This window comes from Nonomuraea jabiensis, from assembly GCF_014204795.1.
Taxonomy (GTDB): domain Bacteria; phylum Actinomycetota; class Actinomycetes; order Streptosporangiales; family Streptosporangiaceae; genus Nonomuraea; species Nonomuraea jabiensis.
Map to the genome: position 1 here is coordinate 9,623,505 of NZ_JACHMB010000001.1, position 54,701 is coordinate 9,678,205.

Below are 54,701 nucleotides of genomic sequence, written 5' to 3' on the forward strand. Positions count from 1 at the left end.
CCTCGCCGTGGACGGCCTGAACTTGCACGTCGCCGACCTGGACGCGCTGTCAGGCACCCCCATCCTGGGTATCAAGCCGTACCTGATCGAGTGCGCCCCCCGCCATCCGGTCACCCAACCGGCCTGGGCCACCGAGCTCATGAGCTCCTGCTACTGAGGTTCCGGCCGGCGGGCCCCCGCCGGCCGTCCAGTGATCAACCTGGTCGCACGTGGACGACACCCACCGGCCGTGTCTGCGACCAGGCCGAGCACCGCTGCATCGTCCGATGAAGAGAGCTACCTGTATGAACGTATTTCTGTGGATACTGCAGGCCGTCCTGGCCGCCGCTTTCGGCTTGGTCGGGGTGATGAAAACCATCCGGCCCAAGGAGAAGCTGCGCCCCGCGATGCCTTGGGTGGAGGACTTCACCGCCACCCAGGTTCGCCTGATCGGCGTGGTCGAACTTCTCGGTGCCCTCGGCCTGATCCTGCCCGCCGTCACCGACATCGCCCCAACCCTCACTCCGCTGGCCGCCACCGGCCTGGCCATCACTATGCTCGGCGCAGCCGCCACCCACGCCCGCCGCAAGGAGTCGTCGGGCATCGCCGTCAACGTGGCCTTGCTCGCGCTGGCCGTTGTCATCGCCTGGGGCCGCTTCGGCCTTTACGCCTTCTGACCTCTGCCGAGTTCTAGAGAGTCCCAGCACAGGTGAGGGATTTCGTGAGGAACGCTCTGACCGACCAACTGAGCGCACCCCCTCAGTTCTCCGGCTTTCTAATGCCGGGACTTGGCCATCAGCATCAGCAGGCTCGCCCCGGCCTCGCCAAGGTGGAGTCGGGGCCGAGTTGCGGAACTCGTGCAGGTCCCAGCCCGCGCCCGGCCCCGGTCCGAGGTCGAGCTGTTTACTCATGTCGAGCTCGAACCTGCCGTACAGGTTCAGATGGGACCAGAACAGAGATGAAGACGGTGCGGATCACCCGGCCAAGTTCCTCGATGGCCCGGTGAGGTGTTTGGGGCCGCCGCGGGTGAAGCGGCGCAGCATCTGATGGGCCTCGGCGGTGCCCAGCCGTAGCGCCGTCGCGTACTTGATCATCTGGTCGTACTGGTTGGCGATCAATTCCCAGTCGATGGGTCTTGCCCGACAGGACGCCTTCCAGTTGCGGCCAGGCCTCGCCTTCGGCCAGGCCCGGCCGGTACAGGCGGGCCGAGCCGATGTTCTTCAGCCGGGGGAGCAGCTTGAAGTCCAGCAAGTGCGAGAAGGCAAAACCCACGATCGAAGCTCCGTGCGTATCGGTGTACTGGCGATCGATCTCCGCGCTGGTCAGATGCCGCAGCAGGCCCTCGATCATCGAGGCCACCTCGGAGTCGGTCGTCGACCGTACTTGGCTGTAGATGCAGACGTTCTTGCGTTCTACGTGCCAATACACCATGATTCCGGCACCGCCGTAGCGCTGGTGCCACTCGGTCATGAAGTTCGCCGACCAGGAACCGAACTTGCGCGAGTCCGACGCGCACGCCGTGCCCGGCCCCCACAGCGAGACATGGCGCACCTCCAGCGTCTTGTTGACCACCGTGGGGATCGCGGCGTGCAGGTTGTCGCGGTTGACGAACAGCCGGCGGGTCCGGCGCAGCGCCGCCTCGGTGTCGGCCTCCATCCCCTCGATCGCCGCGGTGCCGTCGGCGACCCGTTTGGTCCCCATGTTCGTGCCAAGCCCGAAGGTGCACAGCAGCAGCCGCCGGCGCAGCACCTTCGCGTCGGTCACCGTGCGCGAGGCCACCGAGGCGAACTCGCCGGTGAAGGCGGTGGCGTGGTCGACGTTCTTGATCAGTCCAGCAGGTCGATCACGCCCCAGCGGCGGGCGATCTCCTCCTTCAGCGCCTCCTGGTTCTCCGGCTCGATCTGCTTGCCCAGGGGCGGGACGCTGATCCACGGCTCGCCCTTCCTCTTGGTGATGCTCACCCCGCCCGTGGTGGCCTTCTTCAGCCCCTTGCCTCGCGCCGGCGGATGGCCTTACGCAGCGCCACCAGCACGCACAGCTCGTACGGGATGCGCTCCACCAGGCCGCTGTCGGGGTTGAGGACCGCGTCGCGCCAGTCGTCGGGCACCACGTGCTCCAGCGGCACCGCCTCGGCGGCGGCGTAGAAGTCGGTGTCGGAGCCGTCGTAGCGCTTCAGCAGGTCCAGGGCGTCCATCATCGGCTTGAAGGGTCCGCACCCGGGTACGCAGCTCCTTCTCGTTCGCCTTGGCCTCGGCGATGATGTCTTCCAGCGTCCGCTCGCCGACCACCGGATACAGGGCTTTGCGGACGATCTCCTCCGGCAGCTCCAGCGCCGCTGTGGCGAGTTTCACCAAGATCCCGTTCTTGCCCTGTACCCGCCGGAACTCGGCGTTGAGCTCGCCCGCGACCTTCTTCTCCGCCCGCACGCTGATCTTGTGCACGAGCTGGATCAGCAGCTCCACCAGCCCGTCGATCAGCTCCGCCTGCCGCACCTGGCACGACGCGGCCGGCAGGGTGAGGCGCACCGGCGGCGCCGCCGCCTCGAAATCGGATGGGTACATCTTCATCGCCCGGGCCCGCCAGCCCGCCACGACCTTCTCCGAGACCCCCTCGAACAACGCGGCAGGCAACCTGATCGCCTTGACCCGCTCCAGCTTCACGATCTCCGCCAGCAGCGTCTCCAGCTGCAGCGGCCCCGGGTCCTCCTTCAGCTCCTGCAAGAACGCGCGCCGACCGCCACTGGCGACAGTGGCGGCCTGAGTCTGCCCGGCCCCTTCCGGAATGTCTCCTTCCGGAGCGTCCCTGCCCGGCGACGGGGCGCCGGCCGGGGTGGCTTCGGCGACGATCAGCTCTTCCAGTTTGCCGACCGACTCGAACGACAAGCGCTGCACGGTCGTGGCGGTGAAGTTCCGCTCGCACATCGCCTCGGCCGCGCCCAGCACGCGTTCGATCCGGGTCGTCTTCGGCGGCTCGATACCGTCGACTCGCGGAAGTGGTGGAACTTCCTGATCTGCGCGCGGTGGTACTCGATCGTGCGCCCGGACCAGTCGTAGGCGGCGAACAACGCCGCGTCCACCTTGACCTGTCCCGCCATGAACTCCACCGCTGGGCGAGGTATGTCCTCCCGGCGCGGGAACCTGGCTTCCAGCTCGAAGAACTTCAGCATCAGACCGAAGCCGAACCGAGCCGCCCCGGATTTGTTCGCCAGCACGGCCCGCCGCCTCGCCGGTGAGAACACTCCCACATGGCGCGACACCTGAACCCGGGACCAGACAGGATTAAACGCCCACTGAGAACCGGGAACCGGACGGCCGGAACGAATCAGATGCAGTCGGGCCTTGGTGATCTTCTCTGGCAATCGAGGGTTTCTGAGAATCAAGCCTGGTCTTTTTCTGGGGCGCCAGACGGGGCATTTCGTGGTAAGCCGGTGTATTGCCCTGCCCGCAGCGCTTGGACCAGGACCTCGAGTTCGCGCGGCCGCGATCATCTCCGTGCCCAGCCCGCTGGCACGGAGACCCTGCAGGTGCCGAGTGCGAGATCGATGAGCAGATCTCCGGCCGGCCCCTGAATTGGTCCTTAATTGGCGTACAGGATCGGACCTTATCGAGTGTACCGATTCCTGTCAGGCTGAGTGGCATGACGACGACTGCAGCCCGCTTCGACGGCCAGGTGCTCACGCCTGGCGACGTCGGCTACGACACCGCCCGTACCGTCTGGAACGCCATGATCGACCGGCGTCCACGCATGATCGTCCGCGCGGCGGGCGTCGCCGACGTGGTCGCCGCCGTCCGGCTGGCCCGCGAACTGGACCTCGAGATCGGCGTGCGCTGTGGTGGCCACAACGCCGCCGGCTTCGCCGTGCCTGACGGTGGTCTCATGATCGACCTGACGCCCATGGGCGGGGTGCGGGTCGACCCGGCCCGCCGCCGGGCCCGGGTGCAGGGCGGCGCGCTGCTCGGCGCGCTGGACCGGGCGTCTCAGGCGTACGGTCTGGCCACCACCGCCGGCAACGTCTCACACACCGGCGTCGGCGGGCTCACGCTCGGCGGCGGCATGGGCTGGCTGGCCCGCCAGTACGGCCTGGCCTGCGACAACGTCGTCTCCTACACGATGGTCACCGCCGAGGGCGACGTGGTGACCGCGAGCCGTACCGACAACCCCGACCTGTTCTGGGGGCTGCGCGGCGGTGGTGGCAATTTCGGCATCGTGACCGAGTTCGAGTTCGAGTTGCATCACGTCGGCACGCGGACGCTGGTCGCCGAGTTCGACTTCCGCGCCGAGGACGCCGTCCCGGTCATCGAGGGCTGGCGCGACCTGAATGCCGTCGCGCCCCGGCAGGCGACGTTCACCGCCAGTGTCACCGGCGCTGCCTCTGGCCCGATCGCCACGCTGGGGTTCGTGTGGGTCGGCGACCCGGCCGAGGGCCGCCGGCTGCTCCCCGCGATGCGGGGGCTCGGGCGCCCCATTGCCTCCCGCGTCACCACCCCGTCCTACCTCGAACTTCAGCAACGCGAGGACTCCACCGGCGGCCACGCGTACCGCCGCTATTCCAAGGGGCACTACCTGCGGAGCTTTCCCACCGCGGCGATCGAGGCGTTCTTGCTGCGCGGCGGCTCCGACCTGAGCGCGAGCCCGGATCTGCCGGGCGTCGGCCTGCAGGCGCACGGCGGCGCGATAGCCGATGTCCCGGAAGCAGACGCGGCGTTCAGCCACCGCGGCACGATGTTCGAGTTCGGTGCCGGCACCCGCTGGAGCGACCCGGCCCAGGACGATGCCAGGATGGGGGCCGCCCGCGCCGCCGGTGCCGCGCTCGAGCCGTACGCCAGCGGAATCTACGTCAACTCGTTGACGGCCGACGAACTGGCCGATGGGCAGCGCGGCGTGCGGCGGGCGTACTCGGCCGCGAAGCTGGCCCGGCTGACCGCGGTGAAGACCGCGTACGACCCGGCGAACGTGTTCCACCTGAACCAGAACATCCGTCCGGCCCAGTGACCGGCCGCCTCAGGATTCCCGTACCTCCCGGATGGCCGTCGCCAGCAGCGCGACCCCCTCGGCGATGGCGCTCTCGCTGAGGATGGCGTAGCCGAAGATCAGGCCACCGGGCCCGGCGCCGGCGATCCGGAACGGCCCGACGCCCTGGATGCCGAGCCCGTGCCGGGCGGCTGCCGCCACCACCGCCGCCTCGTCGAGGTCGGGCGGGAGCCAGGCGACCACGTGCTGGCCGGCGGCGATCCCGGCCGGTCGCAGATCCGGCAAATGGGTGCGCAGCGCGTCCAGCAGCACGTCGCGGCGGCGCCGGTACACCGGACGCATCCGGCGCAGGTGACGGTCGAACTCACCGCGGCCGAGAAAGTCGGCGAACGTCAGCTGGTCGATGACCGACGAACCGCGGTCGGCGAGCAGCTTTGCCGCGGCGACGTCGGCGACCAGCTGGGCAGGCACTACCATCCAGCCGAGCCGCAACCCGGGCGCGAGTGTCTTGCTGGCCGTGCCGCAGTAGACGACGTGATCGGGCGCCAGGCCCTGCATGGCGCCCACCGGGGACCGGTCGTAGCGGTACTCCGCGTCGTAGTCGTCCTCGACCACGATCGCGCCGCGGCGCCTGGCCCAGCCGATCACCTCGGCCCTGGCCGCCGCCGACAGCACCCCACCGGTCGGCCACTGGTGCGACGGCGTGAGCACGACCGCATCGGCGTCGGCCCGATGGAGCGCATCGACCTGTACGCCGTCCGGACCCACCGGAATGCCTACCACCTCCAAGCCCGCGGCCCCGGCCAGCACCCGGGCATCATCGCCGGACGACGGGTCCTCCAGGGCGATCCGCCTGGCGCCGCGCCGCGCGAGCACCTGGATCAGCAGAGCGATGCCCTGCCCGTAGCCGTTGCAGACGACCACGTTGGCGGGGACGACCAGCGTGCCGCGAACCCGGTTGAGGTAGTCGCACAGGGCCTGGCGCAGTTCCGGCACACCGCGCCCGTCGAGGTAGGCGAACCGGTCGTTGGGTGTGGTGGTGAGCACGGTACGAACCGAGCGCAGCCAGGCGGGCCGCGGGAACTGCGACACGTCGGTACGCCCGTACCCGAAGTCGACCCTGAAGCCGACGCTGCGGGCGGCCGGCTGCCCCATCATGTCCGCGTCGGCGGCGGCCGGCGGCATCGACGCGGCGACCTGGGTGTAACCGCCCGATCGGCTGGCAAGATAGCCCTCGGCCACGAGCTGCTGGTACGCCTCCACGACCACCCCGCGGGAAACCCCGAGCCCGGCCGCGAGAGTGCGGGTGGGTGGCAGCGACGCACCCGCTCGCAACCGACCGGCCCGGATGCTCGCGCGGATGGACGCCTCGATCTGCCGGTGCAACGGCACCCCGGCGTCACGGTCCAGTTCGATGAGCAAGTCCTCGGCCAGCCCGGAATTGGTCCTCAATTGCCCCACAGGAACGGACCTTATCGGCGTGTACCAATTACCGCCAAGCAGGGGGACCTGCCGGGTCTATCGGTGGCGATCGCAGGCGGGAAGGTGCTCTGTTGTCTCACGATGTCCCGGGACGGCTTCGTGGCAGAGCGGCAAGGCGGTCATCAAAACGGCTCGCCCAGTTGGACGCCTCGAGGGCGAGTACTTACCAGTGCGGCGCAGCAGCTCGATCCAGTCTCGGCCGGAGGAGTGGCGGAGGGGCCGGCAATGCGGGACTCTCGGGCGATCCAACAGCCTGGTCTCGCCGTAACGACGGTGCCTCTTACCGGCAGACGTGCGTCGTCGGCAGAATCACCAAGCGCGCGGCCGGAACCCCTGCCCGCGACATTGCCGCGCCCGCGTACTGGCCCACCATGTGGTACCTGAATCTTCGGCGCCCTCCGCCACCGACGGATACCAGCCGTCCCTGCGGTAGGCGGCTGACAGCGTGACCAGCTTGTTGACCAGTGTCGGGGTGCCGGAGCGCGACCCCGCCGCCTTGTGAGTAGTCCATCACGTCCGCGCGCTCGACCGTCAACGCGCGCAGCAACGCCGCGGCATCATCCGCGAACCGCGAGTAGGACAGCTCGCGCGACGGGTCCGGCGTGCGGTCGTGCCCCTGTTGATCGAAGACAATCACGGTGCGCGTGAATTCAGAACTCTGTGTGTATCAGGGTGCGAGATCACCCGACAGAGCCCTCGCCGGGGGTTGGATCGAGGATCCGTCCGGTTACGGCGAGGTCGCGGTCAGTATGCGTCCTCCTGTCGTGTTCGCCGATGCTCCAGGCGTCTCCGTTGAGGACCTGCAGGCGGAGTTACGGGGCCGTTGGCGGCAGGCGACTCGGGTGGCGATGGTGCTGCCGCCGCTGCCTCCGGCGTCGGCCTGGCGGTCGGTGGCCTCGAAGGCTCGGTGGCTGGCACAGGGCCGCGGGGCCGTGAATCGGTCGGCGGCTGCGCCGCCAAGCGTCCCGGCTCACCCCGGTGTCAGCAAATCCCCGTGATGCGGGCCTCCCGGCCGCGGGTCTGACCGTTCACTGGGCGGTCGCCCCGCCGTCGATCGGCAGTGCCGCGCCGGTGATGAACGTCGCCTCATCACTGAGCAGGTAGGCGACCAGCCCGGCGATCTCGCGGGGATCGGCCACTCGTCCCGTCGGGTTGGGCGCGGAGAGCTCGTGCGTGGGCAGCTCCGCCGGCGCGCCGAGCAGCCGGCGGTACAGCGGCGTGTCGACGTTGCCGGTGACGAGCGCGTTGACCCGTACGCCGCGGTCGGCCCACTCCAGCGCGGCTGATCGGGTGAGGCCGACGACGCCGTGCTTGGCGGCGGTGTAAGCGGCCAGCCCTGGAACCGCGGAGACCCCTGCGGTGGAGGCGTTGTTGACCACGGCCCCGCCACCTGCCGCGCGGATGGCGGGGAGCTGGTGTTTGAGGCCGTGGAACACGCTGGTCAGGTTCAGATCGAGCTCGGCGCGCCAGGCGTCGCCGGCGATCCGGTCGAGCGGTCCTGCGGCGACCACCCCGCCGACGTTGTTGACGGCGCAGTCCAGTCGGCCGAACTCGGCCGCCGCGGCCTCGACCGCCGCCGCGACATCGCCCTCCACGGTCGCGTCACAGCGGACGAACAACGCCTGGCCGCCGCTCGCGACGATGTCAGCGGCCAGGCCCTTGCCCAGGTCGGCGCGCCGGCCGGTGGCGACGACGATGGCTCCCTCAGCGGCGGCGCGCAACGATATGGCCCGGCCGATGCCTGAGGTGGCGCCGACGACCATGACCACTTTCGACTTCAGCCGGGCGGTGGCGCCCCATTGGTTGTCGGACATGGTGCGATCAGCATATCCAGCCCTGTCCGGGCTCAGTCGCCGGCTACCTGATCGGCTTCACGGGACGACTTCAGCGGGCGCCGGCCAGGGCCGGCAGCGCCTCTGGTTCACCGCCGGAGCGATCGTCTCCGTCGCCGCGCCGACGTTCATCAGCACACCCGCCCTTGTCACTGCCCCGGCGCCTCGACACCCGACGGCAAGGGGAACAGCCCCCAGCGTGTCAAGCGAACTAGCTGGTCAGCCGCTTGAAGGCCAGTAAGCCAACCGCGGCCTCGTCCCGAGGTTCCGGTGCTTTCGATCAGACAGCCAAGGCAGACGCTCAAAAGCTCCGTCGGCGGCTGCTCATCGGGGCATGATCGAGGGCTGCACCTCCGGGCAGCGGACCCCGTTGGCCGGGACCGACTGCGAGATCAGGTAGCGGTCGATCGCGCCGATGGTGCATTCGCTCCGGCCGTACACGCCGTGCCCCGAGCCCTCGTAGGTGAGCACGCGGGCCTCGGCGCCGATCTGCTTGGCCGTGCTGAGGGTCCACGGGTAGCCGGTGGCGGGGTCGTGCAGCGAGGAGGCCAGCAGGATGGGCGGGGTGGCGTCCACCCGCAGCCGGTGCTGCGGGTTGGGAATGGGCGTGGGCTGCCCCAGGCAACCGGCGATCCGGCCCAGCGCGGGCGTGCTGTACCTCATGTCCCTGGCCGGCGCCGCCTGCCGGCGCAGGAGTGAGGCGTACTGGGGGTAGTCGGCGACCGGCAGGTGGAAGTCCTGGCAGAACACGGGCGTACTGACCTTCACCTCCTCGTCCTTCTCGGCGCTCGCCGCCCGGTACGGGCCGCCGGTGTCGATGGCCACCAGCATCTGGGCGAGTTCCGCCCAATTGGGGTTGTAGAGTCCGGCGAAAGCTGTGTCCACCAGCTCGTACGCGCCCAGGGGTACGTCCGGCAGACCAGGCTCGTGAAGCTCCCCGCGGTCGGCCCGCTCAAGAAGCCCTCTCCAGAACGCCCGGATGTCCTTGCCGTACAGCGCGCACGACGCCGTTGCCTCACACCAGGTGACGAACTGGTCGAACGCCCCCGCCGTCTGGCCGGCCGTGGTGCTCAGGTAGCTCGCGGTGTCCACGCTATGGTCGAAGTTCGAGTCGAGCGCGAGCGCCCTGACCTTGCCGGGGAAGCGCTCGGCGTATGCCTGGCCGATCAGAGTGCCGTGCGAGACGCCGTAGTAGGTGAGCTTGTCGTCGCCCAGCGCCGCCCGAAGAGCGTCCACGTCCCGCGCGACGTCCCGCGAGCTCACGCGGTCGTACAGCGGTCCGGTGCGGGCCCGGCAGTCCTCCCGCAGTCGCCGGTTGAACGACACCCAGGCGTCCATGTCCGCCTGGTTCTTTATGAGCGGGTGCGGACGTTCACGCACCAGGGCCGCCGAGCAGACCACCGGGTGACTGCGTCCCACCCCGCGCGGGTCGAATCCGACGATGTCGAAGCGACCGCGAAGCTCGGCGCTGAAGTAACTGCTGCCGTGCACCACGAAGTCGACACCGGAGGCGCCCGGCCCGCCTGGGTTGACGACCAAGGAGCCGACCCGGGCGGCGGGGACGGTGGCCTTGCGCCGGGCCACCGCCAGGTCGACGGTGGCGCCGCCGGGGGTGTCCCAGTCGATGGGCACCTTCAGCGTGCCGCATTCGGCGGTCGTGTCCTCGGCGCACGGTGCCCAGCTGATCGTCGGTGGGGAAGGGGCGGCACTGGCGACGCCCCCCGGGATCAGGCTGATGGCCAGGGACGAGACGGCTGCGAGCACGATGTGACTCTTCATGCGATCCTTCGTGGTCAACGATGAGACGTGCCTGGTGACCTCCAAGATCATGCGACCATCCACATAACCCCGCCATAACCGTTGGCTCCTGGGCGCACAGCTCGCCGGGCATTCGGTCGCGGGCTGGTCAGCGTGTGCATCCCGGCCACGCCCTCGGTGCCCGGCAGGTGGCGGGGACGGACGCCGGTCGCGACGACCACGGCCTCGTACGGCACGGGGTCGCCATCGGACAGCGCCACCGTCCGCCCGGCCCCGGCCACGCCCAGGTGCAGGTCCAGGTTCAGCGCGTCGATGTCCGCCCGCGAGCGCAGGGGGAGCCGGTCCGAGCAGATCCTGACCGGACAGTGGACACGCACCGACGCACCGACGATCACCACCCGGTTCACGACTCAAGCCTGATCATCGTCCGGATGACCTCAGCGTCCCCCGGAAGGGGAGCGGGCTCGAAACTCACCACCCGTCTCGTGACATTTACATCTGTCTGCCACGGGCCCTCGCGTGGAGGATCTGTTCGCATAACCCCACCTCAAAGGGAGCATTCATGACCGTCTCACCCGTGGCCAAGACCGTCCGGATCGTACGCACCTACGCGACCACCCCCGAGCACGTGTGGCGCCTGTGGACCACCAGTGCCGGGATCGAGTCCTGGTGGTCGCCCGACGGCTTCACGGTCAACGTCGGGAAGCTGGACCTGCGGCCCGGCGGCGAGCTGCGCTACACGATGACCGCGACCGCGCCCGAGCAGATCGCATTCATGGAGGGCGCCGGGCTGCCGCTGAGCACCGAGTCGCGCAAGACCTTCGTCGAGGTGGACGAGCCCACGCGGCTCTCCTACACCTCGCTGGCCGACTTCATCCCGGGGGTGGAGCCGTACGACTTCCTCACCGTGGTCGAGATCCGGCCCTCCGGCGACGGCGTCCAGGTCGTCATGACCATGGACGCGATGCACGACGAGGAGTGGACCCAGCGCCTGACGGCCGGCCGCGGCAACGAGCTGGACAACCTCGGCCGGGTCATCGAGACGGGAGAACTCTGATCCCCTCAGGCTCGTGGTGCGCACCATCTCGCCCATGAACGGCCACGACGCCGCCGCTCTCGCCCCCCGCCTGCGCCGCCGCACCATCGGAGCGGACCCGGGTCGGCGGCGGGCCGGCCCGTCCAGGACCCCCACCCGCGCCGGATCCGGCACCCGGCCGCGGCCTCTACTCTGGTCAGCCAGGATGCGAGGTCGGGCGGTGGGAGGATTGGCGGAGTTGTGGCGATCCGACCGCGTCGTCCGGCTGGCGCCGGTCGGCGCGGTCGCCTGCAGTGCCGCGCTGCCGGTGGTGCAGGTGCTGCTGGCGTTCAGCTACCTGGGCAACGACACCCGCACGGGGTTGTGGAGCCTCGCGGCGACGGGGACGTACCTGCCGCTGCACCTGCGCCATGTCTGGTACGCGGCACGCGCGCGGCGGCCGCCGGCCGGCGTGTGGACCTTCGCCGTGATGGCCGCCGTCATCCTCGGTGCCACTCCCTTGGCCGGGAACACGTGGCCGCGGTCGTACGCGGCCCTGGTGGTGTCGGCGCTGCTGGTGCTGCCGGTGCCGTGGTCGTACGTCGTGTACGTGACGGTGGCGGCCGCGGCGGCGCCGGTCGCCTACGCGCTGGGGCTGCCGTTGACGTCGGCGCCGTGGCTGCTGTTCTCGGTGCTGGCCGGGAGCGCGGCGCTGCTGCTGCTGGTCTGGCTCCCGGCCGCGCTGACACGGTTGCGGGCGGCCAGGGAGCTGCTCGCCCAGCAGGCGGTGGCGCAGGAACGCCGCCGCCTCGACGACGATCTGCGCCGCAGCCTCGGCCGCGCGCTGGAGTCGATCGCGGCGCGCGGCGAACAGGCCGGGCGCAAGCTCGGGGGAGCCGCGCCCGAGGGCCTGTCGGACGAGCTGGCCGCGCTCGCCGACGACTCCAGACGTACGCTCGCCGACGCCAGGCAGCGCGTCCGCGGCTACCGCCAGCCGTCGTTGCGCGCCGAGCTGGAGACCGCCGCGACCCTGCTGAGCGCCGCCGGCATCGAGACCCGCCTCGAGTTTCCTCGTAGTGGCGTGCCCGATGCCATCGCCCCGCGGTCCCGGGCCGAGCTGCGCGCGACGGTCACCCGGCTGCTGCGCGCCGACGCCGTACCGTCCTGCACGATCACGGTGACCGTCACGGACGGCCGCCTGCGGCTGGAGCTGCGCACCGGCGAGGCCACCGAGACGATCGAGATCCCGGCATGACCGCGTCCATCCCGCCCCGCTGGGTGCTGCGGCACCCGCACTGGCCGCTGATCGCCCTGCACGTGCCGCTCACCCTGCAGGTGCCGGTCTACACGATCCTCGGCATGGACGGCCCGCCCGGCAACCCGGTCGCCGCGATCCTGGGTGCCGCCGCGGCCGGCGCCATCCAGCTGCGGCACAGCCTCGCGGCCGCCCGGGGCGAGCGTCCCGCGGGCTGGCGCTGGAGCCTCGCGGTGCTGGTGCTGCTCGCGGACCTGCCGATCTGGTGGCTCGGCTCCAACTGGCAAGCCCTCGGGATCTTCGCACTCGCCTCGATGCTGACCTTGTTGCGCGGCGGCTGGGTGCTGGCGGCGGCCGCCACGCTGCAGTTGACGGCCCACGCCACGAGGGAGGTGGTGTCGATGCTGCAGAGCCAGAGCACGATCTCGCAGGCCCTCCTCCTGGGCATGTACGCGGTGGTCAGCTCCGGCCTGTACGCCGCGGCCCTGGTCGGTGGCGCCCGGCTGGTCCGGCTGCTGAACGAGCTGGACACCGCCCGTACCGAGCTGGCCGCGACCGCCGTCGGCGAGGAGCGGATCCGGGTCTCGCGCGACCTGCACGACCTGCTCGGCCAGAGCCTGTCGGCGATCTCCCTCAAGGGCGACCTGGCGCTGCGGCTGCTCACCAGGGACGTGGTCGCTGCCCGCGCCGAGATAGAGAGCCTGACCGGCGTGGCCCGCGACGCGCTGCACGACGTACGGGCGATCACGCGGGACCAGCATGCCGTGTCGCTGCGTACGGAGATCGACGGGGCGGCGGCCCTGCTCGGCGCCGCAGGCGTGGACACCCGGCTCGACGTGGCCGACCTGCGCTCGCTGCCCGCGTCCGCGCAGAGCGCTCTGGCCTGGGCCGTCAGAGAGGGCACCACGAACCTGCTGCGCCACAGCGAGGCCGGCTCCTGCACGATCACGCTTTCCCGGCAGTACGGGAGAATACGGCTGGAGATCGTCAACGACGGCGTCCGGAGCGTCGCCGGCGTCGAGAGTGGTTCCGGGCTCGCCGGGGTGGCCGAGCGGGCGGAAGCCGTGGCCGGTTCGTTCGAGGCCGGTGTCCGTGACGGCCGGTTCCGGCTGTCGGTCGAGGTTCCCGAGGAGGTCACGTGATCCGCGTGCTGATCGCCGAGGACATGCACATGATCAGGTCCGCGCTGGTCGCGTTGCTGTCGCTGGAGGACGACATGGAGGTGGTCGCCGAGATCGAGCGGGGGGACGAGGTGCTGGACGCCGCGCTGCGGGTACGCCCCGACGTCGCGGTGCTCGACATCGACATGCCGGGCCTGGACGGGCTGTCGGCGGCCGAGCAGCTGTCCGCGCGGCTTCCCGACTGCCGCACTCTCGTGCTGACGGGGCTCAGCCAGCCGGGCAACCTGCTGCGTGCGCTCAAGGTGCACGTGAAGGGCTTCATCGTGAAGGACGCCCCGGCGCAGACCCTCACGGACGGGATCAGGCGCATCGCGGCGGGGGAGCGGGTGATCGATCCCGAGCTCGTCGCCGCCGCTCTCGAGACCGGCAGCAGCCCGCTGACGGCCCGCGAGACCGAGGTGCTGCGCGCCGCGGCGAGCGGCAACCGCGTCGCCCAGATCGCCACCCAGCTCTCGCTCTCGCAGGCCACGGTGCGCAACTACCTGTCGAACGCGATCAGCAAGGTGGGCGGGCGCAACCGTATCGACGCCATCCGCATCTCCCGTGACGCCGGCTGGCTCTAGACAGGTCGGTGCCGTCCTGACAGGGCGAAGATCAGCGGTCGGGGGTGAGGACGGGTTTGACGTCCACGATCGGGGTCGCGTCGAGGGCTTCGAGGTTGCGGACGTGGACGCGCGTGCCGTCGATGGCGAGGATGTGGACGACGTGCAGGCCGATCGGGTTGGGGCGGTCGGGCGCGCGGGTGGCGAAGACGCCGGAGAGCGGCCGGGTGGCGTCGCCGCGCGGGTGCACGGTGAGCGTGTCGCGGTCGGCGCGGTCGAGCCAGGTGAGCAGTACGACGTCGGCACCCGGGGCCAGGCCGTCGAGGGCGGGGGCGTACCGATCGTCGAAGACGAGCCAGGCGTCGGGCGCTCCCTCGTCGGGCTGCCGGGGGGCCGCCGCCCGATCGGTCAGCGTCGACTCGACGCGCCCGATCGGGCGCAGGCTGTATTCGGTCAAGGGTCCTGGATCCTTTCCTGAGCGGCGCGTGCCGGCGGACGAGTGCGGGGCCTCACTCGGTCTCGGCCGCGGAGGCTTGCTCGATCGGGAAGAAAACCGGGCTGAGCAGGTATTGCGCGCGATCCGGCGCCGGCTGGTTGGCCAGCAGGGGCAAGATCACGCGCCGCAGCTCTATGATCATCTTCTCCAGCTCGTCGCGGTTGAGCCAGACGGCGTGCTGCCGGTAGCCGACCAGGTCCGCCGCCGGCTCGGCGTTGTCGCGGTCGAGGTAGGCGTTGAACTCGGCCACCAGCACGGCCATCGACGTGGCGAACACGCGCCGGTGGTCGTCGGCCGACAGCGCCGCGGCCGCTTCGGCGTCGACGACGACCCGGTCAAGGCGCAGCCGGTAGCGGCGTTCCACCGCGCCGCGCACGCGCCGCTCGTCGGCCACCTCCAGGATGCCGTTGGCCGCGAGCAGGTCGACGTGCCGGTAGATCATGGCCTTCGAGCTGTCGGGGATGCGGGCGCACAGCTGGGCGGTGGTGAGTTCGCGCCCTCCGCGCATCGCATGCACGATCCGCAGCCGTACCGGATGTGCCAGCAGTTCCAAGGTGTCCACCTGGCAACGGTCTCACGCCGTGCCACCATTCCACAAATATGAGAATGGTCCGGCGTGCGGGTACGGCTTCTGCGAGGCGGAAAGAGCAGGGGGAACATCCGCTCCCTGCCACTACCAGGTTATAGCGCAAGAGGGGGCTTGCCACAAGGCCCTGGTCGTACCGCACAATCGCCCTTCGACGCCGGAACGTACGGAAATCGGGGGCTGCGCGATGCGCATCGTGTTGGAGACCTACGGGTCACGCGGGGACGTCGAGCCGATGGTGGGGCTGGCGGTGCGGCTGCGGGCGCTCGGCGCCGAGGTGCGGGTGTGCGCGCCGCCGGACTTCGCGCAGCTGCTGGACGAGGCCGACGTGCCGCTGACTCCCGTCGCCTGGCCGATCCGCGCGCTGGCGACGGGTGCGATCCCCGGCAAGGAGAAGGCGGGCCTGGCCGACATCTCCGCCGAGCTGACCGCGATGGCCTACGAGGCGGTCGCCGGGGTGGCCGAGGGCTGCGCCGCCGTGGTGGCCACCGGCTCGTTCCCGGCCCTGGCCGGTACGCGGTCGACGGCCGAGAAGCTGGGCGTGCCCTACGTGTTCACGTCCTTCTCGCCGTGTTACCTGCCGTCGTCGCATCAACCGCCGCTCCGCCGGCCGGGCCAGGTGATCCCCCCTGAGGTGACCGGCAACCGGGAGCTGTGGGACCTGCACGCCGAGCACATGGAAACCCTGTTCGGCGAGACGGTCAACGCCCACCGGGCCTCGGTCGGCCTGCCGCCGGTGAGCGGCGTCCGCGACCACGTCTTCACCGGCCACCCGTTCCTGGCGGCCGACCCGGTCCTGGGCCCGTGGCAGGAGACGCCGGAGCTCGACGTGACGCAGACCGGCGCGTGGATCCGGCCGGACGAGCGCCCGCTCCCGGCCGGTCTGGAGGCGTTCCTGGCCGCCGGCGCGGAGCCGGTGTACGTGGGCTTCGGCAGCATGCCGATGCGGGGCGCGAGCGCGCCGGAGATCTCCCGGGCCGTCATCGAAGCGGTCCGGACGCAGGGCCGCCGCGTCCTGCTCGGCAGCGGCTGGGCCGACCTGGGCTCGATCGACGACCGGGACGACTGCTTCGTCGTCGGCGAGGTCAACCAGCAGGCGCTGTTCCGCCGGGTGGCCGCGGTCGTCCACCACGGCGGCGCGGGCACCACGACGACGGCGGCCCGTGCCGGGGCGCCGCAGGTGATCGTGCCCCAGGTCGCGGACCAGCCGTACTGGGCGGGCCGGGTGAGCGAGCTGGGCATCGGCACGGGACACGACGGTCCGACGCCGACCGCCGAATCCCTGTCGGCCGCACTCAAGATCGCCCTGGCCCCCGAGACGCGTGCCCGCGCGGCCGCCGTGGCCGGGACGGTCCGCACCGACGGGGCGGACCAGGCCGCGAAGCTCCTGCTCGACATGGTCGGCCGGAGCGGGTCCGCGCCGTCCGAGAGCTGATCCGTCCCTAATGGGGGAACGCCTTCGGCGGGCGGGGCGTCACCTCGTCGCGGAACGCCTCGATGACGGAGACGACCTGGCGCATGAGCACGGTGTCCTGGAGCCGGTCCAGGTAGAGCGAGCGCCGGGCCAGCGCGTCGAGGTCCACGGCGAAGTAGATGGCCATCAGCGGGTTGACGAACAGCTCGCTGCCCTTCGTCCTGTCGGTGAAGCGCACGTCCCCGAACTCGCCGCGTACGGCCGCCGCGATCGAGCCGTTCACGATGCTCGGGTACGCCGGCAGCTCCGCCTGGGCGTGGGCGACGGCGTCGAGGTAGAGCGCGCCCGCCTTCGTGGACCTGGAGACGGAGAACGCGCCCAGGTAGCCGCCGTCGCGTTCCAGGGCCGCCAGGTTCTCCAGGACCTGTACGTGGTTGACGCCGTGATAGGCGTCCACGCCGAAGCCCAGGCAGGCCACGATCTTCTCGGGGACGTCGAGGGCGTGGGCGGCGGCCAGGCTCGTCATGTCGTCGGCCGGGGTGCCGAGGCCGGCCTCGTCGCCGCGCATGAGGATGTCGGTGCCGCCGTCCACCAGGACGACCGCGTCCAGGTCGAGGTGCTCGGCGAGCTTGGCGTACGCGGCCCGCAGCGGGCGTACGCCCACCTTGGGGAAGGCGTACACGGTCGACGGCTGGCCGTGCGTGGCCAGCCAGCGGGACAGGCAGCCCTCGGGAAAGTACCAGTCGCGGGCCTCGGTGTCCGGGCGGATCTCCGCGACGTCCTCGAACAGCCAGACGTCGAGGTCGAGGGCGTCGAGGTGGCTGAACGACAGGTTCGCCAGGTGCACCTCCTTGCCGGCCTCCCGGAGGGTCAGGGCGAGGGGTAACCCGGCGTACACGTCGGAGCCTCCGCCCGCGCCGGCGACGAGGATCCGGCTGCAACGCTCAAGCCGGGCGGACAGGGGCGAGCCGAACATGCGTCACATCTTGCACTACGGACCTCGGCGGGCGCGGCGATCAATGTGGCAGAGTGCAGGGCATGAAGCCCGATTTGCGTCTCGACGTTCCGGCGGACTTCGACGACTCCGATGCCGACTCCCAGGTCCATCCGATCGCCAGGTTGCTGTTCCCCGCCCGGACTGCCGCGGAAGCGTTCGGCAAGGCCCAGGAGTGGGTGGGGGCTCACAACGTTTTCCTGGTGGACGTCTCGTGGGATTACGCGACCGGTGAGGCGGAGCCGTTCGTCCTGAGCATCTACTTCGTCTTCGAGGACGATTCCGAGCCGGCCTGAGCCACGGCCTGGTGCCGGGGGAGGGTGAGGGTCAGGATCGCCCCGCCTCCGGGGGCGTTGGCGGCGGTGAGGGTGCCGCCGTGCAGGCGCGCGTTCTCGGCGGCGATGGCCAGGCCCAGGCCGCTGCCCTCGGTGCGGGTACGGGCGGCGTCGCCCTTGGTGAACCGGTCGAAGACGTGCGGCAGGAGGTCGGCGGGGATGCCGGGCCCGTCGTCGGAGACGGTGACGGCGATCCGGTCGGCACCGGCCCGGACCTGGATGCGTACCGACACCGCCGGGCCGCCGTGCCGCAGCGCGTTGCCGACGAGGTTGGCGAGGATGACGTCGACCCGGCGCGGGTCGAGGCGGGCGCGCAGGCCCGGGGGAGTGTCGGTGCGGACCCGGTCGTGCCAGTGCCGCAGATCGAGCGTCTTGGCGATGAGCTCGCCCAGGTCGACCTCGTCGAGATTCAGTACGGCGGCGCCGGCGTCGAAGCGGGACACCTCGATCAGGTCCTCGACCAGGCGGGTGAGCTTCCGGGTCTCGTCGGAGACCAGCTGCAGCGCCTCGGCGGTGAGCGGTGCGAGGCGGCCGGAGGCGGCGTCGGCGTCGAGGACTCCGGTCACGGCGCTCATGGCCGCCAGCGGCGTACGAAGCTCGTGGGAGACGTCGGCGGCGAAGCGGCGCGCCCGCGCTTCCATGTCGCGCAGCGTGGCCGCGTCGGCCTGGAGGGTGGCCGCCATGGTGTTGAACGTGCGGCCGAGGTCGGCGAGTTCGTCGTCGCCGGTGACGCTCACGCGGGTGTCCAGGCTGCCTGCCGCCATCTGTTCCGCGGCCGTGCGCAGCCGCCGTACCGGTCGCAGGAGTCTGCGCGCGGCCAGCAGGGCGGGGACGATGGAGGCCAGGGCGACGGGGAGGGCTCCGGCGCGGGCGGCGGCCGCCAGGCTGTCGACGTCCTGCTGCTGGGAGGCCAGGGAGAGGGAGGCGTAGACGACGAGCGGCGGGGAGCCGTGCGGGCGGGCGGCGGCGGTGACGGGAAGGGACACGGCCAGCCAGGGGGCCTGGGCGTGGTGGAAGCGCTGGGCCAGCGCGGTGCGCGCCGAGGCGGCCTGGTCGCGCAGTTGCGCGGGCAGCGGCGGCGCCTGCTTCCCGGCGGCGATGAGCGGGCCGCCGCGGTAGGACAGGGCGGTGTGCCAGCCCCGCGTGCCCGCCGCCAGGTCCAGTTGCCGGGCCAGCTTGCGCAGGTCCGCCTCGGCGGGGTCGGCGGGCAGGTCGGGCGTCCGGGAGGTGAGGTGGGCGCGCAGTTCCTGCAGGACGTCGGCCTGGGCGCGTTCGACGATCGCGGCGTGGCCCTGGCGGTAGGTGATCGCGGCGGCGGTCAGCGCGCTGACCGTGGAGACCAGCAGGAACACCAGGACCAGCTGGGCCCTCAGGCCGCGTGCGCGGGCGAGGCGGATCACAGCGGCCCGAACCGGTAGCCGAAGCCGCGCACGGTCTGGATGTAGCGGGGGTTGCGGGGGTCGTTCTCGATCTTGGCGCGCAGCCGCATCACGCACGCGTCGACCAGCCGGTAGTCGCCGTGGAAGCTGTGTTCCCAGACCTGTTCGAGGAGCTGCTGGCGGCTGAAGGTCTGCTCGGGCGCGGCCGTCAGGAACAGCAGCAGCTTCAGCTCCGTCGGCGCCAGCGCGAGTTCCTCGCCGTGCTTGAGCACGCGCAGGGCGACCCGGTCGACGAGCAGGTCGCCGTGGGTGGTGCGGGCCTGGTCGGAGGAGGCGGGCTGGGCGGTACGGCGCAGCACCGCGCGCATCCGGGCTTCGATGACCTCGGTGCTGGCAGGCTTGATCACGTAGTCGTCGGCCCCGGCCTCCAGTCCCACGACGACGTCCACGTCATCGTCGCGCGCGGACAGGATCACGATGGGCACCTGGCTGAAGGCGCGGATGCGGCGGCAGGTCTCCAGACCGCTCATGCCGGGCAGCATGAGGTCGAGCAGGACGAGGTCGGGCGCGCTCGCGACGAGTTCGGCCAGTCCTTCCTCGCCGGTCGAGACGAGCAGGGTCTCGTGGCCTCTGTGGCGCAGGCCGAGGCTCACGCCGCGGCGTACGGCCGGGTCGTCTTCTATCACCAGGACGCGGGTCACGAGGAGGCCCCCTGATGGGCCGGGACGGCCGACCCGCTCTCGTCGCACCTGACCGGCCAGGGCGGGCCCGGCATGCCGGGCTCGAACACCTCGATGACGGGGTCGTCGCCGACGCCCGGGGCCTCGGCGGCCGTACAGACCAGCTGGCTCACCGCCGCCGGGCGCAGGTCACGCACCAGCCACGGCAGACGCAGCTGTACGCGGCCCTTGACCGTCGTGGCCCGGACCGGCTGGGGCGCCGAGGGGAGTTGCGTGATCAGCCCCCGGGCCCGCTCGGCCGCCGTGGGACCGTCGAGCAGCGCGTCCATGGCCTGTTGCAGCCGGGCGCCGGCCGGTGCCGGCCGGGAGACCGGCCAGGTGCCCTGGGGCGTGACGAAGTACACCCGCAGCGAGCTGCCGACGTCTTCGGTCAGGCCGCCTTGGACCGGGGCACCGGCGGGGCTCACCTCAGAGTCGCTGATTCCGCAGCCCGCCAGCGTCGCCGCCGCGACCAGGCCGGCCGCCACGTGGCGTAAGAGCCTCGGCATGTGTCCGTCCCTCCGTTGCCTGGCGCGAACTGTCCGGCCATGACTGGCTGAGCCTGCTCACGTCGACCGTCCCGGCGCCGGGCCGCGGCCGCGGCCGCGGGATCGCCGCCCACAGCCCCGCCGCCATGACCGCCGTGGCGGCCAGTGCCGCCCATCCGCGCCGCCCGGTGGCCCAGCCGGTGCGCAGCCGTACCGGATCTTCGACGGTGGCCTTCGAGACTACCGCAGCCAGCAGTGACAGCCCGGCCGCGGTGATCGTCCAGCCCCAGCCGTCGAGCCCGGCCACCGGCCGGGGCAGCAGCAGGTAGACCGGCCAGTGCCACAGGTACAGGCTGTAGGACAGCTCGCCCAGCCGGCGCGGCACGGTGCTGCCGATCACCCGGCCCGCCAGGCCGTCCGGCGCGTGGGCCAGGAGCGCGATCAGCGCGGCGCCGCCCAGGGAGTGCGCGAACATCCCGCCCTGGAACAGGCCGGGGGCCTTTTCCCCGCCGGTCAGCAGCCACGAGACCGACAGCCCGCACAGCAGCAGGACGCAGATCGCGTCCACGGCGGTGCGTGACAGGCCGCTCACCGCGTCCTGGACGGGCGCCGTGGCGGCGGCCGCGCCGAGGAGCAGGGAGAAGGCCCGGGTGTCGGTGCCCTCGTAGGCGCGGGTGGTGTCCACGGCCGCCCCGAGCCTGACCATGAGCAGGAGCGAGACGAGCGCACCGGCCACCGCGACGAGCGCCACCCGCCGGTGCCCGCCGGGCCCTCTCCCGGCCAGGGCCACCATCAAGGGCCAGGCCAGGTAGAACTGCCATTCGACGCCGATGCTCCACAGGTGGGCGAACAGGCGGGTGCCGGAGGCGTTCCAGTAGCCGATCTGCTCGCCGATGAAGTGCCAGTTCACGCTCTGGACGGCCACCCACGGCGCGTCCTGGAGGGCGTACCTCAGCAGGTCCGGGCCGGCGAACGCCCAGGCCAGCAGGAGCGTCGAGGTGACCATGACGGTCAGCGCGGGCAGGAGGCGGCGGGCCCTGCGCTCCCAGAAGGCCACCAGGCGCAGGCCGCCGCTCCTGCCGAGCTCCTCCAGCAGCAGGCCCGTGATCAGGAAGCCGGACAGGACGAAGAACAGGTCGACGCCCAGGAACCCGCCGCGCAGGTGACCGGCGTGAAACAGCAGGACCCCGGCGACAGCGAACCCGCGCAGCCCGTCGAGCGCGCCGACATGCGCGCGGCGCGGGGCGGACGTCGTGGCTCCCATCAGCCGCAGCCGAGTTTGGCGAAGCGCTCGTCGCCGGTCCACGGCCCGGTGGCCCAGGCGGCGGGGGCGGCCGGGGTGAAGCCGGCCCGCTCGCCGAGCTGCTTGGCGAACCAGGTGGCGAAGGCCGCCGACCCCTGCTGGCAGGAGTGGATGCCGTCCTTGGCGCGCTGGGCCTTGGTGGCCGCGTAGTCGCTTCCCCACAGCGCGGAGGCGTCCAGGTAGCGGCCGGGCGCGGCCTTGGCGGCCATCGCCGGCGCGCTCTTGATCGCGTTCTCGTGGGGCTTGAAGAAGTCGTCGATCTTGAACGGCGGGGCGGACACCAGCACGAGCTCGGCGCCGGCGTCCTCGGCCGTCCGGGAGAGCTTCTGGTAGGCCGACAGTTGCTGGCGGGGGGTGCCCCAGTCGTAGGTGGTGATCTGGTAGGCGATCACCGTGGGCCGGAAGGAGGCGAGGTTGTCCTTCAGCGTCTTCCAGGTCTCCTTGGCCGCCATGGCCGTCACCTCGTGGTCGCCGGCGACGACGTTGCCGCCGCCGGCGGACGTGGCGTTCTTGAACGCCACGCCCGCGGCCTGCAGCGCCGCCTCCAGCGCCGGGGCCTGCGCGCCGGCGATGGAGTCACCCATCCAGAGCACCCGGACGCCGGTGGCGGCCCGCGGGGTCCCCGTGCCGGAGGAGGTGGTGGTGGCCGCGCCGCAACCCGCGAGGGTGAGTCCGGCCGCGACGGCCAGGATCAGGAGGTTCGTCGATCGCATGGCCAGCAGGCAATCAGACGGATGCGGAGCTCAGCCGGGTTGTCATCGTTTCATCACACGATGCGGGAACGGCCGTCACGAAGGCCGCGAGCCTGAGCGGCCGGCTCACTCCGTCGGCGGGGTCCAGGGTTGAAGGGTCTGCGGGTCGAACGGCATGGAGATGTGTTCGTGCGTGATCAGCCACTTGCCGCCGGACCGGCGGCAGCAGACCGTTGAACGTACCCACATCGCGCGATCAGAGCCGTTCTTCAGCGTTCCGGTGTCCAGGTGGAGCATGTGCGCGAACGCGACGTCTCCGTTGACCGCGATGTTGAGTTCGTGCGTTTCCAGGCCGATGGGGCCGTCATATTCGTCGAACCACCGCACGAAGTTGCGGCGGACCTCGCCGGACCCCGCGAACTGGAGCGGGGGCACGACATCGTAATAAACGATGTCGGGAGAATAGTGCGACATGAGCCGGTCAATGTCCTTCACCTGGCAGGCATCGACCCGGCCGTCCAAGAAGGCCAGAAACTCGGAATCGTTCGTGGTCATTGCATTCTCCGTTCAACAAAATCTTCGGTGTCAGGCGGCGCGGCCGGCCTTGAGCAAGGCGGCGGTGTCGACGACCCGGCGGGCCTGGTGGCGGGCCGCGTCCAGGGGCACGTCGCCGGGCGCGCCGTCGCCGGTCACGTGGGAGGTGCCGTACGGGTTGCCTGACTGGAACTGGATGGGGTCGGTGTAGCCGGGGGGCACGATGATGCCGCCCCAGTGGTAGAACGTGTTCCCCAGCGCCAGGATGGTGGATTCCTGCCCGCCGTGGGCGGTGTTGGAGGCGGTGAAAGCCGAGTACACCTTGTCGGCGAGTTTGCCCTGGAACCACAGGGGCCCGGTGGTGTCGATGAACGCCCTGAGCTGGCTGGCCGGGTTGCCGAAGCGGGTGGGCGTACCGAACAGCACCGCGTCGGCCCAGTCCAGGTCGTCGAGGCCGGCCTGGACGATGTCGGCGGTGTCCTGAATGTGCTGGGACCACGCCGGATTAGCGCTGATCGCCTCCGGCGGAGCCGTTTCGGCGACCTTGCGCAGCCGCACGTGGGCGCCGGCCTTTTCCGCACCTTCGGCGGCGGCTCGCGCCAGGGCATGAATGGTGCCGGTGGCACTGTAGTAAATGATCGCGAGATTGACGGGTGCCATGGTCGGTTCCTTTCGCAACATTCGTCTCAGTAATTACGACGACGAAGCCGTGCGAAATGTCAGGCGGTCGAAGTGCGGTGGCCCGATGGGGCCGCGCGTCAGGCCGTCCACGGCCGGAGCTTGTCCGGATTGCGTACGGCCCACAGGTGCTTGACCCGCTCGCCGGCGACGTCGAACGCCATGACCAACACGGTCTCGCCGTCCTGCTGGGCCGCCAGGCCGGGCTGACCGTTGACCGTACGCTCCAGGATCACGAGGTCGGGTGCCAGGTCGGCGATCTCGACCAGGTAGCGCGCGATCCGCTCGCTGCCCTCCACCGGCTGCAGCCTGGCGCTGACCAGGCCGCCGCCGTCGGCGACCGCCCTGGCGTCGGGGGCGAGCAGGCCGACGAGGGCGTCGATGTCCTTGGCTTCCCAGGCCCGCTTGAAGTCCCTCACGATGCCGGCCTGCCGGGCCTCCGGCGTCACGGACGTCTCCGACTCGCGGATGCGCCGGCGCGCCGAGGAGGCGAGCTGGCGGCAGGCCGCCGGGGTACGGCCGACGACCTCGGCCACCTCGGCGAAGGAGTAGCGGAAGACGTCATGCAGGACGAACGCCACGCGCTCGGCCGGGGTCATCGCTTCGAGCACGACGAGGAACGCCATGGCGACCGACTCGTCGAGGGTGATCCGGTCGGCGGGGTCACCCGGCCGCGCGCCGGTCCACTCCGTACGGTCGGGCAGCGGCTCGGGAACCCACTCGCCCACGTAGCTTTCGCGGCGGACCCGGGCCGAGCCGAGCAGGTCCAGGCAGATGCGGCCGGCGACCTTGGTCAGCCAGGCGCCGGGGCTCTCGATGGCCTCCTGCTGCCGGCGGGTCATGGCGTACCAGCGGGTGTAGGTCTCCTGCACGACGTCCTCGGCGTCGGCCAGGGAGCCGAGCAGCCGGTAGGCGAGGTTGATGAGCTGACGCCGCTCGCTCACGATCGCGCTCAGGCTCGGATCGAGCCGGTCGTCTCCTGGCTCGGATCGGGTGGTCATGGTGTGCCGTCTTTCCTTGTCGCAGCCGCTCTCACTATTACGACGAGACAACACCGTGGAATGTGAGGGCGGCGCCTGCTTGTCGCGCCCGGGCCGCCTCGTTGCGCCATGCGTACGTCTACCGAAAGGACGACCGGGCAGCTTCGGCGAACGCCCGCAGTTCGCCGGGGATGTCGGGTCCGGCCGGGACATACACGACCTCGGTGACCCCGGCGGCACCCGCTTCGTCGAACCGGGCGGCGATGGAGGCGGCATCGCCGGTCCAGCCCGGCTCCAGGGCCGCCAGCCCGGCGGCGGTCACGACGTCGCGATCGCGGTCGGTCAGCCGGGACAGATGGCCCTGATGGGCGATGAGATGCCGTTCGCGCTCGGGACGTTCGGCTTCGAGCGAGGTGCGCCAGGCCCTTCCGCCCGGCATGGCGTCGACCGCGGCGCCCGCTTTCTGCCATACGGCGTGGACGATGCTGGCGTAGCCGGGGCCGGCGGCCTCGATGACGCGCCGGCTGGTGTGATCCTCGCCCGGGCGCAGGACGGTGCCGAACCTCAGCACCGCGCACTGGGCCCATCCGTGATCGCCGTCCGCCGGGACGCTGGTCATGACGACGCCGGGCGCGTCGAGCTCCCGGGCCGCGGCGAATCCCTTCGGCCCGGAGGCGGCCACCCACAGGGGCACCTCCATTGGACGCGGAGGTGCGAATCCGGGCAGGTGCATCAGCTGGCACGGCCGGCCGTCGATCTCGACGACCTCGCCGTCGAGAAGCGCCCGTACCTGGCGGACGTAGCGGACGGTGTCGGCCCAGGGGACGGGCTGCTGCCCGAGCGCGTGCCGTGCGGTGTAGCCGGTCCCGACGGCGACGATGAGCCGGCCGGGCGCCAGCTCATGGACCGAGCCGATGGCCGAGGCGGTCACCATCGGATGGCGCAGGTCCGGGACGGCGACCCCCGTGGCGAGCCCGATCCGGTCGGTCCCGGACGCGATGCGGGCCAGCGCCACCCACAGGTCGCCGTGCAGCGCCGGTGAGTCGAACAGCCAGACGCGCCGGTAGCCGAGCCGTTCGGCGAACCTGGCCGTGTCGACGACCTCGGCGGTTGGTGCGAGCGCGCAGGAGTAGTGGGGACGAGTCGTCATGAGGCTTCCCACAGGGCCCCTCTGCTTCCGGTTTCAGGACAGATGTCCTGAACCTTAGGACGCTCGTCCTGAAAGCGCAATGTGCCGGTACGCTCCTGTCCATGGAAATCCGGGAGCGGCAGTGGTCGCCGAACCAGCGGGCCAGACAGGAGCAGATCATTGAGGCGGCCATGGAGATCCTGGCCCGTGACGGCCTGGCGGCGTGCACGGCGCGCGCGGTGGCCGAGGCGGGCCCGCTGACGAAAAGCGCCATCCACTACTACTTCGACGACATGGACGAGATCATCGACGCCGCGATGGCACGTCACATGAGCGGGTGTCTCGACCGCATCGCCGAGGCGTCGAGCCGGCACGACAGCCCTCTCGACCGCTTCTGGGCCGCCGTCCAGGCCTATCTCGAGATCTTCGCCCGGCGGCCGAACGCCGCGTTCCTGTGGTTCAGCTACTGGGTGGACGTGGGGCAGAAGGGCCGCATGGAGCCGATCGACCGCATGCACCAGGCGATGATCGGTGTACTGCGTGACCTGCTGGCCGGTATCCCGGTCGACGACGCGCCCGCGCGAGCCCACGCGTTGTTCTCCTACCTGCTGGGCACGCTCATGCAGCAGGCCGTACGACCGTTGCCGTTCGCCGAGCTGAGGCCGCAGATCGCCACCGTGTGCGGCCTCGACCCGGCCCTCTCGACCGGCGGGGCCGGGCGGCGTCGTCAGCGCTGACAGCCGGGCCGGGCGTGAGTTCCCGTCATCCGAGGCAGGAGCGGACGGCCTTGACCAGGTTCGAGGCCCGCGGGTCGTCGGGCCGGAAGTTCCAGAGGTTGGTGACGTAGCCGAAGCCGACATCGGCATCGGGGTCGGCGAAGCCGATCGATCCGCCGGACCCCGGATGGCCGAACGATCCCGGCCCGAGCATCGGCCCCGGAGGGCAGGCTCGCCCGAACCCCAGCGACATGTAGAAGGAGCGGTCGGCTGGGATGTCCAGGCCCGGCGGCAGGCCGTACATCGGCGTCTTGTCGGTCTGGACGACGGTCATCCTCTCGACCGTCGACGGATCGAGCAGCCGGACGCCGTCGACGTCGCTGACGGTGGCGGCGTACATCCGGGCCAGCGAGCATGCGTCGGCGAGCATGTTCGCGGCGGGGAACTCCGCCGCGCGCCAGGCACGTGTCGTGAAATATCCGGTCGCGTTGTCGAGGGCGCCGCCGAGCTCGCCGGCGCGTATCTGGATCGAGCCCGGGCTCCACATGGATTCGACCCAGGCGGTGACCGTGTCCGCATCGAGCCCAGTGACCTTGATCATGCCGGCGAGCAGCTCCGCCACGCTGAACGCATCGGTGAAGTGGAGCCGGGCCACCCGTTCCTCGTGCTCCTCGGGCAGCCCGATCCAGGCGCTCAGGCCGAGCGGGGCGGCCACCTCTTCGGCGAAGAACGTGCCGAGTGACTTGCCGGTGATCCGACGTACGACCTCCCCGACCAGAAACCCGTAGGTGACGGCGTGGTAGACGTGCCGGGTGCCCGGCTGCCACAGCGGCTTCTGCGCCTCGAGTGCGCGGATGACCGGGTGCCATGCGCAGGCCTGCTCGAACGTCAGCGGCCCGTCGACGATCGGCAGACCGGCCTGGTGTGACAGCAGCCAGCGTACTTTGAGCTGTTCCTTGCCGTTGGCGGCGAACTCCGGCCAGTACCGGGCCACCGGGGCGTCCAGGTCCAGCTGGCCGCGCTGGGCCAGCAGATGGGCACAGATCGCGGTGGCGCCTTTCGTCGTGGATGCGACCTGGACGATGGTGTCCTTGCGCCACGGCCGGTTCGCCTCGCGGTCGGCGAGGCCGGCCCACAGGTTGGCGACGGGGCGGCCGCCCACGTAGACGCTGCACGCCGCGCCGACCTCGCCGGGGGTCTCGAAGTTCGCGTGGAACGCGTCAGCGAGCTTTCCCCAGCCTTCCTCTACACCGTGCTCGAGGTCGTCGCGGGCCTGATTGGCTGTCATTCGGATCCATTCTCTCGATACGGTCTGCCGCTCGGATCGGGTTCCGTTCGCCGCGTTCTGCTGTAGCGGGCGCGGCCTCGAAGGGGTGCTCCAGGGGTGGGACGGCGCCAATGCGCCGAAGACACGCAAGTGGTGCTCGCCGGGCGCGGGCGGCTTGCAGCAGGTGGGAGTGGCGGCGCTGGGTGGCGCAGGCGGTCGCGTGGCGCAGGCGGTCGCGTGGCGCAGGCGGTCGCGTGGCGCAGGCGGTCGCGTGGCGCAGGCGGTCGCCAACCCGCCGCACCGGCGCGAGCTCGTCACGGGTCATGCCGGCCACCGAGCGCCGCGGGCGACCGCGAGGGCGGCTTCGGCGGGAGACAGCCGGCGCGACTCGGCGGGGGAGTGGCAAGCAGGCTGTCGACGGTCAGGCGCCCGAGGTTCTCCTCTGGCTGATGGACTCCTGAAAGATGTCCGCGTTGGTGGGCGAGTCCTTGATCAGGTCGTCGCAGAAGGCAGCGACATCGTCGCCGATGAGTTCCAGGACTCCCTTGCCGTCCGCGACGCCCTCCTCGAAGAAATCGACGATCCCGGAGAGCAGGGTCCCGCCGACCAAGTCGATCGGTCCGACCTTGAAGAGGTACCTCTGCATCTCCTTGTAGACGATCTGATAGTCCCTCGGGAGCGCCTTGACCCGCGCCAGGTGCGCCCGCCACTGCTTCTTGCCCTCGATGATGTCCTGGATGCCCACGTCAGCCTCCTAGCCGGCCCAATTTCCTTGCGACATTCCTGTTCAACTGCTCGCGCCACCGGTCGCGAAAGTTCCGAGCCCCTTGTCCGCCGGCCAGCGCCGCGCAGAAGCCCCCGATGTCGTCACCCAGCACCTCGTGAATGCTCTGTCCATCGGCCGCCGTCTCTTCGAGCAGCCCCAGAGCATTGTCGAGAATCGGCATCAGGTTTCGACCGGTGAAGTCCCCGTAGGGAAAAAGATGAGCCTTGATCTGTTCCCACGCCGCCCGATAGTCGTCCGGCAACTTCTGTGCCCGGACTTCGAACGCCTTCATTTCCCTGGTGAGATCGTTGCCTGTCATGGCGTCCCACAAGTTCATCTTCCGCCCTCCTTGAGCTTGTCGATCCGCGAGGTGATGTACTCCCATTTCGCCCAGAACGTTGCGAGTTCTCTGCGGCCCGCGTCGTTGAGCGCATAGAACTTGCGCGGCGGGCCCAGCTCGGACGGTCGTTTCGTCACCTGGACGAGCCCGTTCTTTTCCAGCCGCAGCAGGATGGTGTAAACCGTCCCCTCGACGACGTCGGCGAAGCCGAGTTCGTTCAGCCGGCGCGTGATGGCGTACCCGTAGGTCTCCTCGCTGCCGATGATTTCAAGCACGCAGCCCTCGAGCGTGCCCTTCAGCATCTCCGTCAGGTCGTCCATCGTGGGTCCTCTTCGGTCTTTCACTACTTTGTACTACCGAGTACCACTACACGGTACCACAAAGTAGTGAACGCGTGCGCCTGTACGAGCCATGACGCGCGTCTTCCTCGAAGTCAGGTCGTGACGGGTTACGCAGATCCGGCGGCCAGGGGAAGGGCGGCCCCGGCGGACCGGGTGACGACGGTCCCGGGGGACGCCCGGACGAGGGCGGCGGCGACCGGCCGCGCCGGACCGGCTGGAAGCGGTTCATCCCCAGCTGGAAGGTCGTGGTCCTCGCCGTCATGGTGCTGGCGGCTGGCCTGTTCGTCATGATCATGGTGGCGTACGCCAACACCCCACTGCCTCTGGCGACCCAGCAGCAGGCCGTCGAACAGGGCAGCATCATCTACTACCGGGACGGCAAGACCGAGATCGCCTGGCTCGGCACCAAGCGCGAGATCGTGCCGATCACCAAGATCCCGCGGCATGTCCACGACGCCTTCATCGCCGCCGAGAACCGCACGTTCCGCACCGACCCGGGCATCTCGGTGTCCGGCATCATGCGGGCGGTGTGGAGCACGGTGACCGGCCAGCAGATCCAGTGCGGTTCGACGATCACGCAGGAGATGGCGCGGGGCTACTACGACGGCCTCAGCCAGGAGCGGACCATTCAGCGGAAGGTCAAGGAGATCTTCGTCTCGATCCGCGCCAGCAAGGATATGTCGGACGAGATCAGCCCGCCGGCCCGTGGCACAGGCCCTCAGCGCCGAACAGCCTGACAGCCCTAGAGGGGATTGTCCCGTAGCCAGGCCAGGACCTGGCCGGCGTGCTCGTTCGGCGGGAAGACCGGGTAGAAGACGTGCTCGATCGCGTCGCCACGGATGATCAGGGTCAGCCGCTTGTACAGCCTCCGCCCGCCGGCCTCGAACGTGGGCAGATCGAGCGCCCGCGCCAGGCTCCGCGCAGGGTCGGAGAGCAGCTGGAACGGCAGGTGCAGCCGCTCGACGACCTCGCGCTGATAGTCGGTGTCCTGGCTCGACAGGCCGAACACGCTCACCGCGCCGGCGGCGAGCAGGTCCTGATGGTGGTCGCGGAAGCCACAGGACTCGGGGGTGCAGCCGCGCGCTCCGGGGATCGAGTCCCAGCCGTCGGGCAGGTCGGTGCCCGGGCGGCCGGTGAGCGGGTAGATGTAGACCACCGTACGGCCCGCGCCGAGCGCGTCAAGGCGGATCGCGGCGCCGCCGGTGCCCGGCAATTCCAGGTGCGGCAGCTTCATGCCCGGCAGATGGGCGGCCGCGCCGTCGTCCTCGGGGACGGGCAGGTCGGCGGGCAGGTTCGTGTGGTCGGTCATCAGGTCCTCTCCTGCGGTGGCCGGTGAGACGCGGCTGCTGTGGTGTTCTCCAGGTGCGCGAGCCGGGCCAAGGACGTCTCTTCGCGCTCTACGCCGACGCCTCGACGGCCGAGCCGGCCGCGGCGCGCTCCCACGTGACGCGGCGGCGCCGGACCGGCAGGCCGAGCGTCGGGTTGGCGACGCTCCAGGCGGCGTTCTTGCAGATCAGCTCCTTGTAGACGGCGGCGAGCCGGCCGGTCAGGACGGCCTGCACGGCGCGGTCGTCGGCGGTGACGTACTGGATCAGCCCCTCCTTGCGGCCCAGCGAGATGCACTGGTTGAAGTAGCGGATCGACACCTTCGGGAGCTTCCCGCCGGTCAGGCGGGCCGCGATCGCGTCGGCGGCCTGCCAGGCGGTCGGAATGCCGGAGGCGCACGACATCCGCAGCGGCTTGTCCCCGGGGCCCATCACCATGGCCGCGTCGCCGATGGCGTACACGTCCGGGTGCGAGACCGAGCGCATGGTGCCGTCGACCACGATCTGGCCGTCGCCGGTGACCTCCAGGGCGGTCGCCTTCGCGATCGGGTGGACCGCGAAGCCGGCGGTCCACACGGTGACGGCGGCCGGGATGGCCGTGCCGTCGGCGGTGGTGACGCGGTCGGCTTCGACGCCGGTGACGGCGGCGTGCTCGTACGCGGTGATCCCGAGCTTGCCGAAGACCTTGCGCAGGTGCTCGCGGCCCTTGGGGGAGAGCCAGTCACCGAGCGCGCCTCGGGCGGCGAGGGCGACGTCGAGGTCGGGGCGGGTCTCGGCGATCTCGGTGGCGGCCTCCACGCCGGTGAGTCCGCCGCCGACGACGACCACGCTCTGCCCGGCGTCGAGGCGGGCCAGGCGCTCGCGCAGCCGGAGCGCTCCGGGGCGGCCGGCGATCTCGTAGGCGTGCTCGGCGCTCCCGGGGACGCCTTGGGCGTTCCAGCGGCTGCCGAGCGCGTAGACGAGCGTGTCGTAGGGGAGCTCTTCGGCGCCGGACCCGGGCGCGTTCAGGCCGACGCCGGACCCGGGCGCGTCGGTGAGGGTGACGGTCCTGCGGTCGACGTCGACGCCGGTGACCTGCGCGAGCCGCAGTTCGACGCCGGTGCCCGCGAACATCTCGCGGAACGGCCGGGGCTTGAGGTCCTGGCCGGTCGCCACCTGATGCATGCGGACGCGTTCGACGAAGTCGGGCTCGGCGTTGACGAGGGTGATGGCGACGTCCTCGCGGCGGAGCCGCCTGGCGAGGCGGCCGGCGGCGATGGCTCCGGTGTAGCCGGCTCCGAGGACGACGATGCGGTGCTTCATTTCCTGCTCCTGTCTGTGTGGTTGCCCTTTGAACCGGGCAGCCCGCCGTTTCCTGACAGGTACGGGATGTGAAGCACCTCACATCCCGATCAGAAGCCGTCGAACAGGGGCTCGCCGTGGTCGGCGAGCGCCCATTGCGCGGTCGCGCGTTCGAGCTTGTCGGGGTTGACCTGGTTGCGGAGCGCGGTGATGCCCTCGGCGGTGACCTCCAGGCACATGATGGCGACGACCCGGCCGTCCACGACGGCCACCACGGCGGGGTCGCCGTTGGCGGTCCAGGCGTAGACCTCGGGCGAGCCGCCGACCAGGGTGCGTTTGGCCTCGGTGGGTTTGAACAGGCCCCGCAGGAACTTCGCGACCGCGACGGCGCCCTCGAACGCCTTGGTGCGGGCCGGGATCTTCCCGCCGCCGTCGCCGACCGAGATGGCGTCCTCGGTGAGCAGGCGTACGAGCGGCTCGGTCCGGCCGCTGGTGGCGGCCGCCAGGAACTCCTCGACGATCCGCCGGGCGGCGGCCGCGTCGATCTCGGTACGGGCCTTGCCGTCCGCGACGTGTTTCTTGGCACGGTGGAAGAGCTGCTGGCTGGCGGCCTCGGTGAGGTCGAGGATCTCGGCGATCTCCCGGTGCGGGTAGTCGAAGGCCTCCCGCAGCACGTACACCGCCCGCTCGTTGGGGGACAGGCGCTCCATGAGGGTGAGGACCGCGTACGAGACCGATTCGCGCTGCTCGGCGGTGTCGGCCGGGCCGAGCATGGGGTCACCGGCGAGCAGCGGCTCGGGCAGCCATCGGCCCACGTAGGTCTCGCGGCGCGCCCGCGCGGAGGTGAGCTGGTTGAGGCACAGGTTGGTGAGGACCTTCGTGAGCCAGGCCTCGTGCACCTCGATGCGGTCGATGTCGGCGGCCTGCCAGCGCAGGAACGTCTCCTGCACGGCGTCCTCGGCCTCCGCGGCGGAGCCGAGGAGGCGGTAGGCGATGGCCTCCAGGCGCGGCCTGGACGCCTCGAACAGGTCGATGTCGTCCGCGGTCAAGGGCATGGCGTGATCCTAGCCCGCGCGGCGCACCCGGACATGGGCGGGCCCCGGCCCGGGTCGGGCGATCCTGGACCGGGGTTCGCCTGCCGGTCAGCTCGACGTGCTCGCGAACATGCCGGGCTCGTAGGAGCCGCCCTGGGTGCGCACGATCACGCCGAGCCGGTTGGCCGCGTTGATCATGGCGACCAGGTACACCAGCGCGGTGATCTGGTCCTCGTCGTAGTGCTTGCGCACCTGGGCCCAGGTCTCGTCGGACACTCCCTGGTAGGCGTCGGCGAGCCGGGTGCCCTCCTCGGCGAGCGCCAGCGCGGCCCGCTCGGCCTCGGTGAACACGGTGGACTCGCGCCAGGCGGCGACCAGGCTGAGCCGGACCGCGCTCTCCCCGGCGGCCGCGGCGTCCTTGGAGTGGTAGTCGACGCAGAAGCCGCAGCCGTTGATCTGGCTGGCACGCAGCATCACCAGGTCCTGGGTGGGCTTGGGCAGCGTCGACTGCTCGATGGCCAGGCTGACGTTGTAGAACCGCTTGCCGAGCTTGGCTCCGAGCTGGTTGGCGTTCAGGTTCATACGGGGTTCCATGACTTCGTCCTTAATCGTTCGCGCGGTGTCCTGACGGCATGGAGATGCCGGCCACCCGTTCCCTGTGACAGCTCGACGATGTGACGTGCGCCACCGGACCCTGTGGCCGGCGCCGCGGGCCTCGCGCGAGCACGTACACGAACAGGACCGCCATGACCACCGCGCCTGCCCACATGGCCTGCCGCCAGCCGGCGACGAAGGACTCCTGGGCGGCCCGGATCAGCGCCTGCGCCCCGTCGGCGGCGACGAGGGCGTTGGCGATGCCCTCGCGGGCGGCGTCGGCGGCGGCGTCCGGTACTCCGCCGAGCCGGGAGTCGATGGCGCCGCGGTAGCCGGCGGTCAGGACCGCGCCCAGCAGCGCGACACCGAGCGCGGTGCCGAACTCCCTGGTGACGTCGTTAAGCCCTTGGAACGTTCCTCGTGCGGGAAGGTCGAGGTGATGACGGCAAGGGTGGCCGGCATGATCATCGCTGCGCCCACGCCGCTCAGGAAGCGCGCGGCGAGCAGGATCCCGGACGACGTGGCCAGGCCGGCCGCCGCGCTCGCCGCTCCGAAGACGAGCAGGCTCGCGAGCAGCACCGGCCTGCGGCCCCACCGGTCGCCCAGCGCGCCGAGCGGCAGGAGCAGCGCGGCCAGGCTGAGGGTGTGGACGTTGATGAACCACAGGACCTCGGTCTGCGAGGCGTCGAACGCGACGGCGAGCTCCGGCTGGGCGACGTTCAGCCCGGACACCGATGCGATGACCGCCATGAGCGCGACGCAGACCCCGGCCAGGATCGTACGTCGTCGTCGTGGGTCGTGGATGGTCGGGTCAGGGGTTTCCCGGGTTCGTGCTCATGATGCCTTTTCAGAAAGCCGTCGGGTGGCGCGTACGACCACGTCGTGGAGGGGGACCTCTCGACCGCCGTGGCCGGTGAGCGTGCGGACGCGCTCTTCGGCGGTGACGATCTCCCACTCCGTGCCGTCCATGCGCGCGGTGATGGCCGCGGAGGTGGCCGACGCTTCGGCAGGCGGGTGGTGCCCGTGGCCGGTCGAGCCCGGGGTGTGCAGGTGCCCCACGATGAGCAGCGTGCCGCCGGGAGCCACCCAGCCGGCGATGCGGTCGTAGAACTCCAGCTGCGGCATCGCCGGGTGGGCGTAGTGGGTCATGACCAGGTCGAACCGCGCGTCCGGGCGCCAGACGCTCAGATCCGCCTCGACCCACCGCAAGCGCTCGGAGGCCCCGCTCGCCGCCGCGCGCTCGGCGGCGCGGGCCAAAGCCTCGGAGGAGATGTCGGCCGCGGTGACGTGCCAGCCGCGAGAGGCGAGCCAGATCGCCTCGGCGCCGCCGCCGCACCCCGCATCCAGCGCCGTGCCCGGTGTCAGGCCGCCGGTCTCACGAGCGAGGTACGGGTTCGGCGGGTTGCCGCCCATGGACCCGGGGTCCCCGGCTCGCCGCTCCTGCCAGTGCCGCTCCCAGAAGTCCTTGTCGAATTCGTACGTCATAAGTGGTTTTCCCTCGTTCGCGATGATCTCTTTGCCGCAGCGCTGTTCATGCTGCTGACAGAGAGGGCAGATGCGCAAACCTTGTTGCCGAATGGCAAAATAGAGGGGTGGACCAGGCCATTGATCGCACGCTTGACGCTGTCGGACCGAGGCTGAAACGCCTTCGGCTGCATCGGGGCGTCACGCTCGCCGACCTCGCGGCGGAGACCGGCATCTCCACCAGCACGTTGTCCCGGCTGGAGGCGGGCCTGCGACGTCCCACGCTCGAGCAGCTGCTCCCGCTCGCCCGCGCCTACGGGGTCACGCTCGACGAGCTCGTCGACGCGCCGCCGACCGGCGACCCCCGCATCAATCTGCGTCCCGTCCCGTGCGGCGACGGCTCGGTCATCCTGCCGCTGACCCGTAGGCCCGGAGGAATCCAGGCCTACAAGTTCGTCCTCCCGACCGGCAGCGACGACGCCGAACCCGACCTGCGCACCCACGAGGGCTACGACTGGGTCTATGTCCTCAACGGAACGCTCCGCCTGGTGCTCGGGGAGCACGACCTCATCCTCAAGCCCGGGGAGGCCGCGGAGTTCGACACGCGTACCCCGCACTGGTTCGGGGCCACCAGCGCCGGGCCGGTCGAGTTCCTGAGCCTCATCGGGAAGCAAGGCGAACGCGCGCACGTCCGCGCGGCACCGAGACAGGGCTGATCAGCGAGGCCGGGGTGATCCCGCTGATGCCCGGCCCGACCACCAGAGCCCGGCGGCCATCGCTGTTGCTTGTGTCCATGAGGCACTACGCCTGGATCAGGCCGAGCTGCTGCAGCTGTGAATGGACGTCGACGACCCCCCAGAGATCGATGATTTGGCCGTCGTCGAAGCGGGCGATGAAGATCTCGTTGTACGTGACGGATCTGCCGGTCGGCGGCATGCCCCGGTACTCGCCGGAGTTGGTCCCCGTGACCGTCTGCCGGGCGACGATCTTGTCTCCATCGGCGAGCAGGTCCTCGACCGTCACGTGAATGTCGGGAAAGGCGCGCAGGAGGATCTCCCATACGCGCTGCTGCGCCTGCACCAGGGTGACGTCGGTCAGGTGCGCCGCGTGGAACCGCCCGTCCGGGTGAATGAACTCGTCGATCGCCTTCGCGATGACCTCCAGATCGCCGCTGTTGATGGCCTCGTGGAAGCGGTGGTACGTCTCCTTGTTGCGTGCTTCCTGAGCTGTTGACATGTCGCCACTCCTGAGAATCGACACAGACCCTGTAGTTACCGACCGGACAGCCCCTCGGATTGTGAGGCCGCGTGGTCCATCATGTCTCTCAGGGCATAACAGCATAGCGATATTGATCTTAGACAAGATAACCGGTGAGCCATAGTGTCGAGCCTGCTCGCGACACAGCGAGATCCGAGTGAGGAGGGATATCGCATGCTCACCATGGCCCCGCAACGGACGACACCGACGGGGTGGACACTGCGGGCCGTCGCCAGCGCCCATGTGGTGGCGATCGTCGGCCAGCCGGTGTTCGCCGGGGTGTACCTGACCGGCGACTTCGACAGCCTGCGCTGGCACGCGATCGGCGCCGACGTGGTCACCTCCATCGGCTACCTGCAGCTGATCGTGGCGATCGTGGCGTGGATCCGGCTGCGCCAGGTCTGGCCGTTCCTGGCCACGACGGCGGTGGTGGCGGCCGAGACGGTGCAGTACTTCGCGGGGCTGGACGGCGCGCTGTGGCTGCACATCCCGTTGGGCGTGATGACGGTCGTCGCGCTCGTCGTGCTGTTCATCGCCGTCTGGAGCCGGCCCCTGCCGCGGCGGGAGGTCCGCAATGCGTGAGCAGGGCTCCCGGGGCCTGACCCGGCGGCGGGTTCTCGGCATCGGCGGGGCGCTCGGGGTGATGGCGGCCACCGGGCTGTCGGCCTCGGCCGCGCTGGCCCGCAGGCCCTCGATCACCGGTGCCGAGCTGCGCAGCGCCGTACCGCTGCCGCCGCCCTTCCAGGTGCCGCTGCCGATTCCCGCCGTGCTGAAGCCGGTCAGCACCTCCGGCGGCGCCGACCGTTACGAGATCACCCAGCGCGAAGCGAGCGCGGAGATCCTGCCCGGTGTCACGACGCCGCTGTGGACGTACGGCGGGACCTTCCCGGGGCCGACGATCGAGTCGCGCCGCGGCCGCCCGGTCACCGTGACGCACCGCAACGAGCTGCCCGTCCCGACGGTCGTGCACCTGCACGGCGGTCGGACCCCGGCGGCCTCCGACGGCTACCCGACCGACCTCGTCCTGCCCGCAGGGTGGCGGGAGCACTCCATGCACATGGGGCACGGCGCCGAGCACGGCATGCACGACCCGAGGGCCGTGGTGACCGAGCTGACCAGGGACTACACCTTCCCGCTGGACCAGCGGCCCACGCTGCTGTGGTACCACGACCACCGGATGGACTTCACCGCCCCCGCGATCTGGCGGGGCCTGGCCGGGCTGCACATCATCCGCGACGACGCCGAGGACGCGCTCGGCCTGCCCGCCGGACCGCGCGAGCTGCCCCTCATGATCGCCGACCGGGCCTTCGCCGCCGACGGCAGCCTCGCCTACCCCGCTCTCGACCCCACCCTGCGCGTACGGCCCGGCGTCCGCGAGCCGTACCTCGCCGGGGTCCTCGGCGACGTGATCCTCGTCAACGGCGCACCCTGGCCCGTGCACGAGGTCGACGCGGCCCGCTACCGGCTGCGCATCCTCAACGCCTCCAACGCCCGCCACTACGAACTCGAGGCGGTCACCGACGACGGGCGCCGCCTCGACCTCGTCCAGGTCGGGGCCGACCAGGGGCTGCTCGCCGCCCCGGTCACCCACCGGCTGCTGCCGATGGCGCCCGCCGAACGCTATGACGTGGTCGTCGACTTCTCCGGCGTCCCGATCGGCAGCCTCGTCAGGGTGGTCAACCGGCTCGGCTCCGGCCGTACCGGCGAGGTGATGGCCTTCCGCGTCGCCCGCCGAGCCTCCGACGACAGCCGCGTCCCCAGCAGGCTGTCCACCGACCTGCCGGATTGGCGGCGTTCGGACGCCGTCAGGGTGCGCGACTTCTCGTTCCGCGCCGGGCAGATGCACGCGGGCCACGGCTGGCTCATCGGCGGCCTGCCGTTCGACCCCGCCCGCTCCGATGTCACCACCCGGCTCGGTGACATCGAGGTCTGGCGGCTGGTCGCCGACGTCCACCACCCCGTCCACCTGCACCTGGCCGGCTTCCGCGTGCTCTCGCGCAGCGGCAGGGCGCCGCTGGCCCACGACGCGGGGCTCAAGGACACCGTCTCGCTCCGGCCCGGCGAAGCCGTGGAGATCATCACCCGGTTCGACGGCTACCGCGGCCGTTACCTCTTCCACTGCCACAACGCCGAACACGAGGACATGGGCATGATGGCCAACCTCGAGATCATCTAGAAGGGCCGTACTTCACATTAGCTCGTGAACAGAGCTAATGTTCTGAGTATGGGCAGCACCGAACTCTCCGACGCTCTCGCGGGCGTCCTGACCGGCATCCAGCGGCTCCTCCGGCGCAGGCTGCGCCGCGGGCTGCCGGGGCCGCGGTTGCGCGGTGCCCAGGTCGAGCTGCTGCGGCTGGTCTCCGACAACCCCGGCATCGGCGTCTCGGCGGCGGCCAAGGAGCTGTACCTGGCGGGCAACTCGGTGTCCACGCTGGTCAACCAGCTCACGACCGCCGGGCTGCTGCGCCGCGAGACCAGCGACAACGACCGCCGTTCCGCCCGGTTGCTGCCCACCCCCGAGGCCCAGGCGCGGCTGCGCGCCTGGGAGGAGCGGCGCGCGGCGCTCGTCCGCGAGCAGGTGGAACGGCTCAGTGAGGAGGACCGGGCCGCGCTGACCGCCGCGCTCCCGGCGCTGCGCAGGCTCGCCGAGGGCCTGCACGAGGAGGTGGGGACGGCATGAGGGACGATACGCCGACGGGTGACGCGGTCACCTGCACCGGCCTGCGCTATTCGTTCGGCGGGACCAAAGCAGTGGACGGCGTCGACCTGACGGTCTGCGCCGGAGAGGTGTTCGGCCTGCTCGGCCCCAACGGGGCGGGCAAGACCACCGCCATCCGGTGCGTGACCACGCTGCTGCCCGTTCCGTCCGGGATGGTGCGGGTTTTCGGGTACGACGCGGCCACCCAGAAGATGGCGGTGCGCCGCCTGCTCGGGTACGTGCCCCAGCAGCTGTCGGCGGACGCGAGCCTCACGGGCCGGGAGAACGTCTCCCTGTTCGCCCGAGTGTTCGACGTCCCACGGCGCGAGCGCGCGGGGCGGGTCGGCCAGGCGCTGGAGGCGGTCGGGCTGGCCGACGCCGCCGACCGGATGGCCGGCACGTACTCCGGTGGCATGGTACGCCGCCTCGAACTCGCCCAGGCCCTGGTCAGCGCGCCCCGCCTGCTCATGCTGGACGAGCCGACGATCGGGCTCGACCCCATCGCCCGCACCAGCGTCTGGGAGCACATCATGGCGGTGCGCGCCGCCACCGGGATGACCGTCCTGGTCACCACGCACTACATGGACGAGGCCGAACAGTACTGCGACCGGGTCGCGCTCATGCACAAGGGACAGGTACGAGCCCTCGGCACCCCGGAGCGGCTCATCGCCGACCTGCGCGAGCGGCGCGGTGACGGCGCGGTGCCGACGCTGGAGGACGTGTTCCGCGACGTCGCCGGAAGCGGCCTCGACGAAGGAGGAGGGGAGTTCCGCGATGTCCGCCGTACCCGCAACACCGCCTCCCGCGTCGGCTGACAGCGCCGGCGCGGGCGGCCTCGACCTGCTGCTCGTCCCGCCGCGCGCCCGTACGGGGTGGCGCGTGCTGCCCGCCAGGGTCGCCGCGATGTGCGTGGTGGAGCTGCAGAAGCTGCGCCACGACCGCACCGAGCTCTACACCCGCGCGATCCAGCCCGCCCTGTGGCTGCTGATCTTCGGTGAGACGTTCACCCGCATCAAGCTGATCCCCAGCGACGGCATCCCGTACCTGGACTATCTGGCCCCCGGGATCATCGCCCAGTCCACGATGTTCATCGCCATCTTCTACGGCATCCAGATCATCTGGGAGCGCGACTCCGGGGTCCTGACCAAGCTCCTGGTCACGCCGACCCCGCGCGCCGCGCTGGTCACGGGCAAGGCGTTCGCCGCCGGCGTGAAGGCGATGATCCAGGCGGTGGTCGTGATGCTCATCGCTGCGCTCCTGGGCGTCAGCATGACCTGGAACCCGCTGCGCCTGGCCGGCGTGATCGTGGCCGTGCTGCTCGGCTCGGCGTTCTTCTCCTGCCTGTCGGTGACGATCGCCGGGATCGTCCTGACTCGCGACCGGCTGATGGGCATCGGGCAGGCGATCACGATGCCGCTGTTCTTCGCCTCCAACGCGCTCTACCCGACCACGGCCATGCCGGACTGGCTGCAGTACGTCAGCGCGGTCAACCCGCTCAGCTACCAGGTCGACGCGCTGCGCGGACTGCTGCTCGGCGTACCCTCGCACCTGCCGCTCGACTTGGCGGTGCTGTTCGCGGCCACGGCGGCCGGCATCACGGCGGCGTCCGTGCTGCTGGGCCGGCTGGCACGCTGATTGGCGGCGGGCCGCCGGGCTCGATCGGGGGGTCACATGTCGGGCACGGCACGGTCACCGTGTGGTCCGGGCTCGAACGCCGTCACTGATCTTTCCGTCGGAAAGGTCATGACACGTCACCGTGCACTTCTCGCCGTCCTGCCGCTGTCCGCCGTCCTGCTGACCGCCTGCGCCGGAGCGGGTACGCCCCGCGCCGGCGCGCCCGAATCGAAGTCCGAAGCCCAGAGGCAATCGGGGTTACGCGCGGGCAGCGTCGACGACAACGCCGCCTTCACCGCCTACCTGGACTACCGCAAGAAGTTCGCCGCCGGCGAGCAGGAGGTGCGCGACGCCGATGTCAGCGAGCGCAGGATCGTGACCGTGACGGATCGGCGCGGCCGGCCGCTGTTCGGCGCGACCGTACGGGCCGGGGATCAGAAGGCGCGCACCTACGCCGACGGTCGCGCGCTGATCTTCGGTGACGGCCGGATCACCGTCTCGTACGGCGGCGCCACCGCCGCGGCCACCGGCCGCGCGCCCAAGGTCAAGCTGCCCGTCACCGGAACGGAGGGGCGGGCCAGGCTGCAGGTGCTGTTCCTCATCGACACCACCGGCTCGATGGGCGACGAGATCGACCGCCTGACCGCCAGCGTCGACTCGGTCGCCGCCCGCATCGCCAAGCTGTCGGCCGGGCCCGAGCTGGAGCTCGGCATGACGCTCTACCGCGACCGGGGCGACGAGTACGTCACCAGGACCACCGACTTCACCGCCGAGGTGGGAACGTTCCGCGAGCAGCTCACCGAGGTGCGGGCCGAAGGCGGCGGCGACACCCCCGAGGACCTGAACGCCGCGCTCGCCGAGGCGCTGGCCAAGCCGGCCTGGCGCGAGGACGCCGTCAAGCTGGTCTTCCTCATCGCCGACGCCCCGCCACACCTCGACTACGACGGGCCGGACTACCTGACCGAGGCCCGCCGGGCCGCCGAACGCGGCATCAAGATCGAGCCGATCGCCTCGTCGGGCCTGGACGACCAGGGCGAGTACATCTACCGCCAGCTCGCCCAGCTCACCATGGGCCGCTTCACCTTCCTCACGTACGGGGCCGACGGGGTCTCGCCGGGTGACAAGACCGAGCATCACGTCTCGGAGTACGCCGTGCTGGCCCTGGACGACCTGGTGGTCAAGCTGGTCGCGGACGAGCTGAAGCCGCTGTCCGGCTGACCGCCCTCCGCGGAATCGCACGCCTTCTCGGGTCACCAGCCTGCCGCGGTGCAGAATTCGTCCCCTACGCCCGGAGCTGTTGGCCAAGGGTCGTAGCAGGCTTTCCACGGCCCTCCTTGGCTCCCGACCGTGGCGGTGTCGTAATTGCCGTTCCGAGGGATGTTGACCACGGCGGTCTTGGTGCCGGCGGCGCTTCTGAGGAATAGCTGGTCGCCTTCGAAAGCGCCCACCGCCTGCCCGTGATAGCCGTTCCTTGTTCCGCCGGTGCCGTCGCAGTACCAGAGCCGTAACGATCCCCCGTGTGTGTCGGCGACTATGCGGCAGGGAGCCAGGGCGGTGGCTCCTGCCGTGGTCGGGGTCGCGAACAGCGCTGCTCCTCCGAGGATTGCGGAGGTGGCTGCGAGGGCGAGTTTGCTGGTCCGCATAAGCACTCTGCTTTCCCTTTCGGTTACCCAGGTGGCAATGCTCGCTATCCGACTTGAAAGGAAGTCTGGATGATGACGGTCAATGGACGACAGGGCGCGGACCGGACATTCATCGGGCATTTCCCGCGTCCGGAATCATTTCTCGGCGGTGGCCGAGCGCATCATCGGACCGTCGCTCCTAGGAAGACCGCTCCGTTACTGGGCCATCGAGGGCGATGGCAGTGTGGAGGCGCGTCCGAACGAGGAAGAGCGGTGATCAGGCGATGAAGGCGGTGCGGTTCCACGAGTACGGCGGGATCGATGTCCTGCGGGTGGAGGAGGTGGAGCGTCCGGTGCCCGGCCCCGGGCAGGTGCTGGTGGAGGTCCGCGCGGCCGGGATCCAGCCCGGCGAGGCGATGATCCGGCAGGGCGCGCGGCACGGGCGCTGGCCGGCGACGTTCCCCTCCGGGCAGGGCAGCGACCTGGCCGGCCTCGTGGTGGAGGTCGGTCCGCAGGTGCGCGGTGTCGCGGTGGGCGACGAGGTTCTCGGCTTCACCCACAGGAGGGCGAGCCACGCGGAGTTCGTCGTGGTGGACGATGTGCAGCTGACCCCGCGTCCGGAGGGGCTGTCCTGGGACGTGGCCGGGTCCTTGTACGTGGCCGGCACGACGGCGTACGCCACCGTGTTCGCGGTCGACCCCGGGCCGGGCGACACGGTCGTGGTGTCCGGTGCGGCGGGCGGAGTGGGGTCGCTTGCCGTGCAGCTCGCGCGGCGGCGCGGCGCCACGGTGATCGGGCTGGCCGGCGAGCCGAACCACGCGTGGTTGAAGGAGCGCGGTGTCGTTCCGGTCGCGTACGGGGAAGGCGTGGCCGAGCGGATCCGGCGAGCCTGCGGCGGGAAGGTCGACGCGTTCATCGACACGTTCGGCGACGGCTACGTGGAGCTGGCAGTGGAGCTGGGCGTGCGGCCGGAGCGGATCAACACGATCTGCGCCTGGGAGGCCGCGGCCAAGGTCGGCGCGCGTACTGACGGAGAAGGCGCCGCGGCGTGCGCGGTCGTGCTCGGCGAGCTGGCCCGGCTGGCCGCGCGCGGGGAGCTCGAGGTGCCGATCGCCCGTACCTATCCGCTGGAGCAGGTACGGGAGGCGTTCCGCGAGCTGGAACAGCGGCACGCGCACGGCAAGATCGTCCTCCATCCTTGAAGCACGCGAGCCTTCCGGCCGTCGGCTGGTCCTACGGCGCGCCGGTCGCGCTGCACTGGGCCGGCCGGAATCCGGAGCGCGTCCTGGGGGTGGTGTCCGTGGACGGCGCGTACCCGCACGGCTGGACCGACACCGTCACCCCGGAACGGATCCGTAAGCTGTTCCGCCACAAGGACGAGATGCGCCAAGTATCGATACCGGTAGTAGCGCAATAGGTTATCGTGTGGGCATGGCCTCGACCGCCTCCGCCAGACCACCCGGCCGCCCGCGCGCCGGCGTCAACGACGTGGTCTTCGCCGCGACGCTGAGCACGGTCCAGGAGCTCGGCTACGCGCGTGCCACCGTCGACCGCATCGCCGCCGCGGCAGGGGTCGCCAAGACGACGATCTACCGCCGCTGGCCGTCCAAGGGCGCGCTGATCGTGGACTGCCTCCTGGACGTGTTCGGCCCGGTGCCGCTGGAGGGCACCGGGCGGGCCGAGCTCATGTCCTCGGCCATCCACTGGATCGCGGGGAAGATCAGCGAGCCCGGGGTCGGCGACGCGTTCGCCGGCGTGTTCAGCGACGCCGTCAGCGACCCGGCCCTGCGCGAGATCCTGTCCACGCGGTTGCAGGACCCCTACCGGCTGGCGCTCCAGGACGCGCTCGGCGAGCCGGAGGACCGGGTCCTGTTCTTCATCGACGTCGTCGTGGGCACCCTGCTCCACCGGATGGGCATGACCGGCGAACCGATGGTGGAGGCCGACGTCGCCGCGCTGGTCGAGATGGTCCTGTCGCACTTCGCCGACGACCCGGCCTGACCGCCGATCGGGGCGCCGGCCGGACGGCTCACCCGGGATCCGGGCGAGCCGTCCCGAGCTCCCGGCCCGGCCGGCCGGGGTCGACTTCGGTCACGGCCGCCTTGCCGTCCAGCTCCCAGCCCTTCCCGTACGCCGCGGCGAACGCCTCCTCGCCCAGTGCGGCCCGCCCCCGGCGGGTGAGCTCGCGAACCTGCTGATCGGTGCGGTCGTGCGTGCCACGCAGCCGGGAAGCGGCGCCGAGCAGCACGGCCGACTCCTCATGCCGCCCGCGCGCCTCGGCGAGCGCGGCCGCGGTCACCGCCACCAGCGACAGGATCGGCAGGTCCCGGGCCTCCAGCGCCGCCGCGTACGCCCTGGCCAGCATCTTCTCCGCGCCGGCCAGGTCGCCCAGCTCCAGGCGGAGCGCGGCCCGTACGTTGCCGATCAGCGTCCGCACGTGGTCGCCGGGGAACGTGGTGTCGCCGCGCAGACCCCGTTCGGCGTCGTCGAGCAGTTGCCGCGCCCGGTCCAGGTCGCCGTGCCGCACCCAGAAGCTGGCCTCCCGCGCGTCGACCAGGATCAGCATCTCGTCCGAGGCCGCGCGCCGGGCCCGCTCCCGGGTCGAGCCGATCATGGCGATCGCCAGGTCGGTGTCGCCGCGCCGCACGTGCAGGTCGATCCAGCGAAGGTCCCTGTACACCTCGTCGCGCAGGCTGAGCGTGCCGAACTCGGCGGCCAGCGTCCGGGCCTCGTGCAGGTCGGCCAGCGCGCCGTCGAGGTCGTCGTCGTACTCCCGCAGCTGGGCGCGCATCGGCAGCGCGCCGGCCTGGCCCCAGCGGTCGCCGGCCTGCCGGAAGCGGGCCAGGGCGGCCTCCACGTGGGCGCGCACCGTGTCGAGCTCGCCCGCGTTCTCGGCGAACCTGGCCCGGAACAGGTGGGCCAGCCCGGACAGCCAGACGTCGTCACCGCCGGCCAGCCGCTCGATGATCGCGAGCGTGGCCGTCTCCTCCTGCAGGAGCGCGGTGAGCACGCCGTACGGTCCCGGCAGCTCCGGGTACGCGAGCAGCCGCCCGGCCAGCTCGCGCATCCGCGCCCGGTCGTCCGCGGCCTCCTCGGCGGTCATCCGCGGCCGGGCCTCGGCCCGGTCGATCAGGTAGATCGCGTGGGCGCAGTCGCGGGCGGGCGTCGGCTCGCCGCCGGGCACCGCCAGCGCCTCGCCCAGCCAGTAGGCAGCGTCGGGTTGCCGGCCGAGCATCTGCCAGTACCAGGTCAGGTTCAGGGCGAGCGCGACCGCGCCGGGGGCGTCGCCGGTGTCGCACCGCCGGCGCAGGGCGGCCAGCGCGTTGTCGTACTCGGCGCTGATGACGCGCATGGCCGCCAGCTGGCCGGGCCCGCGCAGCTGCGGGTCGTGGCGGGCCATCAGCTCGGCGAAGTAGCCGGCGGCCAGGTCGCGGACGGTGCCGAGGTCGCCCGTCTCGGCCAGGCGGTCGGTGCCGTACGCGCGCAGCGTCTCCAGCATGCGGTAGCGGCCCGGGTCGGGCGCCAGCTGCAGCAGCGACCGGTCGACCAGGCCCGCGAGCAGCTCGGGGATCTCGGCGGGCGGCACCGCAGTGCCGGCGCAGAGCGCGGTGGCCGAGGCGGGCGTGACGCCGCCGGGCAGGATCGAGACGCGTTCGGCGACCGTACGCTCGTGCTCGCCCAGCAGCTGCCAGCTCCAGGCGATGACCGCGCGCAGCGTGCGGTGCCGGGGCAGCGCGGTGCGGCTGCCGGTGGTGAGCAGCCGGAACCGGTCGGACAGCCCCTCGGCCAGCTCGGGCAGCGACAGCGTCCGCAGCCGGGCCGCGGCCAGCTCCAGCGCCAGCGGCATCCCGTCCAGGCTGCGCACCACCCGCAGGACCTCGGGCAGCGTCGTGTCGTCCACGTCGAAGCCCGGGCGCACGGCCGCGGCCCGCTCGGTGAACAGGCGTACCGATGCCGCCCGCCGGGCCTGCTCGACGCCGTCGTCCGGCCCGGGCAGCGCGAGCGGGCCGAGCGGGACCAGCGCCTCGCCGTCGACCGCGAGGGGTTCGCGGCTGGTGGCGAGCACGCGCAGCCCGGCGCAGCGCGACAGCAGCGCCGCGACCAGGTGGGCCACGGCGTCGATCAGGTGCTCGCAGTTGTCGACCAGCAGCAGGCTCTCCCGGCCGCCGAGCCGGTCGGCGAGGACGTCCAGGTCGTCGCCCTCGACGCGCGTCCGGGCCTCGAACATCGCGCCGCCGCGCAGCCCGGTTCCGGCGAGCACGGCCGCGCCGACCTTGGCCGGTTCGGTGACCGAGGCGAGGTCGATCATCCAGGCGCCGTCGCGGTATCCGTGGCGGTGGCGGCGGGCGGCCTCGACGGCCAGCCGCGTCTTGCCGGCGCCGCCGGGGCCGAGCACGGTGACCAGGCGCCCGGCGGCGAGCAGCACGTCGATGCGGGCGAGGTCGTCGTCGCGCCCGATGAAGCTGGTCAGCGGCGCGGGCAGGTTGCCCGCCCTGGTCTGCGCGGCGTCCGGGGCGGGCCGCTCGGCGCGCAGCAGGCGCAGGTGGCGCTCGTGCAGGGCGGCGCCCGGGTCCGTGCCGAGGGCGTCGGCCAGGGTCTCGCGGACCCGCTCGTACAGGGCCAGGGCCTCGGCCTGGCGGCCCTGGGCGGCGAGCGCGTCCATGAGCAGCGCGGCCGCCCGCTCATGGACGGGGTGCTCGGCGAGCAGGGCGGTCAGGCGGGCGGCGGCCGTGTCGGCCCGGCCGAGGGACAGCTCGGCGTCGGCGAGGTCGGCGACGGCCTCGACCGAGGTGTGGGCCAGCCGGGTCGCGGCGGCGGGCGCCACCGCGGCGACGACCGCGGGCTCGGCGCCGGGGCGGTCGCCCCACAGCGCCACGGCCTCGCCGAGCACGGCCGCCGCGGCGGCCGGGTCGCCGGCGCGCAGGCGGTCGCGGCCGGCGGCGGCGAGCCGCTCGAACCGCAGCGCGTCCACGTCGGCCGCGTCCACCTCCAGCCGGTAGCCGCCCGCGACCTGCGCGACGTCGCCGGCCGAGCCGAGAGTCCGGCGCAGCCGCGAGACGAGGGCCTGCAGGGCGTGGGCGGGGCCGGCCGGCGGGTCCTCGGGCCAGATCGCGTCGACCAGGACGCCCGGCTCGACCGCGCGCCCGCCGGCGAGCGCCAGCCGGACGGCCAGACCCTGCAACCGCGCGCCCCGGACGGGCAGGACGGCGTCACCGCGAGACGCCTGAAAGGCGCCGAGCAGCGTGAGGCGAAGCCGCGCGTCCCCGTCCATCTCCCGATCCTCGCGCACCCACCCTCGACTCCCCAAATCACCGCAGGGCGGAAGTGTCAGCGCGGTGTGTGCCCCGTGTGTGCCCCGTGTGAGCGGCCCGCGCCAGTCTTCACCTGCCTGCGAGAGCAGGCTTTCGAAGGGAGTTCTCGTGCATGATGTGGTGATCGTGGGCGCCGGCCCGGTCGGTCTTCTCCTCGCCTGCGAGCTTGGCCTCGCGGGCTGTTCCGTCCTGGTGCTGGAGCGGGAGGCGGAGCCGCGCTCCCCGTGGAAGGCGGATCCGCTGGGGATGCGGGGCCTGTCGGCCGCGTCGGTCGAGGCGTTCTACCGCCGCGGGATGCTGCACCCGCTGCTGAAGGCGTCGGGCGTCGACGACTATCCCGGCGCGGACGAGCCGGTACGCCCTCGTGGCGCGGGCCACTTCGCCGGCATGATGCTCGATCCCGCCAAGATCGACCTCGCCGCCCTGCCCGTCCGGCTTCCCAGCCCGGCGGCGGAGGGCGTGATGACGAACCTCGAAGCGGTCGAGACGGTGCTGTCCGAGCGGGCCTCCGTACTCGGCGTGGAGATCAGGCGCGGCGTCGCGGTCTCGGCCATCACGCAGGACGGTGAGCTCGCGGTGGCGCGGGCCGGCGAGCACGAGTACGCGGCGCGCTGGGTCGTCGGCTGCGACGGCGGGCGCAGCACGGTCCGCGGCCTCGCGGGCTTCGCTTTCGCCGGCACCGAGCCGCAGTTCACCGGCTACGTCGTGCTCGCCACGATCGCCGATCCCGAGAAGCTGCGCCCGGGGTTCAATCTGACGCCGACAGGCATGTACCTGCGGACGCCCGCGCCAGGGTACGTCGGCATGCTGGAGTTCGACGGCGGCGCCTTCGATCGCACGCAGCGGCCGACCCGCGAACATCTCCAGGCGGTTCTGCGCCGGGTGTCCGGCACCGACGTGACGCTGAGCGACGTCCATCTCGCCTCCAGCTTCACCGACCGGGCGATGCAGGCGACGACGTACCGGCAGGGGCGCGTCCTGCTCGCGGGCGACGCCGCGCACATCCACTCTCCGCTGGGGGCGCAGGGGCTCAACCTCGGCCTCGGCGACGCCATGAACCTGGGGTGGAAGCTCGCGGCGACCGTGCACGGCCACGCGCCGGACGGGCTGGTCGACACCTACACCCGCGAGCGCCATCCGGTCGGCTCCTGGGTGCTCGACTGGACGCGCGCCCAGGCGGCGGTCATGCGGCCGGACCCGCATGCCCAGGCGGTCCAGGGGCTGGTGCGCGACCTGCTCGGGACGCGCGACGGAACGACCTACGTGTTCGAGAAGATCTCGGGCTCGTCGATCCGTTACGACCTCGGCGACGAGCACCCGCTGGTCGGCCGCAACGCCCCCGACCTTCGTCTTGAGGACGGCACTCGCCTCGGCGACCTGATGCAGGACGGGCGCGGCGTCGCGCTCGATTTCAGCGCCGACCGGCGCCTGCGCGCTTCGGCGATGGGCTGGGGGAGCCGGATGCGGTACGCGGCCGGGCCGGCCAGGAACGACCTCGGGCTGGGGGCGGTGCTCGTCCGGCCTGACGGCGTGGTCGCCTGGGCGGGTGATCGCGTCCCCGATCGTGAAGCGTTCGAGCGGGCCGCCGACCGGTGGTTCGGCAGCCCGGCGATCTGAACGCTCCTTACAGAACAGCAGGTCAGGACTCCAGGAAGTGGAGCACGGCCAGCACCCGGCGGCTGTAGCCGGTCGTGTGCGACAGCCGCAGCTTGTCGAACAGCGAGTTCACGTGCTTCTCCACCGCGCTCTGCGACACGTGCAGGGCCTGGGCGATCGAGGCGTTGGTCAGCCCCTGCGCCATCCGTTCCAGCACCTCCCGCTCCCGCGCCGTCAGCCGGGCCAGGGGATCGACCTGCGTCGTACGGGCCAGCAGCTGGCGCACCACCTCCGGGTCGAAGGCCGCCCCGCCCGAGCCCACCCGCTCCAGCGCGTCCAGGAAGTCGCCGACCTGCGCCACCCGGTCCTTGAGCAGGTAGCCGACGCCCTCGACGTCCGCGCTCATCAGCTCGGTGGCGTACCGCTTCTCCACGTACTGCGACAGCACCAGCACCTTCACGGCGGGCCAGCGCCGCCTGATCTCCAGCGCCGCCCGCAGTCCCTCGTCGGTGTGGGTGGGCGGCATGCGGACGTCCACGACCACGATGTCCGGCCGGTGCTCGGCCACCGCGGTGACCAGCGCGTCGCCGTCGCTGACCGCGGCCGGCACCTCGTGGCCCTCCTCCAGCAGCAGCCGCACCAGGCCCTCGCGCAGCAGCGTGGAGTCCTCGGCCAGGATCACCCGCACGGCAGCACCGCCGTGATCGTGGTGGGCCCGCCGATCGGGCTGTTGACCTCGAGGCCGCCGTCCAGCGCCGCGACGCGTCTGGCCAGCCCCGACAGGCCGCCGCCGGCGGCCTGCGCGCCGCCCGCGCCGTCGTCTCGCACCCGTACGAGCACCGCAGCGTCCTCCTCGTGCACCTCGACCGTGATGAGCGTGGCGCCGGCGTGCTTGGCGGCGTTGGTGACGGCCTCGCACACCACGAAGTACGCCGCCGTCTCCACCGCCATCGGCGGCCGACGCCGCAGGTCGCAGGCTACCCTGACCGGTACGCTCGACCGTTCGGCCACCCCGGCCAGCGCCTCGCCCAGGCCCAGGGTGTCCAGGCCGCTGGGGTAGACCCGCCAGGCCACCTCGCGCAGCTCGGCCAGCGCCTGCTGCGCCTCCTGGTGCGCCTGCTCCAGCAGCTCCGGCCGGCCTCTCCTGGCCCGTCCGACCAGCATCGACAGTGCCACCAGGCGCTGCTGCAGCCCGTCGTGCAGGTCGCGTTCGATCCGGCGGCGTTCGGAGTCGACGGCGGCCACGATGCCGGCGCGGCTCTCGGCCAGTTCGGCGATCCTGCGTTCGAGGGCCTGGGTCGGGTCGGGGGCGAGCATGCGCAGCGCCAGCCGCCGTTCCAGCGCGTGCACGCCCACCACGCCCGACAGGTCGAGGAACAGCAGGACGATCCCGCCGACCATGATGTAGGCGACCAGCGGGATCGAGGGCGCCATCCCGTCGAACTGCTCGCCGCGGACCCAGGCGGCGAGCAGGCGGACGCCGATGTCGGTCCCGAAGACGAGCAGGGCGACCACCAGCCCGCCCAGCACCCCCACGGGGACGCGGGCGGCCAGGTAGGGCACGGGTCTGCCGTCCTGGAGGGTGTCGGGGTCCAGGCGCAGGCGGCGCGCCTCGAGGCGGGCCAGCCGGCGGGCCGCGGCGGTGACGTTCGGATTGCTCAGCAGCGGCAGCGCCAGCAGCAGGAAGATCAGTTCGGCCAGGGCGGTGACGGCGCCCAGCGTGACCGCGCCCAGCAGCCGCAGCCCCTCAGCGGCGACTCGCATGCCTGCCCTTGCGCCGCTCGGTCAGCCGCACGGCGACGAACACCACGATCGCCAGCACCACCAGCCCGAGCACCACCTTGGAGCCGATGCCGACGTAGGCCTCCACCAGCGACCAGTTCTCGCCCAGCAGGTAGCCGGCCATCACAAAGATGGTGTTCCAGATCAGGCTGCCGGTGGCCGTCAGGAGCGTGAACGGCACCAGCGGCATCCGCTCGACGCCCGCCGGCACGGAGATGAGGCTGCGGAAGAGGGGGATCATCCGCCCGAAGAACACCGTCTTGCGGCCGTGCTTGAGGAACCACGCCTCGGTCTTCTCGATGTCGGACGTCTTGACCAGCGGCAGCTTGGCGGCGATGGCCAGGGTGCGTTCGCGGCCGAGCAGCGCCCCCACCCAGTACAGCGCCAGCGCCCCGATCACGGAGCCGAGCGTCGTGCACACCAGCACGTCCAGCAGGTCCATCTCGCCTCTGGACGCGGTGAAGCCCGACAGCGGCAGGATCACCTCGCTGGGCAGGGGAGGGAAGAGGTTCTCCAGCGCGATCGCGAGCCCGGCCCCGGGCGCGCCGAGAGTCTCCATCAGTCCAACCAGCCAATCAGTCATGAGGTAAAGCCTAGGCATGATCGGATATGCCGGGAATGAGGCGGACTTCTGATCGCGGGGTGCGGTAAACCCCACCCCTACGTACCGTACACTGTACGGCCGTGAGCTTCTCGACGGATCTGGCCCAGCACGCGGCAGTCTTCCAACCCGGCGACCCACCCAGGTCCGGACATATCACCTTCCTTGACCCGGACGGGCCGTCCGCCGTGACGGTGGCCGAGGAGCACGACGGCGCGGTGCGCACGCGCGAGGTCGCGGCCACCCACGTCCCGGTGGGGGAGGCGGTGGCGGGGCTGGCCAGGGCGCGCATGGACCCGCGGGCCCACCCGGCGACGCGCTTCTGGGGGGCGGCCGCGCTGGTGGCGCTCCAGCTCGTCACCCGGGGCCGCATCCTGCCGGGGGTGTCGGCGGGGGAGCACGACTCCTGGCGCGCCGGCCCGCTCGACGCCGCCGACATCCAGCGCGTACGCGAGCTGGCCGCCGCCATGCCCGCCGCGGCCCGCGCCATCCCCCTCCAGCCCGGACAGCAGGCCGAGCCGTGGCTGCCGGAGGCGGAGCCGCTCGTGCGCGCCTTCCTCGACGCCGTCGCCGACGCCATGCCGCGCTCGCCCGGCGCCGTACGGGCCACCGGAGCCACCGCCTTCGCCGCCGCCAAGCCCGTCAAGGTGGCGCACCTGCGCCCCTGGGCCGAGGAGGTCGCGGCCGGCCTCGACTCCGGCGTACGGCTGTCGCTGCGCCTGGAGGCCGACGACCTGGCCGCCGCCGAGTTCCGCGCGATCGTCCAGCTGCACAGCCTGGCCGACCCCTCCCTCGTCGTCGACGCGGCCGACCTGTGGCAGGGCCGCGAGGCGGGTTTCGGGCCGCGCGCCAGGATCGAGGCCACGCTGGCCGTGCGCCGGGCCGCCCGTGCCTGGCCGCGCCTGGAACGGCTGCTCGACAACGCCGTCCCCGACGAGCTCGCCCTCACCGACGGCGACGTCGAGCAGCTGCTCGCCGGCGCCGCCGAACGCCTGGCCGCCGCCGGCGTCGAGGTCCACTGGCCCAAGGCCCTGGTGCGCGGCCTGAGCGCGCGCGCCGTCATCGGCGAGCGCGACGCCAAGCCGTCCGACCTGCCGTCCTTCCTCGGCGGGCAGCACCTGACCAGCTTCGACTGGCAGCTCGCACTCGGCGGCGAGCGCCTGAGCGCGGCCGAGATGGACCGGCTCGCCGAGGCCCACCGCCCGGTGGTGCGGCTGCGCGACCAGTGGGTCCTCATCGACCCCGACCTGGCCCGCAAGGCCCGCCAGCGCGACCTCAAGCCCCTGACCGGCATCGAGGCGCTGGGCGCGGCCCTGACCGGCTCGGTCGAGGTCGAGGGCGAGCAGGTCGCCGTGGAACCCACCGCCTGGCTGCGCGACCTGCGCGAACGCCTGGCCGAACCCGCCGACGCCGGCCCTCCCGAAGGGCTGGCGGCCACACTGCGCGACTACCAGCTGGCCGGGCTGCGCTGGCTGGCCCGGATGACCTCGCTCGGGCTGGGCGGCTGCCTGGCCGACGACATGGGCCTGGGCAAGACGATCACGCTGATCGCCCTGCACCTGCACCGCACTGGAGACGGGGCCGGGGATGGCGCCGGGCCCACGCTCGTGGTCTGCCCGGCCTCGCTGCTGGGCAACTGGGAGCGGGAGATCGCCAGGTTCGCGCCGGGCGTGCCGGTGCGCCGCTTCCACGGGGCGCAGCGCACGCTGCCCGATGAGGGATTCGTGCTGACCACGTACGGCACCATGCGCCTGGACGTGGCCCGCCTGGCCGCGCACCCGTGGGGCCTGGTGGTGGCCGACGAGGCCCAGCACGTCAAGAACCCCGCCTCCGGCACCGCCAAGGCCCTGCGCGAGATCCCGGCCGCCGCGCGCGTCGCGCTGACCGGCACCCCCGTGGAGAACAACCTGTCGGAGCTGTGGGCCATCCTCGACTGGACCACGCCGGGGCTGCTGGGCCCGCTGGGCAGGTTCCGGTCGCGGTGGGCCAAACCCGTCGAGTCCGGCGACGGCGAGACGGCCGAACGCCTGTCGCGGCTGGTGGGGCCGTTCCTGCTGCGGCGCCGTAAGAGCGATCCCGGCATCGCGCCGGAGCTGCCGCCCAAGACCGAGACCGACCGCCCGGTCGCGCTCACCACCGAGCAGGCCGGCCTGTACGAGGCCGTCGTCCGCGAGAGCATGGCCCAGATCGCCGAGGCCCGCGGCATGGCCAGGCGCGGCCTGATCGTCAAGCTGCTGACGGGCCTCAAGCAGATCTGCAACCACCCCGCCCAGTACCTGCACGAGACCGCGCCGCGCCTGGCCGGCCGCTCGGGCAAGCTGGAGCTGCTGGACGAGCTGGTCGACACCATCGTGGCCGAGGACGGCGCGGTGCTGGTGTTCACCCAGTACGTCACCATGGCCCGCCTGCTGGAGCGGCACCTGACCGCCAGGGGCGTGGCCGTCCAGCTGCTGCACGGCGGCACCCCGGTCGCCCGCCGCGAGGAGATGGTCGAGCGTTTCCAGGAGGGCCGGGCGCCGGTGTTCCTGCTGTCGCTCAAGGCCGCCGGCACCGGCCTGAACCTCACCCGCGCCGACCACGTCATCCACTACGACCGCTGGTGGAACCCCGCCGTCGAGGACCAGGCCACCGACCGCGCCTACCGCATCGGCCAGACCCGGCCCGTCCAGGTGCACCGGCTGATCGCCGAAGGCACGATCGAGGACCGCATCGCCGAGATGCTCGGCGCCAAACGCGCGCTGGCCGAGGCCGTGCTGGCCTCCGGCGAGGCCGCCCTGACCGAGCTGACCGACGCCGAACTCGCCGCACTCGTGGAGCTCAGATGACCGCCGCCCGCGGATTCGCCGCCTTCCCGCCGCAACGCGCCGGAGCCCGTTTCGCCACCTCCTGGTGGGGGCTGGCCTGGGTCAAGGCCATGGAGGACACCTCGCTGGACCAGGGGCTGCTGCGCAAGGGCCGCGCCTACGCCAAGACCGGCCAGGTCGGCCCCATCACCGTCAGCCCCGGCCGCATCGCCGCGGTGACCGAGAGCGAGTACGACACCGTCGTACGCGTCGAGCAGCTCACCGACGCCGCCTGGGAACGTTTCCTCGACCAGGTGGCCGCCAAGAGCGGGCACATCGCCGCCCTGCTCGACCGCGACATGCCGCACGACCTGGTCGAGGCGGCCGAGGACGCCGCCGTGCCGCTGCTGCCGGCCGTCGGCGACCTGGAGCCGGAGTGCTCCTGCCCGGACTGGGGGCATCCGTGCAAGCACGCGGCCGCCTTGTGCTACCAGGTGTCGTGGCTGCTGGACGCCGACCCGTTCGTGCTGCTGCTGATGCGCGGGCGCGGCGAGCAGGAACTGCTG

General features: G+C 71.6%; 59 protein-coding genes (2 of these 59 cut by a window edge). 24 read left to right on the forward strand and 35 right to left on the reverse strand.

Annotated features, from left to right (window positions below):
- Together HD596_RS43965 and HD596_RS43970 are read left to right on the forward strand one after the other, a co-directional pair.
- On the forward strand, nt 1-157 hold the final stretch of the coding sequence (locus HD596_RS43965; protein WP_221519839.1) for a TrmO family methyltransferase domain-containing protein. 221 nt of this gene lie to the left of the window's left edge; 157 of the gene's 378 nt are visible here — the last part of the coding sequence; its start codon lies off the left edge, out of view; the stop codon is at nt 155-157.
- A gap of 109 nt (nt 158-266) precedes the next feature.
- On the forward strand, nt 267-656 hold the full coding sequence (locus HD596_RS43970; protein WP_246555305.1) for a DoxX family protein: 390 nt from the start codon (nt 267-269) through the stop codon (nt 654-656).
- 226 nt (nt 657-882) lie between these two features.
- On the opposite strand, the gene HD596_RS43975 is transcribed toward HD596_RS43970, so the two are convergent.
- From HD596_RS43975 to HD596_RS65930, 4 genes are read right to left on the reverse strand one after another with little or no spacing between them, the layout of a single operon-like run.
- Nucleotides 883-1,758 (reverse strand): Tn3 family transposase, encoded by an 876-nt coding sequence (locus HD596_RS43975; RefSeq protein ID WP_313046329.1) that lies wholly within the window; start codon nt 1,756-1,758, stop codon nt 883-885.
- Nucleotides 1,759-1,805: 47 nt separating this feature from the next.
- Nucleotides 1,806-1,940: a hypothetical protein gene (locus HD596_RS64235; protein ID WP_281398314.1), complete on the reverse strand. Its 135-nt coding sequence runs from the start codon at nt 1,938-1,940 to the stop codon at nt 1,806-1,808.
- Between the two features lie 51 nt (nt 1,941-1,991).
- Nucleotides 1,992-2,921, reverse strand: a complete 930-nt coding sequence (locus HD596_RS43980) for a hypothetical protein (protein ID WP_185075304.1) — start codon at nt 2,919-2,921, stop codon at nt 1,992-1,994.
- Complete coding sequence (locus HD596_RS65930; protein WP_376776034.1) at nt 2,825-3,466, reverse strand: DUF4158 domain-containing protein; 642 nt, start codon at nt 3,464-3,466, stop codon at nt 2,825-2,827. The genes HD596_RS43980 and HD596_RS65930 overlap by 97 nt, the downstream gene beginning before the upstream one ends.
- Before the next feature lie 149 nt (nt 3,467-3,615).
- On the opposite strand from HD596_RS65930, the gene HD596_RS43990 reads away from it, so the two are divergent.
- Complete coding sequence (locus tag HD596_RS43990) at nt 3,616-4,971, forward strand: FAD-binding oxidoreductase (protein WP_185075306.1); 1,356 nt, start codon at nt 3,616-3,618, stop codon at nt 4,969-4,971.
- 9 nt (nt 4,972-4,980) lie between these two features.
- On the opposite strand, the gene pdxR is transcribed toward HD596_RS43990, so the two are convergent.
- The 4 genes from pdxR to HD596_RS44010 form a co-directional block, all read right to left on the reverse strand.
- On the reverse strand, nt 4,981-6,411 hold the full coding sequence (gene pdxR / locus HD596_RS43995; protein WP_185075307.1) for a MocR-like pyridoxine biosynthesis transcription factor PdxR: 1,431 nt from the start codon (nt 6,409-6,411) through the stop codon (nt 4,981-4,983).
- Between the two features lie 1,049 nt (nt 6,412-7,460).
- On the reverse strand, nt 7,461-8,246 hold the full coding sequence (locus HD596_RS44000; protein WP_185075308.1) for an SDR family NAD(P)-dependent oxidoreductase: 786 nt from the start codon (nt 8,244-8,246) through the stop codon (nt 7,461-7,463).
- A 342-nt stretch (nt 8,247-8,588) separates the two neighbouring features.
- Nucleotides 8,589-10,043: an alpha/beta hydrolase gene (locus HD596_RS44005; protein WP_185075309.1), complete on the reverse strand. Its 1,455-nt coding sequence runs from the start codon at nt 10,041-10,043 to the stop codon at nt 8,589-8,591.
- A 47-nt stretch (nt 10,044-10,090) separates the two neighbouring features.
- A complete protein-coding gene (locus tag HD596_RS44010) occupies nt 10,091-10,429 on the reverse strand; it encodes a hypothetical protein (protein WP_185075310.1) in 339 nt (112 codons plus the stop codon).
- Between the two features lie 155 nt (nt 10,430-10,584).
- Between HD596_RS44010 and HD596_RS44015 the strand changes: the two genes are divergently transcribed.
- The 4 genes from HD596_RS44015 to HD596_RS44030 all read left to right on the forward strand — a co-directional run bounded on the left by HD596_RS44015 (nt 10,585) and on the right by HD596_RS44030 (nt 14,036).
- Nucleotides 10,585-11,079, forward strand: coding sequence for an SRPBCC family protein (locus tag HD596_RS44015; protein ID WP_185075311.1), 495 nt, complete (start codon nt 10,585-10,587; stop codon nt 11,077-11,079).
- Between the two features lie 217 nt (nt 11,080-11,296).
- Nucleotides 11,297-12,292, forward strand: coding sequence for a sensor histidine kinase (locus HD596_RS44020; protein WP_185075312.1), 996 nt, complete (start codon nt 11,297-11,299; stop codon nt 12,290-12,292).
- Complete coding sequence (locus HD596_RS44025) at nt 12,289-13,434, forward strand: sensor histidine kinase (RefSeq protein WP_185075313.1); 1,146 nt, start codon at nt 12,289-12,291, stop codon at nt 13,432-13,434. The genes HD596_RS44020 and HD596_RS44025 overlap by 4 nt, the downstream gene beginning before the upstream one ends.
- Nucleotides 13,431-14,036, forward strand: coding sequence for a response regulator transcription factor (locus tag HD596_RS44030; protein ID WP_185075314.1), 606 nt, complete (start codon nt 13,431-13,433; stop codon nt 14,034-14,036). Before HD596_RS44025 ends, HD596_RS44030 begins: the two co-directional genes overlap by 4 nt.
- Nucleotides 14,037-14,067: 31 nt before the next feature.
- Here HD596_RS44030 and tsaA read toward each other — a convergent pair whose 3' ends face one another.
- Complete coding sequence (gene tsaA, locus HD596_RS44035) at nt 14,068-14,472, reverse strand: tRNA (N6-threonylcarbamoyladenosine(37)-N6)-methyltransferase TrmO (protein ID WP_185075315.1); 405 nt, start codon at nt 14,470-14,472, stop codon at nt 14,068-14,070.
- A 52-nt stretch (nt 14,473-14,524) separates the two neighbouring features.
- The gene (locus HD596_RS44040; protein ID WP_185075316.1) at nt 14,525-15,073 is read right to left on the reverse strand and encodes a helix-turn-helix domain-containing protein; all 549 of its coding nucleotides are present in this window, start codon (nt 15,071-15,073) and stop codon (nt 14,525-14,527) included.
- A gap of 211 nt (nt 15,074-15,284) precedes the next feature.
- Between HD596_RS44040 and HD596_RS44045 the strand changes: the two genes are divergently transcribed.
- A complete protein-coding gene (locus tag HD596_RS44045; RefSeq protein WP_185075317.1) occupies nt 15,285-16,532 on the forward strand; it encodes a glycosyltransferase in 1,248 nt (415 codons plus the stop codon).
- A 7-nt stretch (nt 16,533-16,539) separates the two neighbouring features.
- Here HD596_RS44045 and HD596_RS44050 read toward each other — a convergent pair whose 3' ends face one another.
- Nucleotides 16,540-17,487: a DUF1152 domain-containing protein gene (locus tag HD596_RS44050; protein WP_185075318.1), complete on the reverse strand. Its 948-nt coding sequence runs from the start codon at nt 17,485-17,487 to the stop codon at nt 16,540-16,542.
- Between the two features lie 62 nt (nt 17,488-17,549).
- Here HD596_RS44050 and HD596_RS44055 point away from each other — a divergent pair, with 62 nt between their 5' ends.
- On the forward strand, nt 17,550-17,801 hold the full coding sequence (locus HD596_RS44055) for a hypothetical protein (RefSeq protein ID WP_185075319.1): 252 nt from the start codon (nt 17,550-17,552) through the stop codon (nt 17,799-17,801).
- Here HD596_RS44055 and HD596_RS44060 read toward each other — a convergent pair.
- The 9 genes from HD596_RS44060 to HD596_RS44100 form a co-directional block, all read right to left on the reverse strand.
- Nucleotides 17,765-19,240 (reverse strand): sensor histidine kinase, encoded by a 1,476-nt coding sequence (locus tag HD596_RS44060; RefSeq protein WP_313046330.1) that lies wholly within the window; start codon nt 19,238-19,240, stop codon nt 17,765-17,767. The two genes, HD596_RS44055 and HD596_RS44060, sit on opposite strands and share 37 nt — an antisense overlap.
- Complete coding sequence (locus HD596_RS44065) at nt 19,237-19,920, reverse strand: response regulator transcription factor (RefSeq protein ID WP_185075321.1); 684 nt, start codon at nt 19,918-19,920, stop codon at nt 19,237-19,239. The genes HD596_RS44060 and HD596_RS44065 overlap by 4 nt, the downstream gene beginning before the upstream one ends.
- Complete coding sequence (locus HD596_RS44070; RefSeq protein WP_221519840.1) at nt 19,917-20,447, reverse strand: GerMN domain-containing protein; 531 nt, start codon at nt 20,445-20,447, stop codon at nt 19,917-19,919. The genes HD596_RS44065 and HD596_RS44070 overlap by 4 nt, the downstream gene beginning before the upstream one ends.
- Entirely contained in the window at nt 20,368-21,690 is a 1,323-nt protein-coding gene (locus tag HD596_RS44075) for an acyltransferase family protein (protein WP_185075322.1), read from the reverse strand. Before HD596_RS44075 ends, HD596_RS44070 begins: the two co-directional genes overlap by 80 nt.
- Nucleotides 21,690-22,442, reverse strand: a complete 753-nt coding sequence (locus tag HD596_RS44080; RefSeq protein WP_185075323.1) for an SGNH hydrolase domain-containing protein — start codon at nt 22,440-22,442, stop codon at nt 21,690-21,692. The genes HD596_RS44075 and HD596_RS44080 overlap by 1 nt, the downstream gene beginning before the upstream one ends.
- Nucleotides 22,443-22,547: 105 nt before the next feature.
- A complete protein-coding gene (locus tag HD596_RS44085) occupies nt 22,548-22,976 on the reverse strand; it encodes a YybH family protein (RefSeq protein ID WP_185075324.1) in 429 nt (142 codons plus the stop codon).
- 30 nt (nt 22,977-23,006) lie between these two features.
- Nucleotides 23,007-23,615: an NAD(P)H:quinone oxidoreductase gene (wrbA, locus tag HD596_RS44090; RefSeq protein ID WP_185075325.1), complete on the reverse strand. Its 609-nt coding sequence runs from the start codon at nt 23,613-23,615 to the stop codon at nt 23,007-23,009.
- A gap of 98 nt (nt 23,616-23,713) precedes the next feature.
- A complete protein-coding gene (gene sigJ, locus HD596_RS44095) occupies nt 23,714-24,634 on the reverse strand; it encodes an RNA polymerase sigma factor SigJ (RefSeq protein ID WP_185075326.1) in 921 nt (306 codons plus the stop codon).
- Nucleotides 24,635-24,752: 118 nt separating this feature from the next.
- A complete protein-coding gene (locus HD596_RS44100; RefSeq protein WP_185075327.1) occupies nt 24,753-25,763 on the reverse strand; it encodes an LLM class flavin-dependent oxidoreductase in 1,011 nt (336 codons plus the stop codon).
- A gap of 101 nt (nt 25,764-25,864) precedes the next feature.
- On the opposite strand from HD596_RS44100, the gene HD596_RS44105 reads away from it, so the two are divergent.
- Nucleotides 25,865-26,479 (forward strand): TetR/AcrR family transcriptional regulator, encoded by a 615-nt coding sequence (locus tag HD596_RS44105; protein WP_185075328.1) that lies wholly within the window; start codon nt 25,865-25,867, stop codon nt 26,477-26,479.
- 25 nt (nt 26,480-26,504) lie between these two features.
- Here the strand turns inward: HD596_RS44105 and HD596_RS44110 are convergent, their stop codons facing one another.
- The 4 genes from HD596_RS44110 to HD596_RS44125 all read right to left on the reverse strand — a co-directional run bounded on the left by HD596_RS44110 (nt 26,505) and on the right by HD596_RS44125 (nt 29,151).
- Complete coding sequence (locus tag HD596_RS44110) at nt 26,505-27,746, reverse strand: serine hydrolase domain-containing protein (protein WP_185075329.1); 1,242 nt, start codon at nt 27,744-27,746, stop codon at nt 26,505-26,507.
- A gap of 400 nt (nt 27,747-28,146) precedes the next feature.
- Nucleotides 28,147-28,470 carry a DUF1048 domain-containing protein gene (locus HD596_RS44115; RefSeq protein ID WP_185075330.1) on the reverse strand — a complete coding sequence of 108 codons (324 nt, stop codon included), beginning with the start codon at nt 28,468-28,470 and terminating at the stop codon, nt 28,147-28,149.
- Nucleotide 28,471: 1 nt separating this feature from the next.
- Entirely contained in the window at nt 28,472-28,828 is a 357-nt protein-coding gene (locus HD596_RS44120; RefSeq protein ID WP_185075331.1) for a DUF1048 domain-containing protein, read from the reverse strand.
- The gene (locus HD596_RS44125; protein ID WP_185075332.1) at nt 28,825-29,151 is read right to left on the reverse strand and encodes a PadR family transcriptional regulator; all 327 of its coding nucleotides are present in this window, start codon (nt 29,149-29,151) and stop codon (nt 28,825-28,827) included. The genes HD596_RS44120 and HD596_RS44125 overlap by 4 nt, the downstream gene beginning before the upstream one ends.
- Before the next feature lie 266 nt (nt 29,152-29,417).
- Here HD596_RS44125 and HD596_RS44130 point away from each other — a divergent pair, with 266 nt between their 5' ends.
- Entirely contained in the window at nt 29,418-29,909 is a 492-nt protein-coding gene (locus tag HD596_RS44130) for a transglycosylase domain-containing protein (RefSeq protein WP_185075333.1), read from the forward strand.
- 5 nt (nt 29,910-29,914) lie between these two features.
- Here the strand turns inward: HD596_RS44130 and HD596_RS44135 are convergent, their stop codons facing one another.
- From HD596_RS44135 to HD596_RS44160, 6 genes are all read right to left on the reverse strand, one after another.
- The gene (locus tag HD596_RS44135; RefSeq protein ID WP_185075334.1) at nt 29,915-30,481 is read right to left on the reverse strand and encodes a peroxiredoxin; all 567 of its coding nucleotides are present in this window, start codon (nt 30,479-30,481) and stop codon (nt 29,915-29,917) included.
- Nucleotides 30,482-30,569: 88 nt separating this feature from the next.
- Nucleotides 30,570-31,799: an NAD(P)/FAD-dependent oxidoreductase gene (locus HD596_RS44140; protein ID WP_185075335.1), complete on the reverse strand. Its 1,230-nt coding sequence runs from the start codon at nt 31,797-31,799 to the stop codon at nt 30,570-30,572.
- Nucleotides 31,800-31,888: 89 nt separating this feature from the next.
- On the reverse strand, nt 31,889-32,833 hold the full coding sequence (locus HD596_RS44145; RefSeq protein ID WP_185075336.1) for an RNA polymerase sigma-70 factor: 945 nt from the start codon (nt 32,831-32,833) through the stop codon (nt 31,889-31,891).
- A gap of 87 nt (nt 32,834-32,920) precedes the next feature.
- Nucleotides 32,921-33,406: a carboxymuconolactone decarboxylase family protein gene (locus tag HD596_RS44150; RefSeq protein ID WP_185075337.1), complete on the reverse strand. Its 486-nt coding sequence runs from the start codon at nt 33,404-33,406 to the stop codon at nt 32,921-32,923.
- A 339-nt stretch (nt 33,407-33,745) separates the two neighbouring features.
- Nucleotides 33,746-34,156 carry an MFS transporter gene (locus HD596_RS60850; RefSeq protein WP_221519841.1) on the reverse strand — a complete coding sequence of 137 codons (411 nt, stop codon included), beginning with the start codon at nt 34,154-34,156 and terminating at the stop codon, nt 33,746-33,748.
- An 84-nt stretch (nt 34,157-34,240) separates the two neighbouring features.
- Nucleotides 34,241-34,891, reverse strand: coding sequence for a class I SAM-dependent methyltransferase (locus HD596_RS44160; RefSeq protein WP_185075338.1), 651 nt, complete (start codon nt 34,889-34,891; stop codon nt 34,241-34,243).
- A 107-nt stretch (nt 34,892-34,998) separates the two neighbouring features.
- Between HD596_RS44160 and HD596_RS44165 the strand changes: the two genes are divergently transcribed.
- Nucleotides 34,999-35,586, forward strand: a complete 588-nt coding sequence (locus HD596_RS44165) for a helix-turn-helix domain-containing protein (RefSeq protein ID WP_185075339.1) — start codon at nt 34,999-35,001, stop codon at nt 35,584-35,586.
- A gap of 85 nt (nt 35,587-35,671) precedes the next feature.
- Here HD596_RS44165 and HD596_RS44170 read toward each other — a convergent pair whose 3' ends face one another.
- On the reverse strand, nt 35,672-36,106 hold the full coding sequence (locus tag HD596_RS44170) for an ester cyclase (protein ID WP_185075340.1): 435 nt from the start codon (nt 36,104-36,106) through the stop codon (nt 35,672-35,674).
- A 195-nt stretch (nt 36,107-36,301) separates the two neighbouring features.
- Here HD596_RS44170 and HD596_RS44175 point away from each other — a divergent pair, with 195 nt between their 5' ends.
- From HD596_RS44175 to HD596_RS44215, 9 genes are all read left to right on the forward strand, one after another.
- On the forward strand, nt 36,302-36,709 hold the full coding sequence (locus HD596_RS44175) for a hypothetical protein (RefSeq protein ID WP_185075341.1): 408 nt from the start codon (nt 36,302-36,304) through the stop codon (nt 36,707-36,709).
- Entirely contained in the window at nt 36,702-38,303 is a 1,602-nt protein-coding gene (locus HD596_RS44180) for a multicopper oxidase family protein (RefSeq protein WP_185075342.1), read from the forward strand. The genes HD596_RS44175 and HD596_RS44180 overlap by 8 nt, the downstream gene beginning before the upstream one ends.
- A gap of 48 nt (nt 38,304-38,351) precedes the next feature.
- The gene (locus tag HD596_RS44185) at nt 38,352-38,807 is read left to right on the forward strand and encodes a MarR family winged helix-turn-helix transcriptional regulator (protein ID WP_185075343.1); all 456 of its coding nucleotides are present in this window, start codon (nt 38,352-38,354) and stop codon (nt 38,805-38,807) included.
- On the forward strand, nt 38,804-39,640 hold the full coding sequence (locus tag HD596_RS44190) for an ABC transporter ATP-binding protein (RefSeq protein WP_185075344.1): 837 nt from the start codon (nt 38,804-38,806) through the stop codon (nt 39,638-39,640). The genes HD596_RS44185 and HD596_RS44190 overlap by 4 nt, the downstream gene beginning before the upstream one ends.
- Nucleotides 39,600-40,460 (forward strand): ABC transporter permease, encoded by an 861-nt coding sequence (locus tag HD596_RS44195; protein ID WP_185075345.1) that lies wholly within the window; start codon nt 39,600-39,602, stop codon nt 40,458-40,460. Before HD596_RS44190 ends, HD596_RS44195 begins: the two co-directional genes overlap by 41 nt.
- Nucleotides 40,461-40,568: 108 nt before the next feature.
- Entirely contained in the window at nt 40,569-41,657 is a 1,089-nt protein-coding gene (locus HD596_RS44200) for a VWA domain-containing protein (RefSeq protein ID WP_185075346.1), read from the forward strand.
- Nucleotides 41,658-42,345: 688 nt separating this feature from the next.
- The gene (locus HD596_RS44205; protein ID WP_185075347.1) at nt 42,346-43,263 is read left to right on the forward strand and encodes an NADP-dependent oxidoreductase; all 918 of its coding nucleotides are present in this window, start codon (nt 42,346-42,348) and stop codon (nt 43,261-43,263) included.
- The gene (locus HD596_RS44210; protein WP_185075348.1) at nt 43,260-43,478 is read left to right on the forward strand and encodes an alpha/beta fold hydrolase; all 219 of its coding nucleotides are present in this window, start codon (nt 43,260-43,262) and stop codon (nt 43,476-43,478) included. Before HD596_RS44205 ends, HD596_RS44210 begins: the two co-directional genes overlap by 4 nt.
- Before the next feature lie 14 nt (nt 43,479-43,492).
- Nucleotides 43,493-44,062 (forward strand): TetR/AcrR family transcriptional regulator, encoded by a 570-nt coding sequence (locus HD596_RS44215; protein WP_185075349.1) that lies wholly within the window; start codon nt 43,493-43,495, stop codon nt 44,060-44,062.
- A gap of 28 nt (nt 44,063-44,090) precedes the next feature.
- Here HD596_RS44215 and HD596_RS44220 read toward each other — a convergent pair whose 3' ends face one another.
- On the reverse strand, nt 44,091-47,333 hold the full coding sequence (locus tag HD596_RS44220) for an AfsR/SARP family transcriptional regulator (protein ID WP_185075350.1): 3,243 nt from the start codon (nt 47,331-47,333) through the stop codon (nt 44,091-44,093).
- A 148-nt stretch (nt 47,334-47,481) separates the two neighbouring features.
- Here HD596_RS44220 and HD596_RS44225 point away from each other — a divergent pair, with 148 nt between their 5' ends.
- A complete protein-coding gene (locus HD596_RS44225) occupies nt 47,482-48,990 on the forward strand; it encodes an FAD-dependent monooxygenase (protein ID WP_185075351.1) in 1,509 nt (502 codons plus the stop codon).
- 22 nt (nt 48,991-49,012) lie between these two features.
- Here HD596_RS44225 and HD596_RS44230 read toward each other — a convergent pair whose 3' ends face one another.
- The 3 genes from HD596_RS44230 to HD596_RS44240 are packed head-to-tail and all read right to left on the reverse strand — an operon-like array spanning nt 49,013 to nt 51,334.
- On the reverse strand, nt 49,013-49,657 hold the full coding sequence (locus HD596_RS44230; protein WP_185075352.1) for a response regulator: 645 nt from the start codon (nt 49,655-49,657) through the stop codon (nt 49,013-49,015).
- Complete coding sequence (locus tag HD596_RS44235) at nt 49,648-50,733, reverse strand: sensor histidine kinase (protein ID WP_185075353.1); 1,086 nt, start codon at nt 50,731-50,733, stop codon at nt 49,648-49,650. The genes HD596_RS44230 and HD596_RS44235 overlap by 10 nt, the downstream gene beginning before the upstream one ends.
- Nucleotides 50,717-51,334, reverse strand: a complete 618-nt coding sequence (locus HD596_RS44240; protein WP_185075354.1) for a DedA family protein — start codon at nt 51,332-51,334, stop codon at nt 50,717-50,719. The genes HD596_RS44235 and HD596_RS44240 overlap by 17 nt, the downstream gene beginning before the upstream one ends.
- A gap of 101 nt (nt 51,335-51,435) precedes the next feature.
- Here HD596_RS44240 and HD596_RS44245 point away from each other — a divergent pair, with 101 nt between their 5' ends.
- Complete coding sequence (locus HD596_RS44245) at nt 51,436-54,177, forward strand: SCO1167/SCO6262 family helicase (RefSeq protein WP_313046331.1); 2,742 nt, start codon at nt 51,436-51,438, stop codon at nt 54,175-54,177.
- Nucleotides 54,174-54,701 carry the start of an SWIM zinc finger family protein gene (locus tag HD596_RS44250; RefSeq protein ID WP_185075355.1) on the forward strand. 594 nt of this gene lie beyond the right edge of the window, so the window shows 528 of its 1,122 coding nt (coding positions 1-528); its start codon is at nt 54,174-54,176; the stop codon falls past the right edge of the window. The genes HD596_RS44245 and HD596_RS44250 overlap by 4 nt, the downstream gene beginning before the upstream one ends.

Bases quoted from the DNA above. Each gene is read 5' to 3' on its own strand.
- HD596_RS43970 (WP_246555305.1), top strand. From the start codon at position 267: ATGAAGAGAGCTACCTGTATGAACGTATTTCTGTGGATACTGCAGGCC.
- HD596_RS65930 (WP_376776034.1), bottom strand. From the start codon at position 3,466: ATGATCGCGGCCGCGCGAACTCGAGGTCCTGGTCCAAGCGCTGCGGGC.
- HD596_RS43990 (WP_185075306.1), top strand. From the start codon at position 3,616: ATGACGACGACTGCAGCCCGCTTCGACGGCCAGGTGCTCACGCCTGGC.
- HD596_RS44000 (WP_185075308.1), bottom strand. From the start codon at position 8,246: ATGTCCGACAACCAATGGGGCGCCACCGCCCGGCTGAAGTCGAAAGTG.
- HD596_RS44005 (WP_185075309.1), bottom strand. From the start codon at position 10,043: ATGAAGAGTCACATCGTGCTCGCAGCCGTCTCGTCCCTGGCCATCAGC.
- HD596_RS44015 (WP_185075311.1), top strand. From the start codon at position 10,585: ATGACCGTCTCACCCGTGGCCAAGACCGTCCGGATCGTACGCACCTAC.
- HD596_RS44025 (WP_185075313.1), top strand. From the start codon at position 12,289: ATGACCGCGTCCATCCCGCCCCGCTGGGTGCTGCGGCACCCGCACTGG.
- HD596_RS44045 (WP_185075317.1), top strand. From the start codon at position 15,285: ATGCGCATCGTGTTGGAGACCTACGGGTCACGCGGGGACGTCGAGCCG.
- HD596_RS44050 (WP_185075318.1), bottom strand. From the start codon at position 17,487: ATGTTCGGCTCGCCCCTGTCCGCCCGGCTTGAGCGTTGCAGCCGGATC.
- HD596_RS44055 (WP_185075319.1), top strand. From the start codon at position 17,550: ATGAAGCCCGATTTGCGTCTCGACGTTCCGGCGGACTTCGACGACTCC.
- HD596_RS44070 (WP_221519840.1), bottom strand. From the start codon at position 20,447: ATGCCGAGGCTCTTACGCCACGTGGCGGCCGGCCTGGTCGCGGCGGCG.
- HD596_RS44075 (WP_185075322.1), bottom strand. From the start codon at position 21,690: ATGGGAGCCACGACGTCCGCCCCGCGCCGCGCGCATGTCGGCGCGCTC.
- HD596_RS44080 (WP_185075323.1), bottom strand. From the start codon at position 22,442: ATGCGATCGACGAACCTCCTGATCCTGGCCGTCGCGGCCGGACTCACC.
- HD596_RS44085 (WP_185075324.1), bottom strand. From the start codon at position 22,976: ATGACCACGAACGATTCCGAGTTTCTGGCCTTCTTGGACGGCCGGGTC.
- wrbA (WP_185075325.1), bottom strand. From the start codon at position 23,615: ATGGCACCCGTCAATCTCGCGATCATTTACTACAGTGCCACCGGCACC.
- sigJ (WP_185075326.1), bottom strand. From the start codon at position 24,634: ATGACCACCCGATCCGAGCCAGGAGACGACCGGCTCGATCCGAGCCTG.
- HD596_RS44100 (WP_185075327.1), bottom strand. From the start codon at position 25,763: ATGACGACTCGTCCCCACTACTCCTGCGCGCTCGCACCAACCGCCGAG.
- HD596_RS44105 (WP_185075328.1), top strand. From the start codon at position 25,865: ATGGAAATCCGGGAGCGGCAGTGGTCGCCGAACCAGCGGGCCAGACAG.
- HD596_RS44110 (WP_185075329.1), bottom strand. From the start codon at position 27,746: ATGACAGCCAATCAGGCCCGCGACGACCTCGAGCACGGTGTAGAGGAA.
- HD596_RS44120 (WP_185075331.1), bottom strand. From the start codon at position 28,828: ATGAACTTGTGGGACGCCATGACAGGCAACGATCTCACCAGGGAAATG.
- HD596_RS44125 (WP_185075332.1), bottom strand. From the start codon at position 29,151: ATGGACGACCTGACGGAGATGCTGAAGGGCACGCTCGAGGGCTGCGTG.
- HD596_RS44135 (WP_185075334.1), bottom strand. From the start codon at position 30,481: ATGACCGACCACACGAACCTGCCCGCCGACCTGCCCGTCCCCGAGGAC.
- HD596_RS44140 (WP_185075335.1), bottom strand. From the start codon at position 31,799: ATGAAGCACCGCATCGTCGTCCTCGGAGCCGGCTACACCGGAGCCATC.
- HD596_RS44145 (WP_185075336.1), bottom strand. From the start codon at position 32,833: ATGCCCTTGACCGCGGACGACATCGACCTGTTCGAGGCGTCCAGGCCG.
- HD596_RS44150 (WP_185075337.1), bottom strand. From the start codon at position 33,406: ATGGAACCCCGTATGAACCTGAACGCCAACCAGCTCGGAGCCAAGCTC.
- HD596_RS60850 (WP_221519841.1), bottom strand. From the start codon at position 34,156: ATGGCGGTCATCGCATCGGTGTCCGGGCTGAACGTCGCCCAGCCGGAG.
- HD596_RS44160 (WP_185075338.1), bottom strand. From the start codon at position 34,891: ATGACGTACGAATTCGACAAGGACTTCTGGGAGCGGCACTGGCAGGAG.
- HD596_RS44170 (WP_185075340.1), bottom strand. From the start codon at position 36,106: ATGTCAACAGCTCAGGAAGCACGCAACAAGGAGACGTACCACCGCTTC.
- HD596_RS44175 (WP_185075341.1), top strand. From the start codon at position 36,302: ATGCTCACCATGGCCCCGCAACGGACGACACCGACGGGGTGGACACTG.
- HD596_RS44180 (WP_185075342.1), top strand. From the start codon at position 36,702: ATGCGTGAGCAGGGCTCCCGGGGCCTGACCCGGCGGCGGGTTCTCGGC.
- HD596_RS44185 (WP_185075343.1), top strand. From the start codon at position 38,352: ATGGGCAGCACCGAACTCTCCGACGCTCTCGCGGGCGTCCTGACCGGC.
- HD596_RS44190 (WP_185075344.1), top strand. From the start codon at position 38,804: ATGAGGGACGATACGCCGACGGGTGACGCGGTCACCTGCACCGGCCTG.
- HD596_RS44195 (WP_185075345.1), top strand. From the start codon at position 39,600: ATGTCCGCCGTACCCGCAACACCGCCTCCCGCGTCGGCTGACAGCGCC.
- HD596_RS44200 (WP_185075346.1), top strand. From the start codon at position 40,569: ATGACACGTCACCGTGCACTTCTCGCCGTCCTGCCGCTGTCCGCCGTC.
- HD596_RS44205 (WP_185075347.1), top strand. From the start codon at position 42,346: ATGAAGGCGGTGCGGTTCCACGAGTACGGCGGGATCGATGTCCTGCGG.
- HD596_RS44215 (WP_185075349.1), top strand. From the start codon at position 43,493: ATGGCCTCGACCGCCTCCGCCAGACCACCCGGCCGCCCGCGCGCCGGC.
- HD596_RS44220 (WP_185075350.1), bottom strand. From the start codon at position 47,333: ATGGACGGGGACGCGCGGCTTCGCCTCACGCTGCTCGGCGCCTTTCAG.
- HD596_RS44235 (WP_185075353.1), bottom strand. From the start codon at position 50,733: ATGCGAGTCGCCGCTGAGGGGCTGCGGCTGCTGGGCGCGGTCACGCTG.
- HD596_RS44240 (WP_185075354.1), bottom strand. From the start codon at position 51,334: ATGACTGATTGGCTGGTTGGACTGATGGAGACTCTCGGCGCGCCCGGG.